Source organism: Shigella sp. SIG3, assembly GCF_053555855.1.
In genome coordinates, this window is record NZ_JBQZXE010000002.1 from 1 (window position 1) to 57671 (window position 57671).

At 51.6% G+C, this 57671-nt stretch carries 50 protein-coding genes and 5 pseudogenes (1 of these 55 running past the window's edge); 23 read left to right on the plus strand and 32 right to left on the minus strand.

Annotation, left to right across the window (positions count from 1 at the left end; translation table 11 throughout):
- Positions 1-337 precede the first annotated feature (337 nt).
- Complete coding sequence (gene ypaB / locus ACUU1I_RS00675) at positions 338-481, minus strand: protein YpaB (protein ID WP_001753443.1); 144 nt, start codon at positions 479-481, stop codon at positions 338-340.
- Positions 482-608: 127 nt separating this feature from the next.
- Between ypaB and nrdA the strand changes: the two genes are divergently transcribed.
- The 3 genes from nrdA to yfaE all read left to right on the plus strand — a co-directional run bounded on the left by nrdA (position 609) and on the right by yfaE (position 4512).
- A complete protein-coding gene (gene nrdA, locus ACUU1I_RS00680; protein WP_001075180.1) occupies positions 609-2894 on the plus strand; it encodes a class 1a ribonucleoside-diphosphate reductase subunit alpha in 2286 nt (761 codons plus the stop codon).
- 233 nt (positions 2895-3127) lie between these two features.
- Positions 3128-4258: a class Ia ribonucleoside-diphosphate reductase subunit beta gene (gene nrdB, locus ACUU1I_RS00685; protein ID WP_000332036.1), complete on the plus strand. Its 1131-nt coding sequence runs from the start codon at positions 3128-3130 to the stop codon at positions 4256-4258.
- On the plus strand, positions 4258-4512 hold the full coding sequence (gene yfaE, locus ACUU1I_RS00690; RefSeq protein ID WP_000135039.1) for a ferredoxin-like diferric-tyrosyl radical cofactor maintenance protein YfaE: 255 nt from the start codon (positions 4258-4260) through the stop codon (positions 4510-4512). Before nrdB ends, yfaE begins: the two co-directional genes overlap by 1 nt.
- Positions 4513-4565: 53 nt before the next feature.
- Here yfaE and inaA read toward each other — a convergent pair whose 3' ends face one another.
- Positions 4566-5216, minus strand: a complete 651-nt coding sequence (inaA, locus tag ACUU1I_RS00695; protein ID WP_000301058.1) for a lipopolysaccharide kinase InaA — start codon at positions 5214-5216, stop codon at positions 4566-4568.
- A gap of 163 nt (positions 5217-5379) precedes the next feature.
- Here inaA and ACUU1I_RS00700 point away from each other — a divergent pair.
- Positions 5380-5622: pseudogene (locus ACUU1I_RS00700) on the plus strand (LysR family transcriptional regulator); the annotation flags it as partial.
- A gap of 41 nt (positions 5623-5663) precedes the next feature.
- On the opposite strand, the gene glpQ reads toward ACUU1I_RS00700, so the two are convergent.
- Both glpQ and glpT read right to left on the minus strand, forming a co-directional pair.
- Complete coding sequence (gene glpQ, locus ACUU1I_RS00705; protein ID WP_000768975.1) at positions 5664-6740, minus strand: glycerophosphodiester phosphodiesterase; 1077 nt, start codon at positions 6738-6740, stop codon at positions 5664-5666.
- A gap of 4 nt (positions 6741-6744) precedes the next feature.
- Positions 6745-8103 (minus strand): glycerol-3-phosphate transporter, encoded by a 1359-nt coding sequence (glpT, locus tag ACUU1I_RS00710; RefSeq protein WP_000948723.1) that lies wholly within the window; start codon positions 8101-8103, stop codon positions 6745-6747.
- Positions 8104-8375: 272 nt separating this feature from the next.
- Between glpT and glpA the strand changes: the two genes are divergently transcribed.
- From glpA to ACUU1I_RS00735, 5 genes and pseudogenes are all read left to right on the plus strand, one after another.
- Positions 8376-10004 (plus strand): anaerobic glycerol-3-phosphate dehydrogenase subunit A, encoded by a 1629-nt coding sequence (glpA, locus tag ACUU1I_RS00715; RefSeq protein ID WP_000857224.1) that lies wholly within the window; start codon positions 8376-8378, stop codon positions 10002-10004.
- The gene (glpB, locus tag ACUU1I_RS00720) at positions 9994-11253 is read left to right on the plus strand and encodes a glycerol-3-phosphate dehydrogenase subunit GlpB (RefSeq protein ID WP_001209897.1); all 1260 of its coding nucleotides are present in this window, start codon (positions 9994-9996) and stop codon (positions 11251-11253) included. Before glpA ends, glpB begins: the two co-directional genes overlap by 11 nt.
- Positions 11250-12440: an anaerobic glycerol-3-phosphate dehydrogenase subunit GlpC gene (gene glpC / locus ACUU1I_RS00725; RefSeq protein WP_001000362.1), complete on the plus strand. Its 1191-nt coding sequence runs from the start codon at positions 11250-11252 to the stop codon at positions 12438-12440. Before glpB ends, glpC begins: the two co-directional genes overlap by 4 nt.
- Before the next feature lie 192 nt (positions 12441-12632).
- The gene (locus ACUU1I_RS00730) at positions 12633-13532 is read left to right on the plus strand and encodes an ISNCY family transposase (RefSeq protein WP_000140527.1); all 900 of its coding nucleotides are present in this window, start codon (positions 12633-12635) and stop codon (positions 13530-13532) included.
- A 3-nt stretch (positions 13533-13535) separates the two neighbouring features.
- A pseudogene (locus tag ACUU1I_RS00735) lies at positions 13536-13772 on the plus strand (hypothetical protein); the annotation flags it as partial.
- Positions 13773-13812: 40 nt separating this feature from the next.
- On the opposite strand, the pseudogene ACUU1I_RS00740 reads toward ACUU1I_RS00735, so the two are convergent.
- The 3 genes and pseudogenes from ACUU1I_RS00740 to ACUU1I_RS00750 all read right to left on the minus strand — a co-directional run.
- Positions 13813-14274 (minus strand): annotated as a pseudogene (locus ACUU1I_RS00740) (aldolase/citrate lyase family protein); the annotation flags it as partial.
- Between the two features lie 63 nt (positions 14275-14337).
- A complete protein-coding gene (locus ACUU1I_RS00745; RefSeq protein ID WP_000921663.1) occupies positions 14338-15540 on the minus strand; it encodes a nicotinamide mononucleotide deamidase-related protein YfaY in 1203 nt (400 codons plus the stop codon).
- An 86-nt stretch (positions 15541-15626) separates the two neighbouring features.
- Positions 15627-16169, minus strand: coding sequence for a YfaZ family outer membrane protein (locus ACUU1I_RS00750; RefSeq protein WP_005046907.1), 543 nt, complete (start codon positions 16167-16169; stop codon positions 15627-15629).
- Positions 16170-16447: 278 nt separating this feature from the next.
- Here ACUU1I_RS00750 and nudI point away from each other — a divergent pair, with 278 nt between their 5' ends.
- Positions 16448-16873: a nucleoside triphosphatase NudI gene (gene nudI, locus ACUU1I_RS00755; RefSeq protein WP_001249889.1), complete on the plus strand. Its 426-nt coding sequence runs from the start codon at positions 16448-16450 to the stop codon at positions 16871-16873.
- 38 nt (positions 16874-16911) lie between these two features.
- Here the strand turns inward: nudI and ais are convergent, their stop codons facing one another.
- A complete protein-coding gene (gene ais, locus ACUU1I_RS00760) occupies positions 16912-17514 on the minus strand; it encodes a lipopolysaccharide core heptose(II)-phosphate phosphatase Ais (RefSeq protein ID WP_024261213.1) in 603 nt (200 codons plus the stop codon).
- A 307-nt stretch (positions 17515-17821) separates the two neighbouring features.
- Here ais and arnB point away from each other — a divergent pair, with 307 nt between their 5' ends.
- The 7 genes from arnB to arnF are packed head-to-tail and all read left to right on the plus strand — an operon-like array spanning position 17822 to position 25172.
- Complete coding sequence (gene arnB / locus ACUU1I_RS00765) at positions 17822-18961, plus strand: UDP-4-amino-4-deoxy-L-arabinose aminotransferase (protein WP_005069889.1); 1140 nt, start codon at positions 17822-17824, stop codon at positions 18959-18961.
- 3 nt (positions 18962-18964) lie between these two features.
- Complete coding sequence (arnC, locus tag ACUU1I_RS00770; protein ID WP_000461657.1) at positions 18965-19933, plus strand: undecaprenyl-phosphate 4-deoxy-4-formamido-L-arabinose transferase; 969 nt, start codon at positions 18965-18967, stop codon at positions 19931-19933.
- The gene (arnA, locus tag ACUU1I_RS00775) at positions 19933-21915 is read left to right on the plus strand and encodes a bifunctional UDP-4-amino-4-deoxy-L-arabinose formyltransferase/UDP-glucuronic acid oxidase ArnA (RefSeq protein WP_000860237.1); all 1983 of its coding nucleotides are present in this window, start codon (positions 19933-19935) and stop codon (positions 21913-21915) included. The genes arnC and arnA overlap by 1 nt, the downstream gene beginning before the upstream one ends.
- On the plus strand, positions 21912-22802 hold the full coding sequence (gene arnD, locus ACUU1I_RS00780; protein ID WP_000169728.1) for a 4-deoxy-4-formamido-L-arabinose-phosphoundecaprenol deformylase: 891 nt from the start codon (positions 21912-21914) through the stop codon (positions 22800-22802). The genes arnA and arnD overlap by 4 nt, the downstream gene beginning before the upstream one ends.
- Positions 22802-24454, plus strand: a complete 1653-nt coding sequence (gene arnT / locus ACUU1I_RS00785; protein WP_000844004.1) for a lipid IV(A) 4-amino-4-deoxy-L-arabinosyltransferase — start codon at positions 22802-22804, stop codon at positions 24452-24454. The genes arnD and arnT overlap by 1 nt, the downstream gene beginning before the upstream one ends.
- Positions 24451-24786: a 4-amino-4-deoxy-L-arabinose-phosphoundecaprenol flippase subunit ArnE gene (gene arnE / locus ACUU1I_RS00790; protein WP_000638031.1), complete on the plus strand. Its 336-nt coding sequence runs from the start codon at positions 24451-24453 to the stop codon at positions 24784-24786. Before arnT ends, arnE begins: the two co-directional genes overlap by 4 nt.
- Complete coding sequence (gene arnF, locus ACUU1I_RS00795; RefSeq protein WP_000523005.1) at positions 24786-25172, plus strand: 4-amino-4-deoxy-L-arabinose-phosphoundecaprenol flippase subunit ArnF; 387 nt, start codon at positions 24786-24788, stop codon at positions 25170-25172. Before arnE ends, arnF begins: the two co-directional genes overlap by 1 nt.
- On the opposite strand, the pseudogene pmrD reads toward arnF, so the two are convergent.
- The 9 genes and pseudogenes from pmrD to ACUU1I_RS00840 form a co-directional block, all read right to left on the minus strand.
- Positions 25166-25433 (minus strand): annotated as a pseudogene (gene pmrD, locus ACUU1I_RS00800) (signal transduction protein PmrD). The gene arnF and the pseudogene pmrD overlap by 7 nt on opposite strands.
- 109 nt (positions 25434-25542) lie before the next feature.
- Positions 25543-26898, minus strand: coding sequence for an o-succinylbenzoate--CoA ligase (menE, locus tag ACUU1I_RS00805; protein ID WP_000577602.1), 1356 nt, complete (start codon positions 26896-26898; stop codon positions 25543-25545).
- Positions 26895-27857 (minus strand): o-succinylbenzoate synthase, encoded by a 963-nt coding sequence (gene menC, locus ACUU1I_RS00810; RefSeq protein ID WP_001255543.1) that lies wholly within the window; start codon positions 27855-27857, stop codon positions 26895-26897. The genes menE and menC overlap by 4 nt, the downstream gene beginning before the upstream one ends.
- Positions 27857-28714: a 1,4-dihydroxy-2-naphthoyl-CoA synthase gene (gene menB, locus ACUU1I_RS00815; RefSeq protein ID WP_000640007.1), complete on the minus strand. Its 858-nt coding sequence runs from the start codon at positions 28712-28714 to the stop codon at positions 27857-27859. Before menB ends, menC begins: the two co-directional genes overlap by 1 nt.
- Positions 28715-28728: 14 nt before the next feature.
- Positions 28729-29487 (minus strand): 2-succinyl-6-hydroxy-2,4-cyclohexadiene-1-carboxylate synthase, encoded by a 759-nt coding sequence (menH, locus tag ACUU1I_RS00820; protein WP_000600490.1) that lies wholly within the window; start codon positions 29485-29487, stop codon positions 28729-28731.
- Entirely contained in the window at positions 29484-31154 is a 1671-nt protein-coding gene (gene menD, locus ACUU1I_RS00825; protein ID WP_005069904.1) for a 2-succinyl-5-enolpyruvyl-6-hydroxy-3-cyclohexene-1-carboxylic-acid synthase, read from the minus strand. The genes menH and menD overlap by 4 nt, the downstream gene beginning before the upstream one ends.
- An 88-nt stretch (positions 31155-31242) precedes the next feature.
- Complete coding sequence (gene menF / locus ACUU1I_RS00830) at positions 31243-32538, minus strand: isochorismate synthase MenF (protein WP_001191398.1); 1296 nt, start codon at positions 32536-32538, stop codon at positions 31243-31245.
- 78 nt (positions 32539-32616) lie between these two features.
- Positions 32617-32922: a stress response protein ElaB gene (elaB, locus tag ACUU1I_RS00835; protein ID WP_000070627.1), complete on the minus strand. Its 306-nt coding sequence runs from the start codon at positions 32920-32922 to the stop codon at positions 32617-32619.
- 54 nt (positions 32923-32976) lie between these two features.
- Positions 32977-33438 (minus strand): GNAT family N-acetyltransferase, encoded by a 462-nt coding sequence (locus ACUU1I_RS00840; RefSeq protein WP_000574091.1) that lies wholly within the window; start codon positions 33436-33438, stop codon positions 32977-32979.
- Positions 33439-33502: 64 nt separating this feature from the next.
- Between ACUU1I_RS00840 and rbn the strand changes: the two genes are divergently transcribed.
- The 4 genes and pseudogenes from rbn to ACUU1I_RS00860 all read left to right on the plus strand — a co-directional run bounded on the left by rbn (position 33503) and on the right by ACUU1I_RS00860 (position 37469).
- Complete coding sequence (gene rbn / locus ACUU1I_RS00845; protein ID WP_005069910.1) at positions 33503-34420, plus strand: ribonuclease BN; 918 nt, start codon at positions 33503-33505, stop codon at positions 34418-34420.
- Between the two features lie 187 nt (positions 34421-34607).
- A complete protein-coding gene (gene elaD, locus ACUU1I_RS00850; RefSeq protein WP_094110508.1) occupies positions 34608-35828 on the plus strand; it encodes a deubiquitinase ElaD in 1221 nt (406 codons plus the stop codon).
- A gap of 417 nt (positions 35829-36245) precedes the next feature.
- Positions 36246-36863, plus strand: a pseudogene (locus tag ACUU1I_RS00855) (hypothetical protein).
- A gap of 102 nt (positions 36864-36965) precedes the next feature.
- Positions 36966-37469, plus strand: coding sequence for a YfbM family protein (locus tag ACUU1I_RS00860; protein WP_000525354.1), 504 nt, complete (start codon positions 36966-36968; stop codon positions 37467-37469).
- 66 nt (positions 37470-37535) lie between these two features.
- On the opposite strand, the gene nuoN is transcribed toward ACUU1I_RS00860, so the two are convergent.
- The 14 genes from nuoN to lrhA all read right to left on the minus strand — a co-directional run bounded on the left by nuoN (position 37536) and on the right by lrhA (position 54129).
- On the minus strand, positions 37536-38993 hold the full coding sequence (gene nuoN / locus ACUU1I_RS00865; protein WP_000156724.1) for an NADH-quinone oxidoreductase subunit NuoN: 1458 nt from the start codon (positions 38991-38993) through the stop codon (positions 37536-37538).
- Positions 38994-38999: 6 nt separating this feature from the next.
- Entirely contained in the window at positions 39000-40529 is a 1530-nt protein-coding gene (gene nuoM / locus ACUU1I_RS00870) for an NADH-quinone oxidoreductase subunit M (protein WP_000926450.1), read from the minus strand.
- Positions 40530-40692: 163 nt separating this feature from the next.
- Positions 40693-42534: an NADH-quinone oxidoreductase subunit L gene (gene nuoL, locus ACUU1I_RS00875; RefSeq protein WP_001056647.1), complete on the minus strand. Its 1842-nt coding sequence runs from the start codon at positions 42532-42534 to the stop codon at positions 40693-40695.
- Positions 42531-42833 (minus strand): NADH-quinone oxidoreductase subunit NuoK, encoded by a 303-nt coding sequence (nuoK, locus tag ACUU1I_RS00880; protein WP_000612644.1) that lies wholly within the window; start codon positions 42831-42833, stop codon positions 42531-42533. Before nuoK ends, nuoL begins: the two co-directional genes overlap by 4 nt.
- Entirely contained in the window at positions 42830-43384 is a 555-nt protein-coding gene (gene nuoJ / locus ACUU1I_RS00885) for an NADH-quinone oxidoreductase subunit J (RefSeq protein ID WP_000393511.1), read from the minus strand. Before nuoJ ends, nuoK begins: the two co-directional genes overlap by 4 nt.
- An 11-nt stretch (positions 43385-43395) precedes the next feature.
- Complete coding sequence (gene nuoI / locus ACUU1I_RS00890) at positions 43396-43938, minus strand: NADH-quinone oxidoreductase subunit NuoI (RefSeq protein ID WP_000172749.1); 543 nt, start codon at positions 43936-43938, stop codon at positions 43396-43398.
- 14 nt (positions 43939-43952) lie between these two features.
- Positions 43953-44930, minus strand: coding sequence for an NADH-quinone oxidoreductase subunit NuoH (gene nuoH, locus ACUU1I_RS00895; protein WP_000118499.1), 978 nt, complete (start codon positions 44928-44930; stop codon positions 43953-43955).
- Entirely contained in the window at positions 44927-47653 is a 2727-nt protein-coding gene (gene nuoG, locus ACUU1I_RS00900; RefSeq protein WP_005069929.1) for an NADH-quinone oxidoreductase subunit NuoG, read from the minus strand. Before nuoG ends, nuoH begins: the two co-directional genes overlap by 4 nt.
- A 52-nt stretch (positions 47654-47705) precedes the next feature.
- Positions 47706-49043 carry an NADH-quinone oxidoreductase subunit NuoF gene (gene nuoF / locus ACUU1I_RS00905; protein WP_000789502.1) on the minus strand — a complete coding sequence of 446 codons (1338 nt, stop codon included), beginning with the start codon at positions 49041-49043 and terminating at the stop codon, positions 47706-47708.
- Positions 49040-49540 carry an NADH-quinone oxidoreductase subunit NuoE gene (gene nuoE, locus ACUU1I_RS00910; RefSeq protein WP_000545042.1) on the minus strand — a complete coding sequence of 167 codons (501 nt, stop codon included), beginning with the start codon at positions 49538-49540 and terminating at the stop codon, positions 49040-49042. The genes nuoF and nuoE overlap by 4 nt, the downstream gene beginning before the upstream one ends.
- Before the next feature lie 2 nt (positions 49541-49542).
- Complete coding sequence (gene nuoC, locus ACUU1I_RS00915) at positions 49543-51345, minus strand: NADH-quinone oxidoreductase subunit C/D (protein ID WP_000247883.1); 1803 nt, start codon at positions 51343-51345, stop codon at positions 49543-49545.
- Positions 51346-51438: 93 nt separating this feature from the next.
- Positions 51439-52101: an NADH-quinone oxidoreductase subunit NuoB gene (gene nuoB, locus ACUU1I_RS00920; protein ID WP_000386733.1), complete on the minus strand. Its 663-nt coding sequence runs from the start codon at positions 52099-52101 to the stop codon at positions 51439-51441.
- A 15-nt stretch (positions 52102-52116) separates the two neighbouring features.
- Complete coding sequence (gene nuoA / locus ACUU1I_RS00925; RefSeq protein WP_000062995.1) at positions 52117-52560, minus strand: NADH-quinone oxidoreductase subunit NuoA; 444 nt, start codon at positions 52558-52560, stop codon at positions 52117-52119.
- Positions 52561-53190: 630 nt separating this feature from the next.
- Positions 53191-54129 carry a transcriptional regulator LrhA gene (gene lrhA, locus ACUU1I_RS00930; RefSeq protein ID WP_000622286.1) on the minus strand — a complete coding sequence of 313 codons (939 nt, stop codon included), beginning with the start codon at positions 54127-54129 and terminating at the stop codon, positions 53191-53193.
- A gap of 963 nt (positions 54130-55092) precedes the next feature.
- Between lrhA and alaA the strand changes: the two genes are divergently transcribed.
- Together alaA and yfbR are read left to right on the plus strand one after the other, a co-directional pair.
- Positions 55093-56310, plus strand: a complete 1218-nt coding sequence (gene alaA / locus ACUU1I_RS00935; RefSeq protein ID WP_000074527.1) for an alanine transaminase AlaA — start codon at positions 55093-55095, stop codon at positions 56308-56310.
- Positions 56311-56393: 83 nt separating this feature from the next.
- Positions 56394-56993, plus strand: coding sequence for a 5'-deoxynucleotidase (yfbR, locus tag ACUU1I_RS00940; RefSeq protein WP_000813851.1), 600 nt, complete (start codon positions 56394-56396; stop codon positions 56991-56993).
- Between the two features lie 58 nt (positions 56994-57051).
- On the opposite strand, the gene ACUU1I_RS00945 is transcribed toward yfbR, so the two are convergent.
- Positions 57052-57671 carry the 3' end of an SLC13 family permease gene (locus ACUU1I_RS00945; protein ID WP_001012912.1) on the minus strand. The gene runs 1213 nt beyond the window's last position, so 620 of the gene's 1833 nt are visible here — the last part of the coding sequence; its start codon lies beyond the right edge, outside the window — the gene reads right to left on this strand; the stop codon is at positions 57052-57054.

Sequence of the window (57671 nt, forward strand, 5' to 3'; positions counted from 1 at the left end):
CGATGCAATGGCTATTTTGTTATTATTTGATGAATAATATCAGTGCGTCATAATTCAAGTTAATAACCTTAAGGGATACCAGTTATATTTAAACTAAATTAAAGTAATGAATAATTTTCTTATAATATAAGGTAAATTAACAAAATGGCTTCGCATTTAACAATAACCGAATAGAAAACAACCATTTCGACATCAACAATCGCTTACATTCGCTTATATATTGACCACAACTGATACATCAGATTATGTGATGACTCGTGCTTAGATCAATTTTTGCAATCATTAGCAAAAAGATTAATAAACCATCTATATCAATTTATCCAACCTATTCTGCCGTTCAAGAAATCGCCGAACAGTTATTTTTAACAAATTTTTCTCTTCCCATTGACTTTCCCGGACACCTTGTCTGACCTAAGGTACGCGAAAGCCACTTTTTCCTTCCTGAGTTATCCACAAAGTTATGCACTTGCAAGAGGGTCATTTTCACACTATCTTGCAGTGAATCCCAAACATACCCCCTATATATAGTGTTCTAAGCAGCTTCCCTTACTACAGGTAGTCTGCATGAAACTATTGCGGAAAGAATTCCAAAAACAGGTACGACATACATGAATCAGAATCTGCTGGTGACAAAGCGCGACGGTAGCACAGAGCGCATCAATCTCGACAAAATCCATCGCGTTCTGGATTGGGCGGCAGAAGGACTGCATAACGTTTCGATTTCCCAGGTCGAGCTGCGCTCCCACATTCAGTTTTATGACGGTATCAAGACCTCTGACATCCACGAAACTATTATCAAGGCTGCCGCAGACCTGATCTCCCGTGATGCGCCGGATTATCAGTATCTCGCCGCGCGCCTGGCGATCTTCCACCTGCGTAAAAAAGCCTACGGCCAGTTTGAGCCGCCTGCGCTGTACGACCACGTGGTGAAAATGGTCGAGATGGGCAAATACGATAATCATCTGCTGGAAGACTACACGGAAGAAGAGTTCAAGCAGATGGACACGTTTATCGATCACGACCGTGATATGACCTTCTCTTATGCTGCCGTTAAGCAGCTGGAAGGCAAATATCTGGTACAGAACCGCGTGACCGGCGAAATCTACGAAAGCGCCCAGTTCCTTTATATTCTTGTTGCCGCGTGCCTGTTCTCGAACTACCCGCGTGAAACGCGCCTGCAATACGTGAAGCGTTTTTACGACGCGGTTTCCACATTTAAAATTTCGCTGCCGACGCCAATCATGTCCGGCGTGCGTACCCCGACTCGTCAGTTCAGCTCCTGCGTACTGATCGAGTGCGGTGACAGCCTGGATTCCATCAACGCCACCTCCAGCGCGATTGTGAAATATGTTTCCCAGCGTGCCGGGATCGGCATCAACGCCGGACGTATTCGTGCGCTGGGCAGCCCGATTCGCGGTGGCGAAGCGTTCCATACCGGCTGTATCCCGTTCTACAAACATTTCCAGACAGCGGTGAAATCCTGCTCTCAGGGCGGTGTGCGCGGCGGTGCGGCAACGCTGTTCTACCCGATGTGGCATCTGGAAGTGGAAAGCCTGCTGGTGTTGAAAAACAACCGTGGGGTTGAAGGCAACCGCGTGCGTCATATGGACTACGGGGTACAAATCAACAAACTGATGTATACCCGCCTGCTGAAAGGTGAAGATATCACCCTGTTCAGCCCGTCCGACGTACCGGGGCTGTACGACGCGTTCTTCGCCGATCAGGAAGAGTTTGAACGCCTGTATACCAAATATGAGAAAGACGACAGCATCCGCAAGCAGCGTGTGAAAGCCGTTGAGCTGTTCTCGCTGATGATGCAGGAACGTGCGTCTACCGGTCGTATCTATATTCAGAACGTTGACCACTGTAATACCCATAGTCCGTTTGATCCGACCATCGCGCCAGTTCGCCAGTCTAACCTGTGCCTGGAAATTGCCCTGCCGACCAAACCGCTGAACGACGTCAACGACGAGAACGGTGAAATCGCGCTGTGTACGCTGTCTGCTTTCAACCTGGGCGCAATTAATAGCCTGGATGAACTGGAAGAGCTGGCGATTCTGGCGGTTCGTGCACTTGACGCGCTACTGGATTATCAGGATTACCCGATCCCGGCCGCCAAACGTGGAGCGATGGGGCGTCGTACGCTGGGTATTGGTGTGATTAACTTCGCTTACTATCTGGCGAAGCACGGTAAACGCTACTCCGACGGCAGCGCCAACAACCTGACGCATAAAACCTTCGAAGCGATTCAGTATTACCTGCTGAAAGCGTCTAATGAGCTGGCTAAAGAGCAAGGCGCGTGCCCGTGGTTTAACGAAACCACTTACGCGAAAGGTATCCTGCCGATCGATACCTATAAGAAAGATCTGGATGCCATCGCTAATGAGCCGCTGCATTACGACTGGGAAGCATTGCGTGAATCAATCAAAACGCACGGCCTGCGTAACTCCACGCTTTCTGCCCTGATGCCGTCCGAGACCTCTTCGCAGATCTCTAACGCCACTAACGGTATTGAACCGCCGCGCGGTTACGTCAGCATCAAAGCGTCGAAAGACGGTATTTTGCGCCAGGTGGTGCCGGACTACGAGCACCTGCACGACGCCTATGAGCTGCTGTGGGAAATGCCGGGTAACGATGGCTACCTGCAACTGGTAGGTATCATGCAGAAATTTATCGATCAGTCGATCTCTGCTAACACCAACTACGATCCGTCACGTTTCCCGTCAGGAAAAGTGCCGATGCAGCAGTTGCTGAAAGACCTGCTCACCGCCTACAAATTCGGGGTCAAAACGCTGTATTATCAGAACACCCGTGACGGCGCTGAAGACGCGCAGGACGATCTGGTACCGTCAATCCAGGACGATGGCTGCGAAAGCGGCGCATGTAAGATCTGATATTGAGATGCCGGATGCGGCGTAAACGCCTTATCCGGCCTACGGCTCGGTTTGTAGGCCTGATAAGACGCGCCAGCGTCGCATCAGGCTCCGGGTGCCGGATGCAGCGTGAACGCCTTATCCGGCCTACGGCTCGGATTTGTAGGCCTGATAAGACGCGCCAGCGTCGCATCAGGCACAGGATGCGGCGTAAAATGCCTTATCCGGCATTAAACTCCCAACAGGACACACTCATGGCATATACCACCTTTTCACAGACGAAAAATGATCAGCTCAAAGAACCGATGTTCTTTGGTCAGCCGGTCAACGTGGCTCGCTACGATCAGCAAAAATATGACATCTTCGAAAAGCTGATCGAAAAGCAGCTCTCTTTCTTCTGGCGTCCGGAAGAAGTTGACGTCTCCCGCGACCGTATAGATTACCAGGCGCTGCCGGAGCACGAAAAACACATCTTTATCAGCAACCTGAAATATCAGACGCTGCTGGATTCCATTCAGGGTCGTAGCCCGAACGTGGCGCTATTGCCGCTTATTTCTATTCCGGAACTGGAAACCTGGGTCGAAACCTGGGCGTTCTCAGAAACGATTCATTCCCGTTCCTATACTCATATCATTCGTAATATCGTTAACGATCCGTCTGTTGTGTTTGACGATATCGTCACCAACGAGCAGATCCAGAAACGTGCGGAAGGGATCTCCAGCTATTACGATGAACTGATCGAAATGACCAGCTACTGGCACCTTCTGGGCGAAGGCACCCACACCGTTAACGGTAAAACCGTAACCGTTAGCCTGCGCGAGCTGAAGAAAAAACTGTATCTCTGCCTGATGAGCGTTAACGCGCTGGAAGCGATCCGCTTCTACGTCAGCTTTGCTTGTTCTTTTGCCTTTGCAGAACGCGAACTGATGGAAGGTAACGCCAAGATTATTCGCCTGATTGCCCGCGATGAAGCCCTGCACCTGACCGGTACTCAGCATATGCTGAATCTGCTGCGCAGCGGCGCGGATGATCCGGAGATGGCGGAAATTGCCGAAGAATGTAAGCAGGAGTGCTATGACCTGTTTGTCCAGGCGGCACAGCAAGAGAAAGACTGGGCGGATTATCTGTTCCGTGACGGTTCGATGATTGGTCTGAATAAAGATATTCTCTGCCAGTACGTTGAATACATCACCAATATCCGCATGCAGGCAGTCGGTTTGGATCTGCCGTTCCAGACGCGCTCCAACCCGATCCCGTGGATCAACACCTGGCTGGTGTCTGATAACGTGCAGGTTGCTCCGCAGGAAGTGGAAGTCAGTTCTTATCTGGTCGGGCAGATTGACGCGGAAGTGGACACCGACGATTTGAGTAACTTCCAGCTCTGATGGCCCGCGTTACCCTGCGCATCACTGGCACACAACTGCTGTGCCAGGATGAACACCCTTCCCTTCTGGCGGCGCTGGAATCCCACAATGTGGCGGTTGAGTACCAGTGCCGCGAAGGTTACTGCGGCTCCTGTCGCACCCGACTGGTCGCAGGTCAGGTGGACTGGATTGCCGAACCGTTAGCCTTTATTCAGCCGGGGGAAATTTTGCCCTGTTGTTGCCGGGCAAAAGGCGATATTGAAATCGAGTTGTGATCGGGTACTAGCGCCAGATACGACGCTTACGCGTATTATCTGGCCTACAACGATTACATGGCGTAGTAATACGCTTTCACCTGCTCCCAGTCCGCTTTAGGGATCGGCTCCAGATATTTTTCCAGCTGGCGGAAGTCATGATTAATCGCTTTATCGCGACGCAAGCGGCGACGACTTTTCTCCAGATCAAGAAAACCAGCTTCTGCCTTACCTTCTGTTTTCACATAGATATGGCGAACATAGCAACAGCCATGCTGACGATTAACGCTATGCATTTTCTTAAACGCCAGTGCCACTGCTTTCAACATGGCTTGCCGTACTTCGTCAGAATAAGGCGATACTGCATGCCGGGCATACCAGTCAGCAATGCTGATGAACCCCGCCATATCTTCAGTCACCAGCAACGCGCGCCATTCACCCTCAATTTTCACCGCTTCACCAAAAACGATCTTCGGCACGATGACACCGGCCCGTTCCAGTTCTTTAATTACCGCAACCTCACGGACAATCGTTGGTCGGCCGAACGGATAACGTACTGAATGAAACAGATGATGCGTCATGCGCTTTACATACAGCTTTTTGCCGTTGCGCTCGACGCATTGCACCCTGCTCATACCATTACGGCGATAGTTAGGCTCTTCAACCCAGTCGCCCTCTGTTGCCCACCAGTGATTAAATTCGTCGTACTTTGCTGAAACTGCCATACCCTATCGCCTGTCATTTTTATTAACGACAATGACTATAGGTGGTTACCTGAGCAAAATCTTAATGAAACGTGTCGTATTCCGCTACAGGTGTGACACCGCTTTTGCCCTTCATTTGCAGCGCATAGATTCCACCAGCCACTACCACTAATAGTGCGCCCAGCAGATAAAATGTGAATTTAATCAGTCGGATACAGCGATGAATTTTATTCGACAGGGATTAGGCATCGCCTTACAACCAGAGTTAACGCTGAAAAGCATTGCAGGTGAATTGTGTTCCGTTCCTCACGAACCAACCTTCTATCGACAGATTTCGTTGCTGACTAAAGAAAAGCCGGTAGAAGGCAGTCCACTGTTTTTACTACAAATGTGCATGGAACAATTAGTGGCGATTGGAAAAATTTGATATGAGACAGGATGGCGCATGAACGCCATCCTGCAGTAACATTACTCTTTATTAAGAAATTTTACTGCCTTATCAGGGAAATCAGTAAACAGCCCATTTACACCCGCTTTGTTATACAGAGCATCATATAACTGATTCACATCAGGAGTGTATTCAGGCAGTTTATCTGACCGCACGGTATAAGGATGCACTACCAGTTTATTCTGCTGAGCATCTTGCACCATGCCAGTGAGTTTGATATTACCCGGCTGCGATGTCTCCTCAATCAACATATGGTAATCCGGACCAATACCATCTGCATATTCCGCCACCTGTTTCATGGCACCCGGCTTAAACATCCAGTCGTAGTTGTAATTAACCCAGCTTCCATCCGGCTGTTTCTGCTGCGTTTCATTCCAGTCGGTATAGGCAATCAGCTGTACCAGATTGAGCTCCATGCCCATTTTGGGTTCCAGCTCATTCTTAATACGCTTCAGCTCATCAGCATCAAAACATTGCAAATAAACTTTATCGTCTTTACCGGTGTAACCATATTTCTTCAGCACTTCCAGCGTTTTTGCCGCAATATCCTTCCCTTCCTGATGATGGAACCACGGCGCTTTGATTTCTGGATAGATACCGATATTTTTCCCGGTAGAGTGATTTAACCCCTGAACAAATTCAATCTCTTCTTCAAAGGTGTGCACCCGGAAGTCGGACTTACCCATTGGGAAACGCCCCGGATAAGTCTGTACTTTTTTACCGTTTTCAATATCGAAACCTTCGGTAAATTTCAGCGACTTAATTTCATCCAGCGTGAAATCTATCGCGTAGTAACGACCGTCTTTGCGCGCCCGATCCGGGAAACGATCGGCAACATCAGTAACACGATCGAGATAATGGTCATGCAGAACAACCAGATGGTCGTCTTTGGTCATCACCAAATCCTGCTCCAGATAATCCGCTCCCTGCGCATACGCCATCGCTTTTGCTGGCAGCGTATGCTCCGGCAAATATCCACTGGCACCGCGATGGGCGATGACTATTTTTTCGTTGCTGTCCGCCGCCATTGCACTGCTTCCCATGACTATAGTGCTCATCATGATCGCCATGCTAAGGTTTTTCAGCTTCAATTTCATGCCATTAGCCTCCGTTGCGTTTTTGCAGTAATTGTTCATGGCGACGTTTTTCGCCAATCATCACAACAATCAACAAGATAACCGCCAGAATGCTGCCGCCAATCATTACCATAAAGCCGCCATCCCAGCCGAAGAAGTCCACGGTGTAGCCAACAATCGCGCTCGCCGCCACCGAACCGCCCAGGTAACCAAACAGCCCGGTAAAGCCCGCTGCCGTACCTGCCGCTTTTTTCGGTGCCAGTTCCAGCGCATGCAGACCGATCAGCATCACAGGACCGTAGATCAGGAAGCCGATAACAATCATACAAATCATATCGACGGTTGGGTTACCTGCCGGGTTCATCCAGTAAACGATAGTCGCGATGGTCACCAGTGTCATAAAGAAGACGCCGGTTGCCCCACGGTTACCACGGAAGACTTTGTCCGACATCCAGCCGCACAGCAGGGTGCCCGGAATACCCGCATACTCATAGAAGAAGTAGGCCCAGGAGGATTTATCCAGCGCGAAATGCTTAACCTCTTTCAGATAAGTCGGTGACCAGTCGAGGATGCCGTAACGCAGCAGATAAACGAACACGTTGGCGATGGCGATGTACCACAGCAGTTTGTTCGGCAGCACGTACTGCATGAAGATTTGCTTCGCGGTCAGCTCCTGTTCCGCTTTTTCGTTATAGTCGTCCGGATAATCATTTTTGTACTCTTCGATCGGCGGCAAGCCACAGGATTGCGGGGTATCGCGCATCATCGCAAAGGCGAATAATGCCACCAGAATGGCGCAGAAAGCAGGCATATAGAGCGCCGCATGCCAGTCATTGAACCAGGCCATCCCCAGCAGGAACAGCAGCGGCGGAATACCACCACCGACGTTGTGCGCACAGTTCCACACTGACACAATGCCGCCACGTTCTTTCTGCGACCACCAGTGCACCATAGTACGACCACACGGCGGCCACCCCATCCCCTGGAACCAACCGCAGAGGAACAACAGTACAAACATCACCGCAATGCTCGACGTCGCCCATGGCACAAAGCCCATAAACAACATCACTGCCGCCGCCAGAATCAAACCTGCGGGCAGGAAAACGCGCGGATTCGAGCGATCCGATACCGAACCCATGATGAATTTCGAAAATCCATAAGCAATCGAGATCCCCGAAAGGGCAAAACCTAAATCACCGCGTGAGAATCCCTGCTCAACCAGATAAGGCATAGCAAGCGCAAAGTTCTTACGAACCAAATAGTAAGCCGCATAGCCAAAGAATATCCCCAGGAAAATTTGCCAGCGCAATCGACGATAAGTCGGATCGATCTCCGCGGCAGGTAAGCGCGCTTTGTGTGGCGCTGGTTTAAAAATACTCAACATTGATAGCCTCCGTGGCCCGTGGTCTTATTTATGATTAACAGCCTGATTCAGTGAGAGAACCTGCCGTTTCTTGAGTTGCCGCGATGTTAAGAAAACATTCATAAATTAAATGTGAATTGCCGCACACATTATTAAATAAGATTTACAAAATGTTCAAAATGACGCATGAAATCACGTTTCACTTTCGAATTATGATCGAATATGCGCGAAATCAAACAATTCATGTTTTTACTATGGCTAAATGGTAAAAAACGAACTTCAGAGGGATAACAATGAAAACTCGCGACTCGCAATCAAGTGACGTGATTATCATTGGCGGCGGCGCAACGGGAGCCGGGATTGCCCGCGACTGTGCCCTGCGCGGGCTGCGCGTGATTTTGGTTGAGCGCCACGACATCGCAACCGGTGCCACCGGGCGTAACCACGGCCTGCTGCACAGCGGTGCGCGCTATGCAGTAACCGATGCGGAATCGGCCCGCGAATGCATTAGTGAAAACCAGATCCTGAAACGCATTGCACATCACTGCGTTGAACCAACCAACGGCCTGTTTATCACCCTGCCGGAAGATGACCTCTCATTCCAGGCCACTTTTATTCGCGCCTGCGAAGAAGCAGGGATCAGCGCAGAAGCTATAGACCCGCAGCAAGCGCGCATTATCGAACCTGCCGTTAACCCGGCACTGATTGGCGCGGTGAAAGTTCCGGATGGCACCGTTGATCCATTTCGTCTGACCGCAGCAAACATGCTGGATGCCAAAGAACACGGTGCCGTTATCCTTACCGCTCATGAAGTCACGGGGCTGATTCGTGAAGGCGCGACGGTGTGCGGTGTTCGTGTACGTAACCATCTCACCGGCGAAACTCAGGCCCTTCATGCACCTGTCGTGGTTAATGCCGCTGGGATCTGGGGGCAACACATTGCCGAATATGCCGATCTGCGCATTCGCATGTTCCCGGCGAAAGGATCGCTGCTGATCATGGATCACCGCATTAACCAGCATGTGATCAACCGCTGCCGTAAACCTTCCGACGCCGATATTCTGGTGCCTGGCGATACCATTTCGCTGATTGGTACCACCTCTTTACGTATTGATTACAACGAGATTGACGATAATCGAGTGACGGCAGAAGAGGTTGATATTCTGCTGCGTGAAGGGGAAAAACTGGCCCCCGTGATGGCGAAAACGCGCATTTTGCGGGCCTATTCTGGCGTGCGCCCGCTGGTTGCCAGCGATGACGACCCGAGCGGACGTAACGTCAGCCGTGGCATCGTGTTGCTCGACCATGCTGAACGCGATGGTCTGGACGGATTTATCACCATCACCGGTGGCAAACTGATGACCTATCGGCTGATGGCTGAATGGGCTACCGACGCGGTATGCCGCAAACTGGGCAACACGCGCCCCTGTACGACTGCCGATCTGGCACTGCCTGGTTCACAAGAACCCGCTGAAGTTACCTTGCGTAAAGTCATCTCCCTGCCTGCCCCGCTGCGCGGTTCTGCGGTTTATCGTCATGGCGATCGCACGCCTGCCTGGCTGAGCGAAGGCCGTCTACACCGTAGCCTGGTATGTGAGTGCGAAGCGGTAACTGCGGGTGAAGTGCAGTACGCGGTAGAAAATTTAAACGTTAATAGCCTGCTGGATTTACGCCGTCGTACCCGTGTGGGGATGGGCACCTGCCAGGGCGAACTCTGCGCCTGCCGCGCTGCCGGACTGCTGCAACGGTTTAACGTCACGACGTCCGCGCAATCTATCGAGCAACTTTCCACCTTCCTTAACGAACGCTGGAAAGGCGTGCAACCCATCGCCTGGGGAGACGCACTGCGCGAAAGCGAATTTACCCGCTGGGTTTATCAGGGACTGTGTGGTCTGGAGAAGGAGCAGAAAGATGCGCTTTGATACTGTCATTATGGGCGGCGGCCTCGCCGGATTACTCTGTGGCCTGCAACTGCAAAAACACGGCCTGCGCTGTGCCATTGTCACGCGTGGTCAAAGCGCGTTGCATTTCTCATCCGGTTCGCTGGATTTGCTGAGCCATCTGCCAGATGGTCAACCCGTGGCAGACATTCACAGTGGACTGGAATCTTTGCGTCAGCAGGCACCTGCACATCCTTACTCTCTTCTCGGGCCACAACGCGTGCTCGATCTCGCTTGCCAGGCGCAGGCATTAATCGCTGAAAGCGGTGCGCAATTGCAGGGCAGCGTAGAACTGGCTCACCAGCGGATTACGCCGCTCGGCACTTTGCGTGCAACCTGGTTAAGTTCGCCAGAAGTTCCCGTCTGGCCGCTACCCGCGAAGAAGATATGTGTAGTGGGGATAAGCGGGCTGATGGATTTCCAGGCGCATCTTGCGGCGGCTTCGTTGCGCGAACTGGATCTTTCGGTTGAAACCGCAGAAATAGAGCTGCCGGAACTGGATGTCCTGCGCAATAACGCCACCGAATTTCGCGCGGTGAATATCGCCCGTTTCCTTGATAATGAAGAAAACTGGCCGCTGTTACTTGATGCGCTTATTCCTGTCGCCAATACCTGCGAAATGATCCTGATGCCCGCCTGCTTCGGCCTAGCCGATGACAAACTGTGGCGTTGGTTGAATGAAAAACTACCTTGTTCACTGATGCTTTTGCCAACGCTGCCGCCTTCCGTGCTGGGCATTCGTCTGCAAAACCAGTTACAGCGCCAGTTTGTGCGCCAGGGTGGAGTGTGGATGCCGGGCGATGAAGTGAAAAAAGTGACCTGTAAAAATGGCGTAGTGAATGAAATCTGGACCCGCAATCACGCCGATATTCCGCTACGTCCACGTTTCGCGGTTCTCGCCAGCGGCAGTTTCTTTAGTGGCGGACTGGTAGCGGAACGTAACGGCATTCGCGAGCCGATTCTCGGCCTTGATGTGCTACAAACCGCCACGCGGGGTGAATGGTATAAGGGCGATTTTTTTGCGCCGCAACCGTGGCAGCAGTTCGGTGTAACCACTGATGAGACGCTACGCCCGTCGCAGGCAGGGCAAACCATTGAGAACCTGTTTGCCATCGGTTCGGTGCTGGGCGGATTTGATCCCATCGCCCAGGGATGCGGCGGCGGTGTTTGTGCCGTCAGTGCTTTACATGCCGCTCAACAGATTGCCCAACGCGCAGGAGGCCAACAATGAACGACACCAGCTTCGAAAACTGCATTAAGTGCACCGTCTGCACCACCGCCTGCCCGGTGAGCCGGGTGAATCCCGGTTATCCAGGGCCAAAACAAGCCGGGCCGGATGGCGAGCGTCTGCGTTTGAAAGATGGCGCACTGTATGACGAGGCGCTGAAATATTGCATCAACTGCAAACGTTGTGAAGTCGCCTGCCCGTCCGATGTGAAGATTGGCGATATTATCCAGCGCGCGCGGGCGAAATATGACACCACGCGCCCGTCGCTGCGTAATTTTGTGTTGAGTCATACCGACCTGATGGGTAGCGTTTCCACGCCGTTCGCACCAATCGTCAACACCGCTACCTCGCTGAAACCGGTGCGGCAGCTGCTTGATGCGGCGTTAAAAATCGATCATCGTCGCACGCTACCGAAATACTCCTTCGGCACGTTCCGTCGCTGGTATCGCAGCATAGCGGCTCAGCAAGCACAATATAAAGACCAGGTCGCTTTCTTTCACGGCTGCTTCGTTAACTACAACCATCCGCAGTTAGGTAAAGATTTAATTAAAGTGCTCAACGCAATGGGTACCGGTGTACAACTGCTCAGCAAAGAAAAATGCTGCGGCGTACCGCTAATCGCCAACGGCTTTACCGATAAAGCACGCAAACAGGCAATTACGAATGTAGAGTCGATCCGCGAAGCTGTGGGAGTAAAAGGCATTCCGGTGATTGCCACCTCCTCAACCTGTACATTTGCCCTGCGCGACGAATACCCGGAAGTGCTGAATGTCGACAACAAAGGCTTGCGCGATCATATCGAACTGGCAACCCGCTGGCTGTGGCGCAAGCTGGACGAAGGCAAAACGTTACCGCTGAAACCGCTGCCGCTGAAAGTGGTTTATCACACTCCGTGCCATATGGAAAAAATGGGCTGGACGCTCTACACCCTGGAGCTGTTGCGTAACATCCCGGGGCTTGAGTTAACGGTGCTGGATTCCCAGTGCTGCGGTATTGCGGGTACTTACGGTTTTAAAAAAGAGAACTACCCCACCTCACAAGCCATCGGCGCACCACTGTTCCGCCAGATAGAAGAAAGCGGCGCAGATCTGGTGGTCACCGACTGCGAAACCTGTAAATGGCAGATTGAGATGTCCACAAGTCTTCGCTGCGAACATCCGATTACGCTACTGGCCCAGGCGCTGGCTTAAACTCCCTTCTGATGCCCGGTAAGCATGTGGTTACCGGGCATTTTTGCGTACACGATTCCGTGCCCAATGTATGCGTTGCAACGCAGTGAAAATTCCTCTGAAAACGTCTCGCAAAGGCTGAAACTGGCAGATGTCAAAGGCCTGGGATAACCGTAATGTCGCGTCATCATAAATATCAGGTGACGGACAACCATGACCGAATCAACAACCTCCTCCCCGCATGATGCGGTATTTAAAACCTTTATATTCACACCCGAAACCGCACGGGATTTTCTCGAAATACATTTACCAGAACCACTGCGCAAGCTTTGCAACCTGCAAACCTTACGCCTGGAACCCACTAGTTTTATTGAAAAAAGTTTACGCGCTTACTACTCGGATGTTTTGTGGTCCGTGGAAACCAGCGACGGTGACGGCTATATCTACTGCGTGATTGAACATCAAAGCTCTGCAGAAAAGAATATGGCTTTTCGGCCAATGCGCTATGCCACTGCCGCCATGCAGCGTCACCTAGATAAAGGCTATGACAGAGTTCCGCTGGTGGTGCCATTGCTGTTTTATCATGGCGAAACATCGCCCTACCCGTACTCACTTAACTGGCTGGATGAGTCTGACGATCCGCAACTTGCCCGGCAGTTGTACACCGAAGCTTTTCCGTTGGTGGATATCACCATCGTACCTGACGATGAGATCATGCAACATCGGCGTATAGCTCTGCTGGAACTGATTCAAAAGCATATTCGCGACCACGATTTAATCGGCATGGTCGACAGGATCACCACGCTTTTGGTTAGAGGCTTCACTAATGACAGCCAGCTACAAACACTGTTTAATTATCTGCTGCAATGCGGCGATACCTCCCGTTTCACCCGTTTTATTCAGGAGATTGCCGAACGTTCACCACTACAAAAGGAGAGATTAATGACTATTGCTGAACGGCTACGGCAGGAAGGGCATCAAATTGGCTGGCAGGAAGGTATGCATGAACAAGCCATTAAAATTGCCTTGCGCATGCTGGAGCAGGGCTTTGAACGTGAGATTGTGCTGGCGGCAACCCAACTCACTGATGCTGATATTCCGAACTGTTATTAAAAGGAGAGGGAGAGATTGATGACTATTGCTGAACGGCTACGGCAGGAAGGACATCAAATTGGCTGGCAAGAAGGTAAATTAGTAGGTTTGCAGCAAGGTAAATTAGAAGGTTTGCAGGAAGGTATGCATGAACAAGCCATTAAAATTGCTTTGCGCATGCTGGAACAGGGCATTGATCGTGACCAAGTGCTCGCGGCCACCCAGCTAAGCGAAGCCGATCTGGCAGCGAATAACCACTAATTAACACAGGCCCACAGCCGATCCCCATGGGCCTTTGATATCAATAACTACCTTTTATGCGTGGCCCATTTTTGCCTGATTTAAACATCGCCAGTCGTTGATCCAGGGCATCGCTGTAGAGCATCGTGTCAACGCCAACAGCGACAAAGTTCGCTCCCCACGCCAGGCATTGCTGCGCCATATCAGGAGCCACAGCCAGAAAACCAGCCGCTTTACCCGCAGCACGGATCCGCCGAATGCTGGTTTCAATAATTCGCTGCACTTCCGGGTGCCCGGCGTTATCCGGGTAGCCCAACGACGCAGAAAGATCCGCTGGTCCAATAAACACGCCATCAATCCCTTCGACGTCGAGGATCTCGTCCAGGTTATCCAGTGCCGTTTTACTTTCCACCTGCACTAACAGACAAAGCGAATCGTTGACTTGCGCCATGTAATTCTCAATGCGTCCCCAGCGCGCAGCCCGTGCCACACTGGCCCCAACACCACGCTCACCGTAGGGAGGGTTGGACAAATTTTGCCGGAGGGGGAATGTGCCGGTGCAGTAAACCGGCACAGAGTGGCGAAATCAGACGGATAAAGTCATGGACTCAACAACCTCAATCCAGCCATGCTCACTAGCGATGTCCTGGCCGTTTAACCAACGGCGTAGCATATTCAGTGCCATCATTGCGCACACTTCCTGACGGATAGCCAGGCTGTAGCGTGTAGTGCTGAAACGCACACGCAGAGCGAAAGTGCCGTCTGGCGTGGCTAGCGCAAAGTTGAGATGCTCGTTCTCGAAACCCGAAACAGCCAGTGCCAGCCCGGCAAAATGGTTGGCCCGCCGTTCTGTAATCCAGTGCGCAGTTTGCGCCAGGGTTTCTTCCTGTGAAGGAATCACTTCACACGCCAGCAATGGAGCACCTGCGCGAGAAAGTTGCAAAGCCAATAAACCACCGGTGAATTGCTCGCTCAACGTCAGGCTGAACTGGCGGTTTTGCAATTCGCGACTGATCTGCGCGGGCAGTCCTTCGGTGCCTTCGAAAATCACGCTCTGTCCGGCAACACGTTTAACGTCCAGCCACAGTTTTTCCATCGCCTGTTGCTCGCTTGCCGGTCCGGTGAGTTTCAGTTCGATGATCGGCATTGAGGAGCGATAGCCCATTGTTACGCCCGGCGGCAGTTGTAGAGTGTCCAGGCTTTGTGCCAGATCGCTTTCCGAACGACCAAAGGTAGTTAAACGCAGACAAACCGGCGGCTGTGGTAAAGAAAAACGCTCGCGCAGGCGCGGCAGGATTTCGTGCTCGACCATCACCTTAAATTCTGACGGTACGCCGGGAGTAAAGAACATCAGGCAACGATTAAGCTGCACGGCAAAACCACAGGCGGTGCCTACCGGGTTATTGATAAATTCAGCACTGGCAGGCAGCTCCGCTTGTTTACGGCTGCTCGGTGCCATTACTCGTCCACGTTCGTGGAAATAGCGTTCCATCTCTTTGAGCCAGGCTTCATGCAGCACAAGGCCTTCACCTTTTGCTGTCGCAGCGGCGAGTGCGCTTAAATCATCGCTGGTCGGTCCCAGCCCGCCGTTAACGATCAGCACATCGGCGTGCTGACTACGTTCGCGAAGAATGGTGACTAAGTCATCAAGGTTATCCCCCACCGTATTGCGGCGAGATAATGGCAGCCCCTGATGAAAGAAAAAATCGGCCAGCCAGGCAGCGTTAGTGTCAACGATTTGCCCGTATAACACTTCATCCCCGGTGGATAGCATTTCCACTTTTAACATGGTTATCTCCTGCTTTTGTTATCGAATCACTATAACGCAAAGGGAGATAAGGCGTAGTAAGAAACTGAATGCCGCGCCGGAAGGGATCAGAAACTGGCGTTAACCCCAACATACAGGCCGTCAGCCACAGCGTTGTCGCGGTTACCGTCTTTACCCGACAGATTCAGGTAGCGATAACCCGCCTCAATACTGACTGGACGCATAATGGTGTAACGCGCGCCAGCATTCGCTTCCTCATAACTTTGAATACCGCTGGAGAGCGAATCCGGAGAGTAGTAATACTCGCCAAACAAACGGAAGCTGTTGCCAATTTTCCACTGCAAACCACCTCCTACCGCTGCGGCATAACCTTCATCGCCGTAATTCGGGTTGGTGTACACGCCTTTTCCGCCAACGGTCGCCATTAACGGCCCGAGAGGCAGATTCAACCCCAGCCCCACGCCCGCGACGTCACCGTCGTCGTCGTTATGTGTCCAGTTACCGCTTAAAGCCAGGCCCGTCGATTCAGTCCCAAAACCGACACCAATATTGGTGTATTCTTTACCCGCCTGGCCGCTGATGCTCATTGCATTGACCGATGCAGAAACCAACAGCATTCCGGCCAGACCTGCTAGCGCAATTTTTTTCATTATCCCCTTTCCCACAAGCAATTAATCAAAATTCCCAAAGCTGCGGGATTGTACTGCCTGGCACAGAGGATTCAATGAGCGAAAAAAGGGATCTAGTCACTTATTGTAACTAAATACTTCTTAAATAATTAAACGCCGAAAAAATAAACACACTTTACCGATACACACAAAAATAATAATAAGTGCAGTTATCATTGCAAAAGAGATTACTGTCACTTTCACATATTTCTGAGTTACCGTATTCTCATGGTTTCTTTTTATTTATAAGGAATACCCCTGTGCGACAACGGACTATTGTATGCCCTTTGATTCAAAATGATGGTGCTTATTTGCTGTGCAAAATGGCCGACGATCGCGGCGTTTTCCCCGGTCAATGGGCGCTTTCGGGTGGCGGCGTGGAGTCTGGCGAACGAATTGAAGAGGCACTACGCCGCGAAATTCGCGAAGAACTGGGAGAACAGCTGCTTTTGACAGAAATCACGCCGTGGACCTTCAGCGATGATATTCGCACCAAGACATATGCAGATGGTCGCAAGGAAGAGATTTATATGATTTACCTGATTTTTGACTGCGTTTCTGCCAACCGAGAAGTGAAAATAAACGAAGAGTTTCAGGACTACGCGTGGGTAAAACCTGAAGATCTGGTGCATTATGATTTAAATGTTGCCACCCGAAAAACGTTACGTTTGAAAGGTCTTCTTTAACAATGATGACAGCCATCACTGGCTGTCAGGTTGAAAATTTAGTGGTTAACGAATTCCCCATCCAGATAAACTTTGCCTTTTTCCACATGCATGACTAAACCATCCAGATAATCAGGTTTAAATATCGCATCACGCTTATTTTTAGCAATATATGTCAGGCAATGATTATGGGTGAAAATAACCATATTTTTATCAGGCGCTTTGCTTTGTAAGTCCTTAATTGCACTATAAATCTCATTACCGCACTGAAGAAGTCGTTTATCTACCGTCAGCTTTTTACCCGCGGAAAACCAGGTCGCCGACTGAATGGTCCGGACGGTATTACTGGAATAAAGATCGAAATCAGGGATGTCAGCGCTAAAAGCGTTGCCCAGTTCACGGGCATCCTGGGTACCTTTAACCGTAATACCTGTTTTATCTGACAAGCATTGATTGGTTGAACGATCGCAACGTTCAGCATGGCGAAACAAAACGACAACCGGGTGCTGCTGTGCCAGTCTGGCCAATGTTTTATTGTCGATACGTGGCAAACCATTGCTACTCCAGGCGGCATGAGTACCCAGTCCGGCAATTGCAGCGAGCGCCAGTAAAATGATGAAATATTTTTTTGACTTCAATGATGAGCGGCAAAAAGCTAACACGTAAACTCCACCTGTAGACAAGCGCAACCAGACAATTACCGTGAAATTGAGCGACATTTCTGGCGATAATTAGCAGTTGGTGTAATATTAAAAATCCTACGATGTCGGCAAAATGCCTCAAATTTTTGCCAAATGCAAAGCCTAAATAAGAAAAAATATAAAAATTTCAATATTTACGTCTAATATTAGTTTCTTAAGGTTAAGTTAATATTCTATCCTTAAAATTTCGCTCCAAATGGCAAAATATACACAACACTCTTTATAGCAAATATAAGTGGACAGGTATTCAATGGCGGAAGGAAAAGCAATGTCAGAATTTTTGCCTTTTTCGCGACCAGCAATGGGCGTGGAGGAACTCGCTGCAGTTAAAGAGGTTCTCGAATCCGGTTGGATCACAACCGGTCCGAAGAATCAGGCGCTTGAGCAAGCCTTTTGCCAGTTGACGGGAAATCAGCATGCCATCGCGGTCAGTTCAGCCACCGCCGGAATGCATATCACGCTAATGGCGTTGGAAATTGGCAAGGGCGATGAAGTGATTACGCCTTCCCTGACCTGGGTTTCAACCCTCAATATGATTTCCTTGCTGGGTGCAACGCCGGTAATGGTGGATGTCGACCGCGATACGCTGATGGTCACGCCTGAAGCGATCGAATCAGCCATTACGCCACGCACTAAAGCCATCATTCCGGTGCATTATGCCGGTGCGCCAGCAGATATTGACACCATTCGCGCCATTGGCGAACGTTACGGCATCGCAGTTATCGAAGATGCTGCCCATGCCGTCGGTACGTATTACAAAGGGCGACATATTGGCGCAAAAGGTACCGCTATTTTTTCATTTCATGCCATTAAAAATATTACCTGTGCTGAAGGTGGCCTGATTGTAACTGATAATGAAAACCTTGCCCGCCAGCTACGGATGCTGAAATTTCACGGTCTGGGTGTCGATGCCTATGACAGACAAACCTGGGGCCGTGCACCGCAGGCTGAAGTCTTAACACCGGGCTATAAGTACAATCTGACCGATATTAACGCCGCGATTGCCCTGACACAGTTAGTCAAATTAGAGCACCTCAACACCCGTCGGCGCGAAATTGCCCAGCAATATCAGCAAGCACTGGCAGCTCTCCCCTTTCAGCCATTAAGCCTTCCCGCCTGGCCGCACGTTCACGCCTGGCATCTGTTTATTATTCGTGTCGATGAACAACGTTGTGGTATCAGTCGCGATGCGTTGATGGAAGCGTTAAAAGAAAGAGGCATTGGTACCGGGTTACATTTCCGCGCCGCTCACACACAAAAATATTATCGCGAGCGTTTTCCCACGCTGTCGTTACCGAATACCGAATGGAATAGCGAACGCATCTGTTCGTTGCCGCTGTTCCCGGATATGACTACCGCCGATGCCGACCGCGTCATCACAGCCCTTCAGCAACTCGCAGGACAATAAGCCATGTTTGAAATCCACCCTGTTAAGAAAGTCTCGGTGGTTATTCCCGTTTATAACGAGCAGGAAAGCTTACCGGAATTAATCAGGCGCACCACCACAGCCTGTGAATCGTTGGGGAAAGAGTATGAGATCCTGCTGATTGATGACGGCAGTAGCGATAATTCCGCGCATATGCTGGTCGAAGCCTCACAAGCGGAGAACAGCCATATTGTGTCTATTTTGCTTAACCGCAATTACGGGCAACATTCAGCGATTATGGCGGGATTCAGTCACGTTACTGGCGACTTAATTATTACCCTTGATGCCGATCTCCAGAATCCGCCAGAAGAAATCCCCCGCCTGGTGGCAAAAGCCGATGAAGGTTACGACGTGGTAGGGACTGTACGCCAGAACCGCCAGGACAGCTGGTTTCGTAAAACAGCTTCGAAGATGATTAACCGGCTTATTCAGCGCACCACTGGCAAAGCGATGGGTGACTACGGTTGTATGCTGCGCGCCTATCGCCGTCATATTGTCGATGCGATGTTGCACTGCCATGAACGCAGCACCTTTATCCCGATTCTGGCGAATATCTTCGCCCGCCGTGCAATTGAAATTCCAGTACATCATGCCGAGCGTGAGTTTGGTGAATCCAAATACAGTTTTATGCGCCTGATTAATTTGATGTACGACCTGGTGACCTGCCTTACCACAACGCCGCTACGTATGCTGAGTCTGCTCGGCAGCATTATTGCGATTGGAGGTTTTAGCATTGCGGTGCTGCTGGTGATTTTACGCCTGACCTTCGGACCACAATGGGCGGCAGAAGGCGTCTTTATGCTATTTGCCGTGCTGTTTACTTTTATTGGCGCTCAGTTTATCGGCATGGGATTACTCGGTGAATATATCGGCAGGATCTACACCGATGTCCGCGCCCGCCCCCGCTATTTTGTTCAGCAAGTTATCCGTCCATCCAGCAAGGAAAATGAATAATGAAAACCGTCGTTTTTGCCTACCACGATATGGGATGCCTCGGTATTGAAGCTCTGCTGGCTGCCGGTTACGAAATTAGCGCCATTTTTACCCATACCGATAATCCCGGTGAAAAAGCCTTTTATGGTTCGGTGGCTCATCTGGCGGCGGAAAGAGACATTCCGGTTTATGCGCCGGATAACGTTAATCATCCGCTGTGGGTGGAACGCATTGCCCAACTGTCACCAGAGGTGATTTTCTCTTTTTATTATCGCCATCTTATTTGCGACGAGATTTTTCAGCTCGCTCCCGCAGGTGCATTTAATCTGCACGGTTCGCTGTTACCAAAATATCGTGGTCGCGCGCCGCTGAACTGGGTGCTGGTGAACGGTGAAACGGAAACGGGCGTTACATTGCACCGAATGGTAAAACGTGCCGATGCTGGGGCCATTGTGGCGCAACTGCGCGTTGCCATTGCGCCAGACGATATCGCTATTACGCTGCATCATAAATTGTGCCATGCCGCGCGCCAGCTACTGGAACAGACATTACCCGCCATTAAACACGGTAATATTCTGGAAATCGCCCAGCGCGAAAACGAAGCCACCTGTTTTGGTCGCAGAACGCCGGATGACAGTTTCCTTGAATGGCATAAACCGGCATCCGTACTGCACAACATGGTACGTGCCGTTGCCGATCCGTGGCCGGGTGCCTTCAGCTATGTTGGCAATCAGAAATTCACCGTCTGGTCGTCGCGTGTTCATCCTCATGCCAGCAAAGCACAGCCGGGGAGCGTGATTTCTGTTGCGCCACTGCTGATTGCCTGTGGCGATGGCGCGCTGGAAATCGTCACCGGACAGGCGGGCGACGGCATTACTATGCAGGGCTCGCAATTAGCGCAGATGCTGGGCCTGGTGCAAGGTTCACGCTTGAATAGCCAGCCTGCCTGCACCGCCCGACGCCGTACCCGGGTACTCATCCTCGGGGTGAATGGCTTTATTGGCAACCATCTGACAGAACGCCTGCTGCGCGAAGATCATTATGAAGTTTACGGTCTGGATATTGGCAGCGATGCGATAAGCCGTTTTCTGAATCATCCACATTTTCACTTTGTCGAAGGCGATATCAGTATTCATTCCGAATGGATTGAGTATCACGTCAAAAAATGTGATTTCGTCTTGCCGCTGGTGGCGATAGCCACGCCGATTGAATATACCCGCAACCCGCTGCGCGTATTTGAACTCGATTTTGAAGAGAATCTGCGCATTATCCGCTACTGCGTTAAGTACCGTAAGCGAATCATCTTCCCGTCAACTTCAGAAGTTTATGGGATGTGTAGCGATAAATACTTCGATGAGGACCATTCTAATTTAATCGTCGGCCCGGTGAATAAACCACGCTGGATTTATTCGGTGTCAAAACAATTACTTGATCGGGTGATCTGGGCCTATGGCGAAAAAGAGGGTTTACAGTTCACCCTCTTCCGCCCGTTTAACTGGATGGGACCACGACTGGATAACCTTAATGCAGCGCGAATTGGCAGCTCCCGCGCTATTACGCAACTCATTCTCAATCTGGTAGAAGGTTCACCAATTAAGCTAATTGATGGCGGAAAACAAAAACGCTGCTTTACTGATATCCGGGACGGTATCGAGGCGTTGTACCGCATTATCGAAAATGCGGGAAATCGCTGCGACGGCGAAATTATCAACATTGGCAATCCTGAGAACGAAGCGAGCATTGAGGAACTGGGCGAGATGCTGCTGGCGAGCTTCGAAAAACATCCGCTGCGCCATCATTTCCCACCGTTTGCGGGCTTTCGCGTTGTCGAAAGTAGCAGCTACTACGGCAAAGGATATCAGGACGTAGAGCATCGTAAACCGAGCATCCGCAATGCCCACCGCTGCCTGGACTGGGAGCCGAAAATTGATATGCAGGAAACCATCGACGAAACGCTGGATTTCTTCCTGCGCACCGTTGATCTTACGGATAAACCATCATGACCAAAGTAGGCTTACGCATTGATGTCGATACCTTTCGTGGCACCCGTGAAGGCGTGCCGCGTCTGCTGGAAATCTTGAGTAAGCATAATATTCAGGCCAGCATTTTTTTCAGCGTCGGCCCGGACAATATGGGCCGCCATCTCTGGCGACTGGTGAAGCCACAGTTTTTGTGGAAGATGCTGCGCTCAAACGCGGCATCGCTTTATGGCTGGGATATTTTACTGGCAGGTACGGCCTGGCCAGGTAAAGAGATTGGTCATGCCAATGCCGATATCATTCGTGAAGCGGCTAAACATCACGAAGTCGGTCTGCACGCCTGGGATCACCATGCCTGGCAAGCCCGTAGCGGTAACTGGGATCGGCAAACAATGATCGACGATATTGCACGCGGTCTTCGCACTCTGGAAGAGATTATCGGTCAACCGGTAACCTGTTCTGCCGCTGCGGGCTGGCGTGCCGACCAGAAGGTGATCGAAGCAAAAGAAGCGTTCCATTTGCGCTACAACAGCGATTGTCGTGGGGCCATGCCGTTCCGTCCACTGCTCGAATCAGGAAACCCTGGCACTGCGCAAATTCCGGTGACCTTACCCACCTGGGATGAAGTGATTGGTCGGGATGTGAAAGCAGAAGATTTTAACGGTTGGTTACTCAACCGCATCCTGCGAGATAAAGGCACGCCGGTTTATACCATTCATGCAGAAGTTGAAGGCTGCGCTTATCAGCATAATTTTGTGGATCTCCTCAAACGCGCAGCTCAGGAAGGCGTGACATTTTGCCCTTTAAGCGAACTGTTATCAGAGACGTTGCCGCTCGGACAAGTTGTTCGCGGAAATATTGCCGGACGTGAAGGCTGGCTGGGTTGCCAACAAATTGCGGGTAGTCGCTGATGAAATCGGTACGTTACCTTATCGGCATCTTCGCGTTTATTGCCTGCTATTACCTGTTACCGATCAGCACGCGTCTGCTCTGGCAACCCGATGAAACGCGTTATGCGGAAATCAGTCGAGAAATGCTGGCATCCGGCGACTGGATTGTGCCCCATCTGTTAGGGCTACGTTATTTCGAAAAACCCATTGCCGGATACTGGATTAACAGCATTGGGCAATGGCTATTTGGCGCGAATAACTTTGGTGTGCGGGCAGGCGTTATCTTTGCGACCCTGTTAACTGCCGCGCTGGTGACCTGGTTTACTCTGCGCTTATGGCGCGATAAACGTCTGGCTCTACTCGCCACAGTAATTTATCTCTCATTGTTTATTGTCTATGCCATCGGCACTTATGCCGTGCTCGATCCGTTTATTGCATTCTGGCTGGTGGCGGGAATGTGCAGCTTCTGGCTGGCAATGCAGGCACAGACGTGGAAAGGCAAAAGCGCAGGATTTTTACTGCTGGGAATCACCTGCGGCATGGGGGTGATGACCAAAGGTTTTCTCGCCCTTGCCGTGCCGGTATTAAGCGTGCTGCCATGGGTAGCGACGCAAAAACGCTGGAAAGATCTCTTTATTTACGGCTGGCTGGCGGTTATCAGTTGCGTACTGACGGTTCTCCCCTGGGGACTGGCGATAGCGCAGCGGGAGCCTGACTTGTGGCACTATTTTTTCTGGGTTGAGCATATTCAACGCTTTGCACTAGATGATGCCCAACATAGAGCTCCGTTCTGGTACTACGTGCCGGTCATCATTGCCGGTAGCCTGCCGTGGCTGGGATTACTCCCCGGTGCACTGTACACAGGCTGGAAAAACCGCAAGCATTCCGCAACCGTCTATTTGTTGAGCTGGACGATAATGCCGCTGCTGTTTTTCTCCGTCGCTAAAGGCAAATTGCCCACCTATATTCTTTCTTGCTTTGCACCTCTGGCAATGCTGTTGGCGCATTACGCTTTGCTGGCAGCAAAAAATAATCCTCTGGCGCTGCGGATTAATGGCTGGATTAACATCGCTTTTGGCGTCACTGGCATTATTGCCACATTTGTGATCTCCCCCTGGGGACCAATGAACACGCCGGTGTGGCAAACCTTCGAGAGCTATAAAGTCTTTTGTGCCTGGTCGATTTTTTCGCTATGGGCATTTTTCGGCTGGTACACCTTAACAAACGTCGAAAAGACCTGGTCTTTCGCCGCGCTTTGCCCGCTGGGGCTGGCGTTGCTGGTAGGATTTTCAATTCCTGACAGAGTCATGGAAGGAAAACATCCGCAATTTTTTGTCGAGATGACACAAGAATCACTTCAGCCAAGCCGCTATATTCTTACTGATAGCGTCGGTGTTGCCGCAGGTCTGGCATGGAGCCTGCAACGCGATGACATCATCATGTATCGCCAGACAGGTGAGTTGAAATACGGCCTTAATTATCCGGATGCGAAAGGGAGATTTGTCAGCGGTGATGAGTTCGCAAACTGGCTTAATCAACATCGTCAGGAGGGGATTATTACACTCGTGCTTTCGGTTGACCGCGATGAAGATATCAACAGTCTCGCCATTCCGCCCGCAGATGCCATCGTTCGTCAGGAGCGTCTGGTGCTGATTCAGTATCGTCCCAAATGATCTGGCTAACATTAGTCTTTGCCAGCTTGCTTAGCGTTGCCGGGCAGTTGTGTCAGAAACAGGCAACCTGCTTTGTGGCGATAAACAAACGGCGCAAACATATCGTGCTGTGGCTGGGACTGGCGCTGGCTTGTCTTGGTCTTGCCATGGTGCTCTGGCTGCTGGTCTTGCAGAACGTACCGGTAGGCATTGCCTACCCGATGTTAAGTCTGAATTTTGTCTGGGTGACGCTGGCTGCAGTAAAACTGTGGCACGAACCGGTATCGCCGCGTCACTGGTGTGGGGTGGCGTTCATTATTGGTGGCATTGTGATCCTCGGGAGTACGGTGTAATGGGCCTGATATGGGGATTATTCAGCGTCATTATTGCCTCAGTTGCGCAATTAAGCCTGGGTTTTGCGGCAAGTCATCTGCCGCCGATGACGCACTTATGGGATTTTATCGCGGCTCTGTTAGCTTTTGGCCTGGATGCCCGGATACTGTTACTCGGGCTGCTGGGTTATCTGCTTTCCGTTTTTTGTTGGTATAAAACGCTACATAAACTTGCGCTAAGCAAAGCCTATGCCTTGCTCAGTATGAGTTATGTGCTGGTATGGATTGCTTCAATGGTACTTCCCGGCTGGGAAGGGACTTTTTCGCTGAAAGCACTACTGGGAGTAGCCTGTATTATGAGCGGGTTGATGCTGATTTTCCTGCCCACGACAAAACAACGTTACTGAGTTTTCCCTGCCGCTGTACACTGCCGTTCCCACTCATCGGGGCTATAACTGCTTGCCGAGAGGACTTTCACCGTATGCAGCTTTTCACGATTAATACAATAAAGCGCATTCTGCAAAGGCGAGAGTAAATCCCCCACTTTCACGGCGAAGTCACTCTTCACTTCGGCGATCATTTTTATCGCGCCGCCAGCATCGCAGAGCATAAGTACATGTCTGTTATCTTGTTTATTGCAGCACGATTTTTTGTGCCAGCCATTCCATTGCATTATCCTGTTTGCTAAGAGTTTTCACATCAATTTACAGATTAACAGATAAACTCTTTATCAACGGCAATGGAATGGCAGAAATGAGAAGTGAAACGGAGGGTTAATTATTGCTGACGTTGCACCCACTCTTTTAGCGCCTGACGTGAAATTTTAATACCGCCGTTTTTCAGCTCCGGCGGTAAAGTCAGCCAGCGCACCGGTTGTTGAAAACGAGCCAGCTTATCTTTCACCCATTCGCCAAGATCAACGGTTTGCTGGTCATACTCCACCACCGCTACCGGCCGATGACCAAACTCCTTGTCGGCAACGGAAACGATAAACACCTGCAAAACCGCAGGATGTGCAGCAATAACACGCTCGACTTCTTCCGGCTGAATACCCTCACCGCCACTGAAGAACAGATTGTCTAAACGTCCGACAATGGTCAGCTTGCCATTATGCATCTCACCGCGATCGCGCGTAGCGTACCAGCCTTCGTCATTAACCAGTGAAACCAGTTGCCCGTTACGCCAGTAACCTTCTGCCATACTGGCAGCCCGCAGCCACACTTCATTATTAACGATTTTCACTTCCCGACCCGGCAGCGGCAAACCAACGTCTGCCAGGACGTCGGCTTCTTTCGCACATACCGTGGAGGCAAACTCGGTCAGACCATAGCCGCAAAAGCAACGAATCCCCTGCTCGCGCGCCTGTTCCGTCAACTCGACCGGGATAGCCGCGCCGCCAAGTAACACCGCTTTCAGGGAAACGGAACTGCGGTTAACCAGCAAACGCCAGAGTTGTGTTGGCACCAGTGAAGCGTGAGTACAGCCTGCCAGCATTTGCTCCAATGGCTGTTTATCACGCACCGTCATCCGCGCACCAGCGTATAACCAGCGCCACATAATTCCCTGACCGGAGACGTGAAACAGCGGTAAAGAGAGCAACCAGTCATCGTGATCGCCAAACGGAATCAGCGATAACACACCTTGCGCACTGGCAAGATGGGCCTGATAAGTATGGACAGCGGCTTTCGGCAAACCGGTAGAACCCGAGGTCAACGTCATTGAGCACAGACGCGTCGGCTGCCACGCAGCGGCATGTACGCCTTCAACCAGCTGAATGTGCAGCGACGTTAATGCCGGAAACGTGTTTTCCCCATCCGGCACCAGCGCAAATTGCAGCGTCAGATTGGGCAGCAATTCTTCAAGCAACGGTTGCGGCAGCTGAGGGTTCACGGGCAACACCCGCGCCCCGCATTGCAGTAACGCCAGCCAGGCGAGCAGCGTTTGCGGCGTATTCCACGCCCGCAACATCACGCCGCTGCCCTCAACCACACCCTGCGCCGCAAAGCCCGTAGCTAACTCATCGACGCGAGCACAAAGCTCGCGCCAGTTGAGTTGCTCGTCATTAAGACGTAAGGCGATGGCTTCTCCCCGCACTTGCCGCCAGTGACGCCACGGCCAGTCAGAGAAGATCATAACAACTGCTCCAGTACATCAGCGTCCACTAACGGCAGTGGGCTCCCCGGCCAGCGACGAACCTGCTGCGCCTGCATCAGATCCAGCGTGTCCAGTCCCGGAATGGTGTCTGGCGTTAACCAGGCAGCAATCCGCGCCAGTTGCGTTAGACCTAAGCTCGACTCAATGGAAGAACTGATCACCGCCGTCAGCCCCAGCGCATGCGCCGCCTGTACCTGCTCGCGTACTTTTTCCAGACTGCCCGTGAGCGTGGGTTTGATAACTACCGCGCGCACGCCCTCTTCAGCCACAAAGGCAAAATCCGGCTCGCGCAGGCTTTCATCCCAGGCAATGGCAATGCCGGTTTCACGGGCAAACGCTCGCGAATCATCGCGGGTTTTGCACGGCTCTTCGAGAAACGCGATGCGGTGGCGATAATCCGGGTTAACATATTTGGCAAACTGCTGACCTTTCAGCGGTGTCCAGGCGCGATTTGCGTCAAGACGCAAATGCAGATCCGGAATTGCCTCCAGCAACAGATTCACCACCATGCCGTCGCGCACCGCTTCGTACAATCCCACTTTGACCTTCGCCACTTTCTCGCCCGGCATATCGGCAAGTTTGAGGATCAGATCGTCCGGATCGCCATTACACAGCGGTGCCGCACGGTAGTTGGCTGCTTGCGGCAACGTATCTGTCAGTTCTGCCAATGCACAGCTTACGCCAAAGGCCACGGAAGGCATCTGCGGTAGCTCGCAATCGCCTGCCAGCCAGTTATTTACCCAGGCAAGCAGCACGCTTTGCGCCTCTTCCCAGTTTTCCTGGCTGAAGCCCGGCAGTGGGGAGATCTCCCCCCACCCTTCGCGCTCGCCCTCACGCAGGCAAACGTACAGCCCGTCGCGGGTTTTTAACCGCCTGTCGCGCAGAAGCACCCCCGCGTCCATGGGGATCTGCCAGCGGTATACCTGCGCGCTACGCATTACGGATTCCGTTTAAATTTGCTGAAATCAGGCTGACGTTTCTGGTTGAAAGCGTTGCGACCTTCCTGACCTTCTTCCGTCATGTAGAACAGCATGGTGGCGTTGCCCGCCAGCTCCTGCAGCCCCGCCTGCCCGTCACAGTCGGCGTTCAGCGCAGCTTTCAGGCAGCGCAGCGCCATCGGGCTGTTTTGCAGCATTTCGCGGCACCAACGGACGGTTTCTTTTTCCAGATCCGCCAGCGGTACCACGGTGTTGACAAGGCCCATATCCAGCGCCTGTTTTGCGTCGTACTGACGGCACAGGAACCAGATTTCTCGCGCTTTTTTCTGCCCGACGATACGAGCCATGTAGGAAGCGCCCCAGCCGCCGTCGAAGGAACCGACTTTCGGGCCAGTCTGACCGAAGATGGCATTATCTGCTGCGATAGTCAGGTCGCACATCATGTGCAGAACGTGACCACCGCCGATGGAGTAGCCAGCCACCATCGCGACAACCGGTTTCGGACAGGTACGGATCTGACGCTGGAAGTCCAGCACGTTCAGGTGATGTACGCCGGAATCATCTTTATAGCCGCCGTAATCACCACGCACTTTCTGGTCACCACCGGAGCAGAACGCTTTATCGCCTGCGCCAGTCAGAATGATCACGCCGATATTGTCGTCATAACGCGCATCTGCCAGTGCCTGGATCATCTCTTTTACCGTCAGAGGACGGAAGGCATTGCGCACCTGCGGACGATTAATGGTGATTTTTGCGATACCGTCGGTGGATTTTTCATAACGAATGTCCTCGAAACCTTCGGAGCAGTCGTGCCATTCAACCGGTGCGTAAGGCATTGCTTCATCAGGATAAATCATATTGTGTCCTTTAGTCAAAAACGCAAGATCTGCGCCAGACTTGCGATTACGCCAGCGGGATTTTCCCGATGCGCGTTATGTCCGGCGCGAGGAATGACATGGCAGTCGGCAGCCAGTTCCGCCGCTAGGGCGCGGAATTTGCTGTCACGTTCACCACATAAATAATAAAACGCAAATGTGCGGGCGCTAAGGTTAGCACGTAAATCAGGCTGGACGGCGAGAGAAGTCGCCTCCAGCATGGCGGCAAGGGTTGCGCCATTATTGTTGCTGCGCAGCGCCACCAGCTCCCGGCGTTGATCGTCATTGAGCGAGGCAAAAACAGGCTGTTGATACCAGTCGGCAAATACCGCCGTTAACGGTTCTGTGCGAAAACGCTGCGCCCATTGGCGATCGGAACGCTGACGTTCCGCACGTTGTTCAGCATTTTGCAGCCCCGGATGCCCGCCTTCGATAATAACCCCACAAAGCCCCGCCAGCCCCTGGCAAGCCGCCATCATCGCCACCCGTCCGCCAAGCGAGTACCCCACCAGCCAGAAGTCAAGGATGTTGTAACTAACCAAGGTTTTACGCAGTAAGTCGGTGACATCATCAAATCCATCGACGCTAATCGCCGCCGAACCACCATGACCTGGGAGATCAACATACAACCGTGAGTAGTCGGCAAACGCCTCGCCCACTTCTTGCCATTCGTGGCAATCGCCGGAAAAACCGTGCAAAAACACCAGCCAGGGTAAACCTGGTTTTCCGTGTTTTGCCTGCGCGTGCAGGATCATAAATGGCTTACCTGCGCCAGAAGTTGCTGGAGCGTTTGCGCACCATCGGTGTCGTTAACCACCATTTCAATCACCGTGGTGGTTGGCGTGCGCCAGGCGTCGGCAAATGCCGTTTCAAGTTCCTGCCAGTTTTGCGGACGATGATATTTCAGCTCGAACATCGCGGCGGCGTGCTCAAAATGGACGTTTTGCGGCATCAGATAGAAACGCTCACGCTCGCTTTGCGGCGTTGGCAACAGCGAGAAAATTTGCCCGCCGTTGTTGTTCACCACAATTAATACCAGCGGCGCAGAAACCTGACGCAATAACGCCAGCGCGTTGAGATCGTAAAGTGCGGAGAGATCGCCCACAATCGCCAGCGTCGGTTTGCCGCTTGCCCGCTGAACGCCTGCGGCGGTCGAAAGCAGTCCGTCGATACCGCTGGCCCCTCGGTTGCTGTACACCGGGTAACCTGCCGGAAGTTGCGAAAGCGCATCAATCAGACGTACCACCAGGCTGTTACCAACAAACAATTGCCCCTGTTCAGGCAGATAGTCGCTGATGCGATGCGCCAGTTGCGCTTCGCCAAACGCATCACGGCGGGCAATAACCGCCTGCATTGCCTGTTCCGCCAGGCGCGGGATTTCAACGCACCAGGGCTGGCGTTTTTCTGCCGGATGCAGCTCCAGCCAGTCGGCAATATTGCCAATTAAGCGACGTCCGCGATGGTGTGCCGGATCAAGTCGCCCTTCAATGTCATCAACAATCCAGTACTCTTCTGGTTCACAGCTTGCCTGCCATTGCAGGAGCCGTTTCCCCGTCAGGCTGCTTCCCAGTTGCACCACAATTTGTGCCTGCTGCAGCTCGCTGGTCGCTTTGGCATTGCCTAACCAAAGATCGGCACACGGCAGCGGCTGCCCGGTTTGTGACAGCACATCGCCAATCAGCGGCCAGCCAAGAGTTTGCGCCCACAGGGCAACTTTTTTGCCCTCTTCCGCACTCATGCGCCCGGCAACCACCACGCCGCGCTTTTGTCGCCAGAAGAACCAGTCGCGCTGTTTTTCACTTTCCAGACGAGGCGCTTCACGCAGCCACGGTTTGTCGTCCTGCCACCAGTCACCCAGACGCTGTTGCCAGCTAAGCCCGGTATCGTCCATTTCGCCATACAGCGGTTCAGCAAACGGGCAGTTGATATGGACTCCCCCCGCATGAAGCGTACCGAGAGCGTGGTCGATGGTAGAAACCAGCCAACGTGCGGGGATATCCTGGGTCGGGCGCGGCAATGAAATACTGTGCGTGGGGTGAGAGGCGAACATTCCCGGCTGGCGAATTGCCTGATTCGCGCCGCAGTCAATTAGCTCCGGCGGGCGATCGGCGGTTAAGAGAATCAGTTTTTCTCCGGTTAACCCGGCTTCAATCAGTGCCGGATAGAGATTTGCCACCGCCGTGCCGGAGGTCACAATCACCGCCACCGGCTGCTTGCTGACTTTCGCCAGCCCCAGCGCCAGATGCCCCAACCCACGCTCATCGAAATGGGTGTGGTGAATGAATGCGGAATTCTCCGCCGCCGCTAACGTTAACGGTGTAGAACGCGAGCCTGGGGCGATACAGATGTGTCTGACGCCGTGACGCGTTAATGCTTCCAGAATGACCGCCGCCCAGCGTCGGTTAAATGCGCTTACTGACATGAGTTTGTCCGGTATCAATATTGCGGCTAAGTATAAGGAGCTACAAAAATAGATTATTGATATGAATCGGTAATGATGCGACTCATTACTATTCCATTTGTAATAAAGTACGCAGCCCTGCCGCTTTGTTGTCGATTTCCTGCCACTCTTGCTCGGGGTCGGAACCACGGACAATGCCCGCGCCAGCATATAATCGCACGACATTGCCGCTAATTTTTGCTGAGCGCAGGGAAACGCAGAATTCGCTTTGTTGTAATGAGAGATAGCCCGCAGAACCGGCGTACCATTCTCGGGTGAACGGTTCGTGACGGGCGATAAACTGTCGCGCCAGATCGCGCGGTAAGCCAGCAACTGCTGCCGTTGGCTGCAACTGATGTAAACAGATCACATCATCCGCTTTGTTGAGTGAAGTCCAGATACAGCGGCGAAGATGCTGCACTTTACGCAGACGCAGTACCTGCGGCGGTAAAACATCCAGCGTCTGGGTATCGGCCTGTAATCGTTGGCAGATATCTTCCACCACCAGCATGTTCTCGCGCTGGTTTTTATCATCCGCCATCAGCCACTCTCCTAACTGCTGCGCCTGCTTATCATCAGGATGATTTGCTACTGTTCCCGCCAGCGCTTCAGTACGCAGCGCTTTGTCACGCCGCCGCCATAACCGTTCCGGTGAAGAGCCAAGAAAAGCATTTTCGCCATCAAAGGCCATGTAAAAATGGTAGCAATTCAGATTCAGTCGACGACTGGCAGCCATCATCGCCGCCGCGTTGACCGGACTTGCGAAATGCAGGTCAGTTGCCCGAGCGAGCACCACTTTGTCGAGCTCACCTTCGGCGATGGTTTTCGTTGCCAGTTCGATTAATTGCGTCCAGCCCGTTTTGTCCGGCCAGTGTTGTTCTCGCGTGGTGGTTAAATGTAACCCAGGCAAGGGCTTGATACTCACCAGTGTGGCGATAAATTCTTTTGCCTGAATCGCATCGTGCTGAAGGGAGCTTTCGCTGAATAGCGTCAACCGCAGCGTGGCTTTACCGCCACAGCGTCGCCATTCCAGGCGGGGTAAAAGTAAATTGCCCTGCGACGGGTCAAAAGCATTCAGCCCCCAAATGCGTAAGTCGGCGTGTTCCGGGTGCTGGCGAAGAAAACGTTGTGCCTGGTCCAACGACGTAAAACGGGTAATCGCGCCCAGGACGGCAGCTTCTTCATCACCATTACGTTGTTGCCAGTAGAATTGCGGGTACGTTTGCTGACTGGCCAGCCAGCTCAAGGCATCAAAAGCGTCTTTGAGAGGGAAAGGAATATCGATAACCCGAATGCCGGGTGTCGCCGGAATCTCTTGCGACAAATGGCGCAGTAGATTTTCCAGCGCCGTAGTAAGTGATTGCACGCGGACCTCTCCCTGTTAAAAGCCTCACATTATACGGGGTACTACAAAAAAAATGCAGTACCCCGGTGTAGGGAGGTTTTAACGGCGTGCCAGCAACAGTCCTAGTACCAGCCCGACGGCCGCGCCCACACCAATTCCTTGCCAGGGTTTTTCGTGGACGTAGTCATCAGCACGATAAACAGCCTGCTTCGCCCGATAGTAATAACTGTCTGAAGCCTGGCTAACCCGTTTTTTCACATCATCCAGCGCTTTTTCTGCACGCGCTTTCAGCTCAACATATTTCTGATCGGCGGGCTCGCCAGAGGAGCGGAGCACCTCTTCCAGTGTTTCACTAAGCAGCGTCAGGTCGTCATCGATACGTGTATCACCAAACTGATTAGACATTCTCGTTCTCCATTTGCGTAAAACCTGTCACTAACTATAGACAAGAGTTGTTGATTACGCCTGAATTACCTCGCGTGCCATCCCAATGTGTGGGATACCATCTTCTTCATAGACCTCCGTCACAGGGATAAAACCGAAACTCTGGTAGAAGTTTTGCAGATGCGCCTGAGCCCCGAGGTAAACAGGCTTATCAGGCCAGTGATGCGTACATGTTTCGAGTGTTTTACTCATCAGCTGCTGCCCCACTTTTTCACCACGCAACGCTTCACTGACAATCACCCGACCTATAACGACAGGCTCAAGATCATCATCACTTTTCAGAATCCTCGCATACGCCACCAGTTCATCATTTTTCCAACCGAGAATATGGCGATTATCCCCCGTCAAATCATCACCATCGATATCCTGATAAGGGCAATTCTGCTCGACAACAAACACCGCGCAACGCAGTTGTAATAAGGCATAAAGCTGGGAAACCGATAATTCAGAGTGATGCAGATCTTGCCATTCAATCATAATGCTCTCCTTTTAGATGTATGCCTTATACTAGCCGGAATATTTTTTGAAACGTGATGAACTCATGGAATTAATTTTTTTAGGTACTTCAGCCGGTGTGCCAACCCGCACGCGCAATGTCACGGCAATATTGCTTAACCTGCAACATCCGACCCAGAGCGGACTTTGGTTGTTTGACTGCGGTGAAGGCACCCAGCATCAGCTACTGCATACCGCCTTTAACCCTGGAAAACTGGACAAGATTTTTATCAGTCACCTTCATGGCGATCATCTTTTTGGTTTACCCGGCTTGCTGTGCAGTCGTTCTATGTCAGGCATTATCCAACCCTTAACGATTTATGGTCCGCAAGGTATCCGTGAATTTGTGGAAACCGCGCAGCGGATTAGCGGCTCATGGACCGATTATCCGCTGGAAATTGTCGAAATTGGCGCTGGCGAAATTCTCGATGATGGCCTGCGCAAAGTAACCGCTTATCCGCTGGAACACCCACTGGAATGTTATGGCTATCGTATTGAAGAACATGATAAACCGGGTGCATTAAATGCCCAGGCATTAAAAGCTGCTGGCGTGCCGCCTGGCCCACTGTTTCAGGAATTAAAAGCGGGCAAAACAATCACGCTGGAAGATGGAAGGCAGATTAACGGCGCAGATTACTTAGCTGCTCCAGTGCCAGGTAAAGCGCTCGCTATTTTCGGCGATACCGGCCCCTGCGATGCCGCACTTGACCTGGCTAAAGGTGTCGATGTCATGGTGCACGAAGCGACGCTGGATATAACCATGGAAGCCAAAGCCAATAGTCGCGGCCATAGCTCTACACGCCAGGCTGCGACACTAGCCCGTGAGGCTGGAGTCGGCAAGCTAATCATTACCCACGTCAGCTCGCGCTATGATGACAAAGGTTGTCAACACCTGTTACGTGAATGCAGGTCAATTTTCCCGGCGACTGAACTGGCGAATGATTTCACCGTGTTTAACGTTTAACTCTGCTTATTATTAAAAACAGGGTGAAACTTGCCCTGTTATAGCAACCCGCGCTACATATATCCACCCACACAGGCATATTGAGCGATTTTTGATATTTATTCATCTCCTTACGCACTATATTCAGAGCAATAAGTTGCCTCTTTTCATCTTGATTCAGCACAACCTTTGCAACTAAAAGGAGCCCATGATGGTTACAGTTGTCAGCAATTATTGTCAATTATCTCAAACCCAACTCAGTCAGACATTTGCAGAAAAATTTACTGTGACCGAGGAATTACTGCAGTCTTTAAAAAAAACAGCGTTATCCGGAGATGAAGAAAGTATTGAGTTACTGCATAATATTGCGTTAGGTTATGATGAATTTGGAAAAAAAGCTGAAGATATTCTTTACCATATTGTTAGAAACCCAACAAATGAGACCCTATCGATTATCCGACTTATTAAAAATGCCTGTTTAAAATTATATAATTTGGCACATACCGCAACCAACTCCCACCTTAAACCAACTGGTCCGGATAATTCAGATGTTCTCCTGTTCAAAAAGCTATTCTCCCCTTCGAAATTAATGACAATTATCGGTAATGAAATTCCTCTTATATCTGAAAAACAGTCGCTTTCAAAGGTGCTTTTAAATGATGAGAATAATGAACTGAGTGATGGTACAAACTTCTGGGATAAAAATCGTCAATTAACCACAGATGAAATAGCTTGCTATCTTCAGAAGATCGCCGCTAATGCAAAAAATACTCAAGTCAATTATCCTACTGGTCTCTACGTCCCCTACTCCACCAGAACTCACCTGGAAGACGCTCTCAATGAAAATATTAAGAGCGATCCATCATGGCCGAATGAAGTCCAGTTATTCCCCATAAATACTGGCGGACACTGGATATTAGTTTCGCTACAGAAAATAGTAAATAAAAAAAATAATAAACTACAAATAAAATGCGTCATATTCAACTCATTGCGTGCACTAGGCCATGATAAAGAAAATTCACTTAAGCGTGTCATTAATAGTTTTAATTCTGAACTCATGGGAAAAATGTCGAATAATAATATAAAAGTTCATTTAAATGAACCAGAGATAATATTTTTACATGCCGATCTTCAGCAATACTTAAGCCAAAGTTGCGGTGCGTTTGTGTGCATGGCAGCCCAGGAAGTGATTGAACAAAGGGAAAGCAATTCTGACAGCGCCCCCTATACGTTATTAAAAAACTATGCTGACAGATTTAAAAAATATTCAGCAGAAGAGCAGTACGAAATTGATTTTCAACATCGACTGGTAAACAGAAATTGTTATTTAGATAAATATGGCGATGCACGAATCAATGCTTCTTATACACAATTAGAAATAAAACACTCACAACCCAAAAATAGAGCATCCGGCAAAAGAGTGAGTTAACATCATTGTTAATCAATTCGACCAGTCAGTAAATATGCTGACTGGTCGAACATAATTTGCTAAAAAGTCATCACTGACTGATGTCAGTCCCACCATCTGCCAGTTCAATCTACGGGTATTTCCAGCGTATCGCGGCACGCGATTGCTGGTCTGTTGATGTAGTGGATTGTAGTTGCTGACTTTTCTTACCCTCAGATTTCTGCCCCACTTGTCAATTCAATCTGCCAATAAATAACATAATTATATTTTTATTCCTCACAGAAATTCCTTTTTAAAAATAGCGAACCCACTGTAAAAAACACTTTTTGTATACCTCTACCAAGCGTAATAAAATAAACGCTCATAATTCATTATAAATAATAATGAAATAACGCCTTTTATTGATAATTTACATATGAAAAAAATTTTCCTTTTGTTATATTATTTCTGTTTTCACTCCCTCTGATTATTTTTACCAACCCTGGGTCACTGCATTATCACCAACGCCCCGACACGTAAGTCCTGAGCAATTAGAAAAAACAGTTCGTTATCTTACACAAACTGTGCATCCACGTAATGCCGGCAATATTGATAATCTGAATAGGTCCGCAGAGTATATAAAAGAGTTCTTTGTCAGTAGCGGTGCCAGAGTTACCGCGCAGGGCGTCCCCGATTGGCTATTACGACTCTGCGCCTGGAAGCCAGAATTACCCTTACCCGGCAATGTCCTGGCTTTATCCCGATCAGGGAGACTTTATTGCTGTGGTCGGCAGAATGCAGGATATCAACGCCGTTCGTCAGGTAAAAGCGGCATTGTTGTCATCCCGGGATTTATCTGTTTATTCTATGAATGCCCCAGGGTTTATTCCCGGTATTGATTTTTCTGATCACCTTAATTATTGGCAACACGATATTCCCGCCGTAATGATTACTGACACCGCTTTTTATCGTAATAAACAATACCACTTGCCCGGTGATACCGCAGACAGATTGAATTATCAGAAAATGGCTCAGGTGGTAGATGGTGTTATAACCTTGTTATACAACAGTAAATAATAAAAATTTCTCGAGGCGGGTCCAGAAACAGCGACATGTACATTTTATTTTCCCTCGTCTGTTTTAAGATGCGAAACATAAAATTCAATGGAGGAAAAATAAATGGGAATGATTGGCTATTTTGCAGAAATTGACTCAGAAAAGATTAACCAACTGCTTGAGTCTACTGAAAAACCTTTGATGGATAATATACATGACACGCTTTCAGGATTACGCCGACTGGATATTGATAAACGCTGGGATTTTTTACACTTTGGGCTGACAGGCACCTCTGCTTTTGATCCCGCGAAGAATGATCCGCTGAGTCGTGCCGTGCTTGATGAACACAGCCTCGAAGATGGCATAGATGGCTTCCTGGGATTGACCTGGAATCAGGAATTAGCCGCGACAATCGACCGACTGGAATCACTGGATCGAAGTGAGCTGCGTAAACAGTTTTCCATTAAGCGACTCAATGAAATGGAGATTTATCCGGGAGTGACCTTTTCAGAAGAGTTAGAGGGGCAACTCTTTGCCTCGATCATGCTTGATATGGAAAAGCTGATTAGCGCGTATCGACGTATGCTGCGACAAGGGAATCATGCGCTGACGGTTATTGTTGGGTGATGGTGTCAGAGCGCCAAAAAAAACCGCCGAACATGTCGGCGGCTTTCTGACTTACAAACTAACAGTTTACATCAGCGGCATTGCTAACCGCACAATACTAATCAGCGGTTGTGGCCATACACCCAGCACCAGTACCAACAGTGCAGAAATCAGCACCACGATACCGCCCGCGCTGTACTGCCAGTTTGACGGTGCATCGCGACCCGGTTGTTCCGGTGCGTGCAGGTACAGGCTCACCGCCACGCGCAGGTAGTAGTAGAGGCCGATTGCCGAACCGACAACCACGGCACCCACCAGCCACCACAAGTGTGCCTGGACACCGACCGCCAGCACGTAGAACTTACCGATAAAGCCCAGCGTCATCGGGATACCGGCCAGAGACAGCATCATCACCGTCATCACTGCCGCGAGGATCGGACGATGCCAGAACAGACCGCGGTAAGAGAACAGGGAATCAGCATCCGGGCCACGATACGGGCTGGACATCAGGCTGACCACGCCGAACGCGCCGAGGCTGCTGAACAGATAACCGGCCAGGTAAACCCCTACCGCTTCCATCGACATCTCGCCGGTTTGCAGCGCAATCAGCGCCACCAGCAGATAGCCGAGGTGAGAGATAGATGAGTAACCGAGCAGACGTTTGATGTTGGTCTGGCTCAACGCCATCAGGTTACCGAAGATGATGGAGGCAAAGGCGATAATCGCCAGTACTACGCGAATCGCTTCGCTGTCACCCACCGGTGCGTAGAGGAACAGACGCATCACCACACCGAAGATAGCGATTTTGCTCGCCGTCGCCAGGAAAGTGGAAACCGGCGCAGGCGCGCCCTGGTATACGTCTGGCGTCCACAGGTGGAACGGCACCAGAGAGAGTTTGAAGCCGAGGCCAACAATCATCATGCCGAAACCTGCCAGCAACAGCGGCTCGTTGAGCATACCGTCGCCGAGGTTTTTACCCAGCGCGACAAACGACAGGTCGCCAGACTGCGCATACACCAGCGCCATACCGAACAGCAGGAAAGAAGACGCTGCGGCAGAAAGGATGGTGTATTTGATACTGGCTTCCAGCGAACGTTTCTGGCGGAAAGCGTAACCGACCAGGCCAAACAGCGGCAAAGAGATCAGTTCAATACCGAGGAACAGAGACGCCAGATGGTTTGCATTCGCCAGCAGGATCCCGCCCAGCGCGGCAATTAACACCAACAGGTAGAACTCATCCTTGTTGTCGTTATAGCCTTCAAGCCACGGGTAGTCGAAAGTACAGGTGGCGAGGCTCGCCAACAATACCAGCCCGGTGTAAAGCATGGCGAAACCATCAACGCGCATCAGCGGCGTAACGTCCATAGCGCCCGCCTGGCCAACAAACCAGAGCGAAACCAGCGCCGCGTTAAGCCCAATAACCGAGAGCGTAGCGTTGAGGAAATGATTGCGTCGCCACGCAATGGAGAGCATCACAACCACCACCGTCAAGCCGACGATCAGCAACGGTAGCAGTGCGATCAGGTTTTGTGGAGTTATTGTCATGGCGATTTACGGCCTTGTAGTAGTAACGGAATTAACAAACCACTGCTGGATATTGCCAATCGCGGAGTGCGAGGTATCCAGAATCGGCTGCGGATAGAAGCCCAGCAGTACCAGCAGCACCACCAGCAACAGGATCATAAACAGCTCACGCAGCGACATCCCTGGCAGTTCCTGGCTGGCAATCTGGCTTTTCGCTTTACCGAAGTAAGCGCGATGCAACATCGCCAGCGAATAAACAGATGCAAAGACCAGCCCAAAGGTAGAGATAACGGTAATCACCGGGACAACCTGGAAGCTGCCGAACAGAATCATAAATTCGCCGACGAAGTTACCGGTGCCAGGCATCCCAAGCGTTGCCACCGCAAAGAACAGCGACAGTGCTGGCAGCCATTTCATCTTGCTCCACAGACCGCCCATCATGCGCATGTCGCGGGTATGGATACGTTCATAAAGCTGACCGCAGAGAATAAACAGACCCGCCGCCGACAAGCCGTGCGCAATCATCTGGATTACCGCGCCCTGGTAGGCCAACTGGCTGCCGGTGTAGATTGCAATCAGCACGAAGCCCATGTGGGAAACCGAGGTGTAGGCGATCAGACGTTTGATATCGGTCTGAGCGAAGGCCATCCACGCACCGTAGAAGATGCCGATAACACCCAGCCACATAGCGATTGGCGCGAACTCTGCCGACGCGTTCGGGAACAGCGGCAGGGAGAAACGCAACAAACCGTAAGCGGCGGTTTTCAGCAAGATCCCCGCGAGGTCCACGGAACCGGCGGTCGGAGCCTGGGAGTGCGCATCCGGCAGCCAGCCATGCAGCGGAACCACCGGCATTTTGACTGCGAAGGCGATGAAGAAGCCCAGCATCAACAGATATTCCACACCACTGGACATTGGCGTATTCAGCAGCTCTTCATAGTTGAAGGTCCAGACGCCGGTCGCATTGTAGTGAACAAAAACCAGCGCCAGGATGGCGATCAACATCACCAGACCACTCGCCTGGGTGTAAATGAAGAACTTGGTTGCCACCGTGATACGCGTTTTACCGTCAGAGGCTTTATGCCCCCACAGTGCGATCAGGAAGTACATCGGCACCAGCATCATTTCCCAGAAGAAGAAGAACAGGAACATGTCGATGGCAAGGAACACGCCGATAACGCCGCCCAGGATCCACATCAGGTTGAGGTGGAAGAAGCCCTGATATTTTTCGATCTCTTTCCACGAACATAGTACCGCCAGCACACCGAGCAGACCGGTCAGCACGACCATCAGCAGCGACAGACCGTCAATGGCGAGATGAATAGAGATACCAAAACGCGGGATCCACGGCATGTCGAATTCAGACTGCCACTGCGGAATTCCGGCGGATTGCGTCAGTGAATAACCGCCCTGCAACCACAGTTGCAGCGACAGCGCCAGCGTCAATCCCATGGTGATCAGCGCGATCCAGCGTGGCACCTTGACGCCAAAGCGTTCGGTCTGCCAGCACAGGAAGCCGCCAATAAAGGGAATTAATATTAGCCAGGGTAGTAACATGGCGATCTTTATTCCTTGTAAAAGTCCCGTCAGGACCGGATTTTCAACGAATTCTCACGACAGAAAATTCTCTTCGGACTGGGGGTAGTGTCGGATGCGCCGCGAAGGCAGCTTATCCGACCTACGTTCTTATATGCCCAGGGGCAATCCCACAATCCTTAACTCAACGCAGTACCATCAACAGTGCCAGCACCACGACCGCACCGATGCTCATGGATGCCACATACCAGCGCAGATAACCGTTCTCGCTTAACAGCAGACCTTTACCTGCAAAGCGGGAAAGAACCGCCGGGATGTTCATCATTGAGTTCAGCGGATCGCGTTTCAGCAACCAGGCAATACCCAGGAACGGCTTGACGAACACTTTGTCGTACAGCCAGTCAAAGCCCCAGGCGTTGTACCACCAGGTACTCAGCAGGCGGCCCGGCGCACTGTTGGCGATGGAGGTCACCAGAGTACGTTTACCCAGCCACAGCCAGGCTGCCAGCAGAATGCCGACCACCGCGACCACGCCAGAGGTAATTTCCAGGGTCAACATGCTGCCGTGCGCCAGTTCCGTCGTTTGCGGAAGCACGCCCTGCAGCGGCGGTACAATCAGTGCGCCAACGAAGGTGGAAAGGATCAGCAGCACAATCAGCGGCAGGCTGTGAGTTACCCCTTTCACGGCGTGAGCGTGAATTTGTTCTTTTCCGTGGAAGACGATGAAAATCATACGGAAGGTGTAGAGCGAGGTCATAAACGCACCGACCAGACCTGCCACCATCAGATTGATATGACCATTCGCCATCGCACCCGCGAGGATCTCATCCTTACTGAAGAAGCCCGCAGTGACCAGCGGCAGTGCCGACAGTGCTGCGCCGCCCACCAGGAAGCAGAGATAAACCAGCGGAATAGATTTACGCAGACCGCCCATCTTGAAGATGTTCTGTTCGTGATGGCAGGCCAGAATGACGGAACCGGATGCCAGGAACAGCAGCGCTTTAAAGAACGCGTGAGTCATCAAGTGGAAAATCGCCGCATCCCATGCCTGCACGCCAAGCGCGAGGAACATGTAGCCAATCTGGCTCATGGTAGAGTAAGCGAGAACACGTTTGATGTCGGTCTGTACCAGCGCGGCAAAACCGGCCAGCAGCAGCGTAACCGCCCCGACAATACCCACCAGATGCAGAACTTCCGGCGTCATCAGGAACAGGCCGTGGGTACGGGCGATCAGGTAGACACCCGCGGTTACCATCGTTGCGGCGTGGATCAGCGCGGAGACAGGCGTCGGGCCCGCCATCGCGTCAGCAAGCCATGTCTGCAACGGCAACTGCGCAGATTTACCGACCGCACCGCCCAGCAGCATCAGCGTCGCCCACATCAGCATGTTATTGCCGTCAGCAAAGTGCGCTGGTGCCAGTTCCACCATTTCGCGGAAGTTCAGGGTGCCCAGTTCGTTGTAAAGAATGAACAGTGCGAAAGCGAGGAAAACGTCACCCACACGGGTCACGACGAACGCTTTCATTGCTGCTGCGCCATTCTTCGGATCGGTGTAATAGAAACCGATCAGCAGATAGGAGCACAGGCCCACGCCTTCCCAGCCGAGGTACATCAGCAGCAGGTTATCGGCGAGAACCAGAACTACCATGCTGGCGATGAACAGGTTGGTGTAGGCGAAGAAGCGAGAGTAGCCCTCTTCACCGCGCATGTACCAGGAGGCGTACATGTGAATAAGGAAACCCACACCAGTGACCACCGAGAGCATGGTCAGCGACAGGCCGTCCAGCACCAGGTTAAAACCGATGTTAAAGTCGCCTACCGACATCCACGTCCACAGCGGCTGGCTGTATGCCTGCTCGCCGTTAGCGAAGAAATCAACGCCGATAAAGGCGGTTACCTGCGCCGCCAGGCCCACAGAGCCAACGCCGACGATCGCCGAAACGTTTTCAGACCAGCGCCCACGGGAGAACGCCAGCAGGACGAAGCCAATCAATGGCAAAATAATGGTTAAGGCAAGCATGTTCATCCGCGCATCTCACTTACTGAATCGATGTTCAGGTTCTGGCGACGACGGTGAAGTTGCAGCAGCAGCGCAAGGCCGATACTCGCTTCTGCCGCCGCGAGGCTGATGGCGAGAATGTACATCACCTGACCGTCGGTCTGACCCCAGTAGCTTCCGGCGACCACAAAGGCCAGCGCGGAGGCGTTAATCATGATTTCCAGACCAATCAGCATAAACAGCAGATTGCGACGGATAACCAGACCGGTTAAGCCAAGAACGAATAAGATTGCCGCGAGGATCAGTCCATGTTGTAAGGGGATCATGCGTGCTCCTCCGTTTTTCTTTTCGCGCTGTCGTCTTTACGATTGCTCAGCACTTCACCCGCACGCTCTTCACGACCGACGTGGAAGGCCACAACCAGACCCGCGAGCAGCAGCATAGAAGCCAGTTCCACCGCCAGTACGTAAGGCCCGAACAGCGTAATACCCACTGCTTTAGCACTGATTGGCGTACCGTCGATACCCTGATCGTTAACACCGAGGATGGCGTAAACAATCACCACCAGCATGATGGCCGACAAAATTGCCGGGCCAATCCACACCTGCGGTTTCAGCCACTGGCGTTCCTGTTCGATTTCTGAACCGCCCAGGTTGAGCATCATCACCACGAACACGAACAGCACCATAATGGCACCCGCGTAGACGATAATTTCCAGCGCACCGGCGAAGTAAGCGCCTAGTGAGAAGAACACCCCGGAAATCGCCAGCAGCGAAATAATCAGGTACAGCAGTGCGTGTACCGGATTGGTATGGGTGATCACTCGCAAGGTCGCAAGTATGGCTATCAGGCCACAGATATAAAAAGCGAACTCCATTGCCCCTCTCCTTACGGTAACAGGCTCTTGACGTCGATAGGCTTGGCTTCGTTCTCTGCTTCGCCCTTATCTTTGCCGTCGATTGCCATACCTGCCATCCGGTAGAAGTTATATTCCGGGTATTTGCCCGGACCGGAGATCAGCAGATCCTCTTTCTCGTAAACCAGATCCTGGCGCTTGTATTCCCCCATTTCGAAATCCGGGGTTAACTGAATCGCCGTGGTCGGACAGGCTTCTTCGCACAGACCACAGAAAATGCAGCGTGAGAAGTTAATGCGGAAAAATTCCGGATACCAGCGACCGTCTTTGGTTTCTGCTTTTTGCAGCGAGATACAGCCGACCGGGCAGGCTACCGCACAGAGGTTACAGGCTACGCAACGCTCTTCGCCGTCCGGGTCGCGGGTCAGAACGATACGACCACGATAACGGGGCGGCAGATAGACCGGCTCTTCCGGGTACATTCGCGTTTCGCGTTTGGCGAACGCGTGCAGGCCGATCATCCAGATACTACGAACCTGGGTGCCGAAACCTACTAACAATTCTTTTAAGGTCATGGTCTTATTGCCCCTTATTGCGCCTGCCAGAGAATGACAGCCGCCGTTACCAGCAAGTTGATCAGCGTCAGCGGCAGGCAGATTTTCCAGCCGAAGGACATTACCTGGTCATAACGCGGACGCGGTAACGACGCACGAATCAAAATGAACATCATCATAAAGAACGCGGTTTTCAGCGCGAACCAGATGAATGGCGGTAACAACGGGCCTTGCCAGCCACCGAAGAACAGCGTCACCATCAATGCAGAGATGGTCACAATCCCGATGTACTCACCCACGAAGAACAGACCGAACTTCATACCGGAATATTCAATGTGGTAACCATCCGCCAGTTCCTGCTCGGCTTCCGGCTGGTCAAACGGGTGACGGTGACACACCGCCACGCCCGCGATGGCAAAGGTAATAAAACCAAAGAATTGCGGGATGACGTTCCACACATGCGCCTGGCTGTTGACGATGTCGGTCATGTTGAATGAACCGGCCTGCGCCACCACGCCCATCAGGGAAAGCCCGAGGAACACTTCGTAGCTCAGGGTCTGCGCAGAAGCACGCATCGCACCCAGCAGCGAGTATTTGTTGTTACTTGACCAGCCCGCAAACAGCACCGCGTAAACCGCCAGACCTGCCATCATCAGGAAGAACAAAATCCCGATGTTCAGGTCGGCAACCACCCAACCCGGACTGACTGGCACAATTGCAAAGGCCAGCAGCAGCGAGGTAAAGGCAATCATCGGTGCCAGGGTAAAGATGACGCGATCCGAGAATTTCGGGATCCAGTCTTCTTTAAAGAACATTTTGATCATGTCCGCAACCAGCTGGAGCGAACCGCCCCAGCCAACACGGTTAGGTCCATAACGGTTCTGGAACAGACCCAGCAGGCGACGTTCGCCAAAGCTCATGAATGCCCCACAGGTGACAACCACCAGCAGGATCCCCACCGCTTTGAGGATGGTCAGCAGGATCTCAATCAGTTCCGGTGATATCCAACTCATTGTTGTGCCTCCTTGAGATCCTCAAGATGCGCGCCAGCCAGCACCGGAGCAATGCCGGACATACCCATCGGCAAGCCCACCTGCCCTGCCGTCAGTCCTTCGGCGATTTCAACCGGCAGCGTGACCGTATTGCCATCGTAACTAAAGGAGACGCGTGTACCTGCGTTCACACCCAACTTCGCGGCATCCGCTGGGTTGAGTTTGATGTACGGCTGCGGCATACGGCTCTGGAAGACCGGAGCACGCTGTGACAATTCATCGCTGCCAAACAGGTGGTAGTACGGCGCGATACGCCATTTCCCGTCCTGCGGCTGGAAGCGTGCCGGTACGCTGGTGAAGTAATCCAGACCGTTTTCGCTGGTTTCAAACAGACGCACGCCCGGATCGCCAAAGCGCAGTTTGCCGCCCACTTCGTCCTGGAATTTGTTCCACGCCTGCGGGGAGTTCCAGCCCGGCGCCCAGGCAAACGGCACTTGCGAACGGTGCGCGGTCGGCTGGTTGTTACCTTCCATCGAGAAGGTGAACATGGTGTCAATATCCTGCGGCTGACGCGGCTCATGAACGCTGATATTGGCGCGCATGGCGGTACGACCGCTGTAACGGTGCGGTTCACGGGCCAGTTTCTGCCCACGAATACGGAATGTCGCATCCGGCGCAGCATCTTTGATACCCGCCAGTTCCGGGATTTTCGCCACAACAGCGTCAATTACATGGTCGAGCTGCGTCCAGTCCACTTCACGGCTCAGCAAGGTGCTGTGCAGCGAGTGCAGCCAGCGCCAGCTTTCCAGCATGACAGTTTTGCTGTCGTAATAAGCCGGATCGTAAACCTGGAAGAAACGTTGGGCGCGACCTTCATTATTAATTACCGTACCGTCGCTTTCAGCAAAGCTGGCAGCGGAAAGCACCAGATGGGCGTTTTCCATGATCGCTGTGCGTTGATGATCAACCACCATCACCAGCGGCGCTTTAGCCAGCGCAGCATTCACGCGGGTAGCAGAAGCGTAACGATGCAGATCGTTTTCCAACACCACCACCGCGTCGGCGCGTCCGGTTTCCAGTTCGGTTAACGCTTCTTCAAGCGAACCGCCACCCATAATGCCCAGCCCCATGCTGTTGACGGAACGGGCAATCATGGTGATACCAACGTCAGCGCCGCGACCTTTCAGGGCTTTCGCGACGTTAGCCGCAGCCTGAATCACCTCTATGCTACCGGCGTTCGTCCCGGAGATAATCAACGGTTTCTTCGCACCTGCCAGTGCCTGCACGATGACGTCGATTTTGTTTTGCAGCTCAGGTTCGATACCGTCAACCGCTGGTGCGGAGTTATCCAGCGCATGGGCGATGGCAAAACCTAAACGCGCCTGATCTTCAACCGGTGCGCGGTAAGTCCACGCCGCGATATCATCCAGACGAGTGTCATCAACGTTGGTAACAAACAGCGGATGCTTCGCACGTTGACCGATGTTGAGGATTGCCGCAATCTGCCAGTCAGCCACTTTCTGTGCTGCAGCCATTTCGCGCGCTTTACCTTTCACCGCCTGACGCACTGCCAGTGCGACGCGCGCGCCGGTCTGGGTAACGTCTTCGCCCAGCACCAGTACCGCATCGTAAGATTCGATTTCGCGCAGAGCCGGAGTATAAATGCCGCCTTCACGCAGCACTTTCAGCGCCAGTTGCAGACGTTCCTGCTCACCGTGAGCGATACCGGTGTAGAAGTTTTCTTCGCCCACCAGTTCACGCAGCGCAAAGTTGCTTTCCACGCTGGCACGCGGAGAACCAATACCGATCACTTTCTTCGACTGACGCAGAATATCTGCCGCGCCCTGCATTGCCTGTTCGGCGTTGAGGGTAATGAAATCATCGCCACGACGCTGTACTGGCTGACGCGGACGATCCTTCAGGTTGACGTAACCGTAACCGAAACGACCACGGTCGCAGAGGAAGTAGTGGTTTACCGTACCGTTGTAACGGTTTTCGATACGACGCAGTTCGCCGTAACGTTCACCGGGGCTGATGTTACAGCCGATGGAACATTGCTGGCAGATGCTCGGCGCAAACTGCATATCCCATTTACGGTTGTAACGCTCGGAGTGCGTTTTGTCGGTAAATACGCCGGTCGGGCAAATTTCGACCAGGTTACCGGAAAATTCGCTTTCCAGCGTGCCGTCTTCCGGGCGACCGAAGTAGACGTTGTCGTGCGCGCCATAAACGCCCAGATCTGTACCGTCAGCGTAATCTTTGTAGTAACGCACACAGCGGTAGCAGGCGATGCAGCGGTTCATTTCGTGAGAGATGAATGGCCCCAAATCCTGATTACGGTGGGTACGTTTGGTGAAACGGTAGCGACGGAAGCTGTGTCCGGTCATCACGGTCATATCCTGAAGATGGCAGTTACCGCCTTCTTCACATACCGGACAGTCGTGCGGGTGGTTGGTCATTAACCACTCGACCACACTTTCACGGAACTGTTTCGCTTCTTCGTCGTCAATGGAAATAAAGGTGCCATCGGAAGCCGGTGTCATACAGGACATCACCAGGCGACCACGCGTGTCTTCCGCGTTTTGGTATTGCTTCACCGCACACTGGCGGCAAGCACCGACGCTTCCCAGCGCCGGATGCCAGCAAAAGTAAGGAATATCAAGGCCCAGAGACAGACAAGCTTCCAGCAGGTTGTCCGCTCCGTTGACCTCGTATTCTTTGCCGTCTACATGAATTGTAGCCATTAGCATGCTTCCAGTTTTCTCGGTCAGGGACCGAGCGTTAATCGAAATTCGGTTACCAGCGCTCTTTCAGCAGGTTCGGCTGAATCCCATTAATCAAATGGGTATTGCTGAACGGCTGTTTGATTCCCGCCTCAAATTCTTCGCGGAAATATTTGATGGCGCTCTGTAACGGCTCCACTGCACCAGGTGCGTGGGCACAGAAAGTTTTACCCGGGCCTAAGAATCGACACAGTTGCTCAAGTGTTTCGATATCGCCCGGCTGGCCTTCGCCACGCTCCAGCGCACGCAGAATTTTCACGCTCCACGGCAGACCGTCGCGGCACGGCGTACACCAGCCGCAGGACTCACGGGCGAAAAACTCTTCCAGGTTACGCACCAGCGACACCATGTTGATCTCATGGTCAACCGCCATCGCCAGCGCCGTACCCAGACGGCTGCCCGCTTTACCGATACTTTCGAATTCCATCGGCAGATCAAGGTGCGCTTCGGTCAGGAAGTCAGTCCCCGCGCCGCCTGGCTGCCAGGCTTTAAATTTCAGACCATCACGCATACCACCGGCGTAATCTTCGAGGATCTCGCGTGCGGTGGTGCCGAACGGCAGTTCCCACAGTCCCGGATTTTTCACCCGACCGGAGAAGCCCATCAGCTTGGTGCCAGCATCTTTACTTTTCGAGATGTTCTGATACCACTCCACGCCGTTAGCGAGGATCGCCGGAACGTTACACAGGGTTTCGACGTTGTTGACACAGGTCGGTTTGCCCCATACGCCGGAGGTTGCCGGGAAGGGGGGTTTCGAGCGTGGGTTAGCACGACGCCCTTCCAGGGAGTTGATTAACGCTGTTTCTTCCCCGCAGATGTAGCGCCCTGCCCCGGTATGGACGAACAGTTCGAAGTCGAAACCTGTTCCCATAATGTTTTTGCCAAGCAAGCCCGCTTCAGTGGCTTCGGCAATAGCGCGGCGCAGATTTACTGCCGCTTCGATATATTCGCCACGCAGGAAGATGTAGCCACGGTAAGCTTTCAGCGCAAACGCGGAGATGAGCATACCTTCCACCAGCAGGTGCGGCAGTTGCTCCATCAACAGGCGGTCTTTATAGGTGCCCGGCTCCATTTCATCGGCGTTACACAGCAGGTAACGGATGTTCATGGATTCGTCTTTCGGCATCAGGCTCCACTTCAGGCCAGTCGAAAAGCCCGCGCCGCCGCGCCCTTTCAGACCAGCGTCTTTTACCTGATTAACGATTTCGTCCGGAGACAGCCCGGTCAGCGCCTTACGCGCCCCTTCGTAACCGTTTTTGCTGCGGTATTCGTCCAGCCACACTGGCTGTTTGTCATCGCGCAGACGCCAGGTCAGCGGATGCGTTTCGGGAGTACGGATAATGTTTTTCATTTATACCGCTCCAGCAGTTCAGGGATCGCTTCCGGGGTCAGATGCGCGTGAGTGTCCTCATCGATCATCATGTTTGGCCCTTTATCACAGTTCCCCAGGCAGCAAGTTGGCAGCAGCGTAAAGCGGCCATCAAATGTCGTTTGCCCTGGTTTGATGTTCAGCTTTTTCTCGAGCGCCGCCTGAATACCCTGATACCCGTTGATATGACAGACCACGCTGTCGCAATAACGGATCACATGGCGACCAACCGGCTGGCGGAAGATCTGACTGTAGAACGTTGCCACACCTTCGACGTCGCTTGCCGGAATACCCAGCACATCGGCGATCGCGTGGATCGCACCATCCGGCACCCAGCCACGCTGCTTCTGAACGATTTTCAGCGCTTCAATGGACGCCGCACGCGGGTCTTCGTAGTGGTGCATCTCGTGCTCAATCGCTTCACGCTCTGCCGCACTCAGCTCAAAAGCCTCGGTTTGTGGTTGTTGATTCTCGTGCATAATTAGCGGTCCACATCTGACATAACAAAATCGATACTGCCCAGATAAACAATCAGGTCAGACACCAGGCTGCCGCGGATCGCCGCCGGAATTTGCTGCAAATGCGCATAACTCGGCGTGCGGATACGAGTGCGATAACTCATGGTGCTACCGTCGCTGGTCAGGTAGTAACTGTTGATCCCCTTGGTCGCCTCAATCATCTGGAAAGATTCATTGGCAGGCATCACCGGCCCCCACGACACTTGCAGGAAGTGGGTGATCAGGGTTTCGATATGTTGCAGCGTGCGCTCTTTCGGCGGCGGCGTGGTCAGCGGGTGATCCGCTTTGAACGGGCCTTCCGGCATGTTGTTGAGGCACTGCTCAAGAATGCGCAGACTCTGGCGCAGCTCTTCCACTTTCAGCATTACGCGGGTGTAGCAGTCAGAAACACCACCACCAACCGGGATTTCAAAGTCGAAGTTTTCATAGCCAGAATAAGGACGCGCCTTACGCACGTCGAAGTCGATCCCGGTAGCACGCAGGCCCGCGCCAGTGGTGCCCCACTCCAGCGCCTCTTTCGCGCCATAGGCGGCAACGCCCTGGGTACGACCTTTCAGAATGGTATTTTGCAGCGCCGCTTTCTCGTAAGACGCCAGACGTTTCGGCATCCAGTCGAGGAACTCACGCAGCAGACGATCCCAGCCGCGCGGCAGGTCGTGCGCTACGCCGCCAATACGGAACCACGCCGGGTGCATACGGAAACCCGTGATCGCTTCCACCAGATCGTAAATTTTCTGACGATCGGTAAAGGCGAAGAACACGGGCGTCATTGCGCCGACGTCCTGAATAAAGGTCGAGATGTACAGCAGGTGGCTGTTGATACGGAACAGTTCGGAGAGCATAACGCGAATGACGTTAACGCGATCCGGCACGGTGATCCCGGCCAGTTTCTCTACCGCCAGCACGTAAGGCATTTCGTTAACGCAGCCGCCGAGGTATTCAATACGGTCGGTATACGGAATGTAGCTGTGCCAGGACTGGCGCTCGCCCATTTTCTCCGCACCACGGTGGTGGTAGCCGATGTCTGGTACGCAGTCGACAATCTCTTCGCCGTCGAGTTGTAAAACGATACGGAAAGCCCCGTGCGCCGACGGGTGGTTCGGACCGAGGTTGAGGAACATGAAGTCCTCGTTTTCGGTGCCGCGCTTCATCCCCCACTCTTCCGGTTTGAAGGTCAGGGCTTCCATCTCCAGATCCTGTTTGGCTTTGGTCAGCTCAAACGGCGAGAATTCGGTAGCGCGCGCCGGGTAATCTTTACGCAGCGGGTGACCTTTCCAGGTTTGCGGCATCATGATGCGGCGCAGGTTCGGGTGACCGTCGAAAGTAATGCCAAACAGATCCCAGGTTTCACGCTCATACCAGTTAGCGTTCGGGAACAGTTTGGTGAAGGTCGGTACGTGCAGGTCGTTTTCTGCCAGCGCCACCTTCAGCATGATGTCGCGGTTACGATCGATAGAAATCAGATGGTAGAAAACGGAAAAATCCGCGGCAGGTAACCCTTCGCGGTGTGTGCGCAGACGTTCGTCCATGCCGTGTAAGTCAAACAGCATGACGTAAGGTTTCGGCAGTTTCTTTAAGAAATCGCCAACTTCCAGTAATTGTTCACGCTTGATCCACACAACGGGAACCCCGGTGCGAGTCGCCTGAACAGTAAAGGCATCCGGCCCAAAACGGTTGCGCAGTTCGCCAATTACCGGATCATCAAGATGATCGCGGGTCTGCCAGGCGGGTTCTTGCGCGGTTAAGTCGGTCATATTGTTCACCATTGCAAATGGTCCGTGGTGACTGTCGGCGCAGTAAGCTTCGCGAAATAGATTTAGGAATAAGCGAAGAAAAATCCCTTTGCCGACAGGCGCAAATTAAATCTCGTCAGGTGTACGCAGGTTGGTTACGGCAATGCGTTCACCGCGCTTGCGTTCGCGCTCTGATTGCATATTGGCGCGATAAACGCCCTGATCGCCAACCACCCAGGAGAGCGGACGACGTTCTTTGCCGATAGATTCCTGCAACAGCATCAGTGCCTGCATGTACGCTTCAGGACGCGGCGGGCAGCCCGGGATATACACATCAACCGGGATGAATTTATCGACGCCCTGCACAACGGAATAAATATCGTACATACCACCAGAGTTGGCACAGGCCCCCATTGAGATAACCCATTTTGGTTCCAGCATCTGGTCATACAGACGCTGAATAACCGGTGCCATTTTGGTAAAGCAGGTTCCTGCAACCACCATCAGGTCAGCCTGACGCGGCGAAGCACGCAATACTTCTGCGCCAAAACGCGCCACGTCATGCACCGCGGTAAACGAAGTCACCATCTCAACGTAACAGCAGGAAAGACCGAAGTTATACGGCCAAATTGAGTTTTTACGACCCCAGTTAACCATGTCATTGAGCTTGCCCATAAACACGTTTTTGTTAACTTCTTGCTCCAGAGGGTCGGTTACGATCTCCTGCTTTTGCAGGGGGTAACGGTCGTTCTCACCGTTGGGATCTATGCGGGTGAGCGTATAATCCATCTTAATGCCTCGCGGTTAGCGTTGACGATTAGCGATACTGTTCGTTTCCGGGTTCATACACTCGCGGCGTGAACGCGCGGGCGTCCAGTCCAGCGCGCCAATACGCACCAGATAAACCAGACCTGCCAGTAACACAAAAATAAAAATTGCAGCTTCCACAAAGCCTACCCAGCCGCTTTCGCGGATAGAGGTTGACCATGCGAACAGATACAGCGCTTCAACGTCGAAGATAACGAAGAACATGGCCACCAGATAAAACTTGGCGGACAGGCGTAAGCGGGCGGAGCCGACCGAATCGATACCGGATTCAAACGGCACGTTTTTCGACCTCGCGCGTGCGCGACCGCCTAAAAACCAACCGCCTACCAGCATCAGGCAACACAGGCCAATGGCAACGATAAGAAAGATAGCGAATGCCCAGTGATGAGCGATGACTTCAGTGGATGTTGACATACTCATTGCTTACTCATCAAAAGTAGCGCCAGATTCACTGCTCTTCACGGCAGATGGACGCCACATCGATTCATGGGGAGGAATAAAAAAAACCTTACAATCACTGTAGAAATTCTTTTATACAGCTAATTGATGTGGTCTTTTACTCCTTTCTATAACCTTTTGTCAACTTTAACAAAAGTTTCTTCACATTAGTTTACATAATATCAACACCATTAGCATTTAATGCCCTTTCACCCCAGATCCTTGACGACTCCAGGATAATTAGATGTTGTTGAATCGTGTCCGTTGTGAAGCAATGGAAAAAATACGGGTCTATTTTGACAGGAATTTGTGTCGATTCCTCCCCCCAAAAGAGAGTATTTTCTTGATCTGTGACACGCTTTTGTTATTCCATAACAAAAACGCAGCAACAAATTTACGTATTTTTTAACATCATTGTAGCAGGTGATTTTTTTCAGGCGATTATTTGTGCGTTCGGGACGTGAATCTCTGGTGATTGAAAAATAAACAGTTTTGTACGTTCTGCACTATGCGAGGAAGGATTTTTACTAAAAAAAAGCCGCTGGGGTTTAAAACACCCCCAGCGGCTCGTTTTTTACACTATTGTCTCAGGAATTATCTATCGTCCGTCGATTACTCGATATCCCTTTCAATCAACAATGAATCATCCCCTTCCGGAGCAGACATTGGGCTGTATTGCCACGGATTATGGTAGCTCTCCATCGCCTGATAGATCACCTGGGCCAGCTCATTATTACTGGACGGGTCATAGCACAGCAAATATTCGGTATCAGGTAGCGGCGGTAAGCCATCTACTCCACTCAGCACACGCAGGTCCGGGCTCATCATCTCAACCGGCCTTGCCGTCACGCCAAGACCGGCTTTCACTGCCGCACGAACGGCCGGAAGCGTCGAGGCGACATAAGCCAGTCGCCATGGAATATCTGCTTTATTAAGCGTCGCCAGCACCATATCGCGAAACGGACTTGGATCATCCAGCAATACAAGAGGGATCGGCTCGCCTTTTTGCAATACGTATTCCGCTGCGCAGTACCAGTGTGTTGGCGAGGTACGCAGGTTCAATGCCTTAAACGCTGAAGGACGATGGGTGGTTACCATCAAATCCACTTCCTGGGATTCCAGCATTTCTGCCATATAGGCATTACGTTTAACGCGGACATCCAGCGCTAATTTCGGATAAACCGAACTCACGCGATTTAACAGGAAAGGTAAGATCGTATCGGCAGATTCATCTGAAGCACCGATAGTTAACACGCCCTGAAGATTACTGAACATTAATGATGAGCAGGCCTCATCATTAAAACGCAGGATTTTCCTGGCGTAACCAAGAAGTTGAATGCCATGTTCAGTTAACAGTTTGTTGCGACCGTGACGAGCGAACAGTTCTTTCCCAACGAGTTGTTCCAGACGCTGCATTTGCTGACTTACGGCGGACTGAGTACGACACACAGCGGCAGCTGCGGCAGCAAAAGTGTTCAGATCGGCAACAGCAACAAATGTTCTCAGCAGATCGAGGTCGAGGTTAATTATCGGACGATTTGCACTTATCATATATTATCACTTACTGGCGGCTCATACTGAGCTGGTTAATGCTGTGCACACACAAACAAGCAATTCCATTTGTAATGTGCCTCCCTGGCAGTTTCATCCGGAACCCGGACGAAAGTAAAAATGCATATGAGTTGCACTAAAAAAGCGACTCACATTGTTCCGTTATAATGCCTGAAGTAGATCACAGAATATATCTTCAGGGATCGCATATCTATTAAGTTACTCACTCTTTTCTATTTATGACATGCGCGTGTTTGTATAAATGTAAATGTGAGTCCTTGTTCCACTCTCGTGCAGCATCGCTGGTCATACGCGAACACGTACAAACAGCAATGGTGAAGCGGCATCAAGAGCAGGGATCCGTCATTTATGCGAGCATTTTACCCCAAAACCTTTTATTTATAAGGGTCATTGCGAATTATCTGATGCAAAGTTATGTTATGTTATGTTATGTTATGTTATGTTATGTTATGTTATGTTATGTTATGTTAGGCAAAGTAATCTTCTATTATTAATAAGCACATCAAAACCTTTTTGAATATTAAATAATAATTAATTAGCATCATCCTCATTCATTAATTCCGCTTAACAATAGTTTCACACCTTATCCCCATTGCGACACCTCGGAAATCATCACGCTGTTAAACTCTCCGTAATGCGGAAATATCATCATCGCGTTTCATTAGTGAATTCTTAAATGAGGCATTTTCACACAATTATCTTACAGATAAAAAAACCAGACTTGCAATTAAGAATTAGAACAATTCACTATATAACATTACATGTAAAGCATATACACCTCATTATTTTGTCATTATTAAGTTATTAACAGCACAATCGAGCCTTCCCCTCTGGCAAAATCTTATTCTGCAGACCTTCAAAACACCGTCCTGGGGGAGTACATTGTTCTAAGCTGACTTCCACGGCAGGGAGTGGCGATAACAGCAAAAAAGGTCAAGATTCATGTCCCCCATTGAAAAATCCAGCAAATTAGAGAATGTCTGTTATGACATCCGTGGTCCGGTGCTGAAAGAAGCAAAACGCCTAGAAGAAGAAGGTAACAAGGTACTGAAACTGAACATCGGCAACCCAGCCCCATTCGGTTTTGACGCGCCAGATGAAATCCTCGTTGACGTGATACGCAACCTGCCTACCGCTCAAGGGTATTGCGATTCCAAAGGGCTTTACTCCGCGCGTAAAGCCATCATGCAGCACTACCAGGCTCGTGGCATGCGTGATGTTACCGTGGAAGATATTTACATCGGCAATGGTGTATCGGAGCTTATCGTTCAGGCAATGCAGGCATTGCTGAACAGCGGGGACGAAATGTTGGTTCCTGCACCAGATTACCCACTCTGGACCGCGGCGGTTTCGCTTTCCAGCGGTAAAGCGGTGCATTATCTTTGCGATGAATCCTCTGACTGGTTCCCGGACCTCGATGATATTCGCGCTAAAATTACGCCTCGTACGCGTGGGATTGTTATTATCAACCCAAATAACCCAACCGGCGCGGTATATTCCAAAGAGCTTTTAATGGAGATTGTGGAGATTGCACGTCAGCATAATCTCATTATCTTCGCCGATGAAATTTATGACAAAATTCTCTACGACGATGCTGAGCATCACTCAATTGCGCCGCTGGCACCTGACCTGCTGACCATTACCTTTAACGGACTGTCGAAAACGTACCGCGTTGCAGGCTTCCGTCAGGGGTGGATGGTGTTGAACGGGCCGAAAAAACACGCCAAAGGCTACATCGAAGGTCTGGAAATGCTGGCTTCAATGCGCCTGTGTGCTAACGTTCCTGCGCAACACGCCATTCAGACCGCGCTGGGTGGTTATCAGAGCATCAGTGAATTTATTACCCCTGGCGGTCGTCTTTATGAGCAGCGTAACCGCGCGTGGGAACTGATCAACGATATTCCGGGCGTTTCCTGCGTGAAACCTCGTGGTGCGCTGTATATGTTCCCGAAAATCGACGCCAAACGCTTTAACATTCATGACGATCAGAAAATGGTGCTGGATTTCCTGTTGCAGGAAAAAGTTCTGTTGGTGCAAGGGACGGCATTCAACTGGCCGTGGCCGGATCACTTCCGCATTGTCACGCTACCGCGTGTCGATGATATCGAGCTGTCTTTGAGCAAGTTCGCGCGTTTCCTTTCTGGTTATCATCAGCTGTAATCTTAATTTCACTGCCGGAGATTGCATCCGGCAGTGTTATCCCGCCACAATGACCTGATGATGTCATCATACGTAAGGTCACTATGAAACAGAGCCATTTTTTTGCCCATCTCTCCCGCCTGAAACTCATTAACCGCTGGCCGCTAATGCGCAACGTGCGGACGGAAAATGTGTCCGAACACAGTTTGCAGGTAGCGATGGTCGCCCATGCGCTGGCAGCTATCAAAAATCGGAAATTTGGCGGTAATGTCAACGCCGAACGTATCGCTTTACTGGCGATGTACCACGATGCCTCAGAAGTGCTCACCGGCGATCTCCCTACTCCGGTGAAATACTTCAATGCGCAAATCGCTCAGGAGTACAAGGCTATTGAAAAAATCGCTCAGCAGAAACTGGTCGATATGGTTCCGGAAGAACTGCGGGATATCTTTGCGCCGTTAATTGACGAGCATGCATATAGCGATGAAGAAAAATCGCTGGTGAAACAGGCAGATGCACTGTGTGCATATCTGAAATGTCTGGAAGAACTCGCGGCCGGAAATAATGAATTCTTGCTGGCAAAAACGCGACTGGAAGCGACGCTTGAAGCGCGTCGCAGCCAGGAGATGGACTACTTCATGGAAGTATTTGTTCCCAGCTTCCATCTTTCGCTCGATGAGATTAGCCAGGATTCACCGCTGTAAGCAGCCGGAGTCTGCGTCGCATCAGGCAATAAGCGCCGGATGCGACATCAGGCTCTTGTCAAAACGGAAACAGCATCGGGATCATCACCACACAAACCGCCATCACGATAATGGTGAACGGTACCCCCAACTTCACAAAGTCACTGAAGCTGTAATTTCCCGGACCTAAAACCAGGGTGTTAACAGGTGAAGACACCGGTGTCATAAAGGCGGCGGATGCTGCCATCGCCACGACCATCGCAAATGGATAAGGCGACACTCCCATCGTTTTGGCAGCAGCCAGCGCAATCGGAGCCATCAACACCGCCGTCGCGGTATTAGAGATAAACAGCCCAATAACCGCCGACAAGACAAACAAACACCCCAGCATCATATGTGGCCCATAACCGCCGCCAATATCCATCAGCCCTTTCACCGCCAGCGCGACACCTCCCGTTTTCTGTAATGCCACAGCAAACGGCATCATCCCAACGATCAAAATAATGCTCGGCCAGTGAATGGATTTATAGGCGCTTTCAGCATCTATACAGCGGAATTTCCCCATCAGCAGGCAGGCGATGATAGCGGCAACAGGATTAGGAATTTCATTTGTCAGCATTAACGCCACCATTAGCACCAGACAGAAAATGGCATGGGGTGCCTGGCTGTGCGCGGGCGATGCTTCACTCACCTCTTCCG

Bases quoted from the DNA above. Each gene is read 5' to 3' on its own strand.
- menE (WP_000577602.1), bottom strand. From the start codon at position 26,898: ATGATCTTCTCTGACTGGCCGTGGCGTCACTGGCGGCAAGTGCGGGGA.
- menH (WP_000600490.1), bottom strand. From the start codon at position 29,487: ATGATCCTGCACGCGCAGGCAAAACACGGAAAACCAGGTTTACCCTGG.
- yfaE (WP_000135039.1), top strand. From the start codon at position 4,258: ATGGCCCGCGTTACCCTGCGCATCACTGGCACACAACTGCTGTGCCAG.
- nuoJ (WP_000393511.1), bottom strand. From the start codon at position 43,384: ATGGAGTTCGCTTTTTATATCTGTGGCCTGATAGCCATACTTGCGACC.
- lrhA (WP_000622286.1), bottom strand. From the start codon at position 54,129: ATGATAAGTGCAAATCGTCCGATAATTAACCTCGACCTCGATCTGCTG.
- arnD (WP_000169728.1), top strand. From the start codon at position 21,912: ATGACCAAAGTAGGCTTACGCATTGATGTCGATACCTTTCGTGGCACC.
- ACUU1I_RS00840 (WP_000574091.1), bottom strand. From the start codon at position 33,438: ATGATTGAATGGCAAGATCTGCATCACTCTGAATTATCGGTTTCCCAG.
- nuoC (WP_000247883.1), bottom strand. From the start codon at position 51,345: ATGGTGAACAATATGACCGACTTAACCGCGCAAGAACCCGCCTGGCAG.
- arnB (WP_005069889.1), top strand. From the start codon at position 17,822: ATGTCAGAATTTTTGCCTTTTTCGCGACCAGCAATGGGCGTGGAGGAA.
- glpB (WP_001209897.1), top strand. From the start codon at position 9,994: ATGCGCTTTGATACTGTCATTATGGGCGGCGGCCTCGCCGGATTACTC.
- nuoH (WP_000118499.1), bottom strand. From the start codon at position 44,930: ATGAGTTGGATATCACCGGAACTGATTGAGATCCTGCTGACCATCCTC.
- glpT (WP_000948723.1), bottom strand. From the start codon at position 8,103: ATGTTGAGTATTTTTAAACCAGCGCCACACAAAGCGCGCTTACCTGCC.
- alaA (WP_000074527.1), top strand. From the start codon at position 55,093: ATGTCCCCCATTGAAAAATCCAGCAAATTAGAGAATGTCTGTTATGAC.
- arnE (WP_000638031.1), top strand. From the start codon at position 24,451: ATGATCTGGCTAACATTAGTCTTTGCCAGCTTGCTTAGCGTTGCCGGG.
- ACUU1I_RS00745 (WP_000921663.1), bottom strand. From the start codon at position 15,540: ATGTTAAAAGTGGAAATGCTATCCACCGGGGATGAAGTGTTATACGGG.
- menC (WP_001255543.1), bottom strand. From the start codon at position 27,857: ATGCGTAGCGCGCAGGTATACCGCTGGCAGATCCCCATGGACGCGGGG.
- nuoG (WP_005069929.1), bottom strand. From the start codon at position 47,653: ATGGCTACAATTCATGTAGACGGCAAAGAATACGAGGTCAACGGAGCG.
- arnF (WP_000523005.1), top strand. From the start codon at position 24,786: ATGGGCCTGATATGGGGATTATTCAGCGTCATTATTGCCTCAGTTGCG.
- ACUU1I_RS00750 (WP_005046907.1), bottom strand. From the start codon at position 16,169: ATGAAAAAAATTGCGCTAGCAGGTCTGGCCGGAATGCTGTTGGTTTCT.
- arnT (WP_000844004.1), top strand. From the start codon at position 22,802: ATGAAATCGGTACGTTACCTTATCGGCATCTTCGCGTTTATTGCCTGC.
- nuoL (WP_001056647.1), bottom strand. From the start codon at position 42,534: ATGAACATGCTTGCCTTAACCATTATTTTGCCATTGATTGGCTTCGTC.
- ACUU1I_RS00730 (WP_000140527.1), top strand. From the start codon at position 12,633: ATGACCGAATCAACAACCTCCTCCCCGCATGATGCGGTATTTAAAACC.
- nuoF (WP_000789502.1), bottom strand. From the start codon at position 49,043: ATGAAAAACATTATCCGTACTCCCGAAACGCATCCGCTGACCTGGCGT.
- glpA (WP_000857224.1), top strand. From the start codon at position 8,376: ATGAAAACTCGCGACTCGCAATCAAGTGACGTGATTATCATTGGCGGC.
- nuoK (WP_000612644.1), bottom strand. From the start codon at position 42,833: ATGATCCCCTTACAACATGGACTGATCCTCGCGGCAATCTTATTCGTT.
- yfbR (WP_000813851.1), top strand. From the start codon at position 56,394: ATGAAACAGAGCCATTTTTTTGCCCATCTCTCCCGCCTGAAACTCATT.
- elaD (WP_094110508.1), top strand. From the start codon at position 34,608: ATGATGGTTACAGTTGTCAGCAATTATTGTCAATTATCTCAAACCCAA.
- nuoN (WP_000156724.1), bottom strand. From the start codon at position 38,993: ATGACAATAACTCCACAAAACCTGATCGCACTGCTACCGTTGCTGATC.
- nuoM (WP_000926450.1), bottom strand. From the start codon at position 40,529: ATGTTACTACCCTGGCTAATATTAATTCCCTTTATTGGCGGCTTCCTG.
- arnA (WP_000860237.1), top strand. From the start codon at position 19,933: ATGAAAACCGTCGTTTTTGCCTACCACGATATGGGATGCCTCGGTATT.
- nuoE (WP_000545042.1), bottom strand. From the start codon at position 49,540: ATGCACGAGAATCAACAACCACAAACCGAGGCTTTTGAGCTGAGTGCG.
- nrdB (WP_000332036.1), top strand. From the start codon at position 3,128: ATGGCATATACCACCTTTTCACAGACGAAAAATGATCAGCTCAAAGAA.
- nuoA (WP_000062995.1), bottom strand. From the start codon at position 52,560: ATGAGTATGTCAACATCCACTGAAGTCATCGCTCATCACTGGGCATTC.
- nuoI (WP_000172749.1), bottom strand. From the start codon at position 43,938: ATGACCTTAAAAGAATTGTTAGTAGGTTTCGGCACCCAGGTTCGTAGT.
- elaB (WP_000070627.1), bottom strand. From the start codon at position 32,922: ATGTCTAATCAGTTTGGTGATACACGTATCGATGACGACCTGACGCTG.
- inaA (WP_000301058.1), bottom strand. From the start codon at position 5,216: ATGGCAGTTTCAGCAAAGTACGACGAATTTAATCACTGGTGGGCAACA.
- arnC (WP_000461657.1), top strand. From the start codon at position 18,965: ATGTTTGAAATCCACCCTGTTAAGAAAGTCTCGGTGGTTATTCCCGTT.
- glpC (WP_001000362.1), top strand. From the start codon at position 11,250: ATGAACGACACCAGCTTCGAAAACTGCATTAAGTGCACCGTCTGCACC.
- menB (WP_000640007.1), bottom strand. From the start codon at position 28,714: ATGATTTATCCTGATGAAGCAATGCCTTACGCACCGGTTGAATGGCAC.
- nrdA (WP_001075180.1), top strand. From the start codon at position 609: ATGAATCAGAATCTGCTGGTGACAAAGCGCGACGGTAGCACAGAGCGC.
- ACUU1I_RS00860 (WP_000525354.1), top strand. From the start codon at position 36,966: ATGGGAATGATTGGCTATTTTGCAGAAATTGACTCAGAAAAGATTAAC.
- glpQ (WP_000768975.1), bottom strand. From the start codon at position 6,740: ATGAAATTGAAGCTGAAAAACCTTAGCATGGCGATCATGATGAGCACT.
- nuoB (WP_000386733.1), bottom strand. From the start codon at position 52,101: ATGGATTATACGCTCACCCGCATAGATCCCAACGGTGAGAACGACCGT.
- ypaB (WP_001753443.1), bottom strand. From the start codon at position 481: ATGACCCTCTTGCAAGTGCATAACTTTGTGGATAACTCAGGAAGGAAA.
- menD (WP_005069904.1), bottom strand. From the start codon at position 31,154: ATGTCAGTAAGCGCATTTAACCGACGCTGGGCGGCGGTCATTCTGGAA.
- rbn (WP_005069910.1), top strand. From the start codon at position 33,503: ATGGAATTAATTTTTTTAGGTACTTCAGCCGGTGTGCCAACCCGCACG.